Source organism: Streptomyces sp. OfavH-34-F, assembly GCF_022347745.1.
Taxonomy (GTDB): Bacteria; Actinomycetota; Actinomycetes; order Streptomycetales; family Streptomycetaceae; genus Streptomyces.
Genome location: NZ_JAKRGC010000012.1, coordinates 1 through 56,110 on the forward strand (window position 1 = coordinate 1; position 56,110 = coordinate 56,110).

47 protein-coding genes, 1 tRNA gene and 1 riboswitch are annotated in these 56,110 nt (G+C 73.0%); of the genes, 8 read left to right on the forward strand and 40 right to left on the reverse strand.

All coding sequences use genetic code 11. From position 1 onward, the window contains the following. Positions 1-124: 124 nt before the first annotated feature. The 20 genes from MHW47_RS04375 to MHW47_RS04480 all read right to left on the reverse strand — a co-directional run bounded on the left by MHW47_RS04375 (position 125) and on the right by MHW47_RS04480 (position 25,301). Positions 125-865: a 4'-phosphopantetheinyl transferase superfamily protein gene (locus MHW47_RS04375; RefSeq protein WP_239221278.1), complete on the reverse strand. Its 741-nt coding sequence runs from the start codon at positions 863-865 to the stop codon at positions 125-127. Between the two features lie 38 nt (positions 866-903). Then, positions 904-1,953 carry a C45 family peptidase gene (locus tag MHW47_RS04380; protein WP_239221279.1) on the reverse strand — a complete coding sequence of 350 codons (1,050 nt, stop codon included), beginning with the start codon at positions 1,951-1,953 and terminating at the stop codon, positions 904-906. Then, positions 1,950-2,597: a GNAT family N-acetyltransferase gene (locus tag MHW47_RS04385; protein ID WP_239221280.1), complete on the reverse strand. Its 648-nt coding sequence runs from the start codon at positions 2,595-2,597 to the stop codon at positions 1,950-1,952. Before MHW47_RS04385 ends, MHW47_RS04380 begins: the two co-directional genes overlap by 4 nt. 1 nt (position 2,598) lies before the next feature. Beyond that, on the reverse strand, positions 2,599-2,895 hold the full coding sequence (locus MHW47_RS04390) for an acyl carrier protein (protein ID WP_239221281.1): 297 nt from the start codon (positions 2,893-2,895) through the stop codon (positions 2,599-2,601). Further along, a complete protein-coding gene (locus MHW47_RS04395) occupies positions 2,885-4,417 on the reverse strand; it encodes an AMP-binding protein (RefSeq protein WP_239221282.1) in 1,533 nt (510 codons plus the stop codon). Before MHW47_RS04395 ends, MHW47_RS04390 begins: the two co-directional genes overlap by 11 nt. After that, positions 4,414-7,749, reverse strand: a complete 3,336-nt coding sequence (locus MHW47_RS04410) for an amino acid adenylation domain-containing protein (RefSeq protein ID WP_275448846.1) — start codon at positions 7,747-7,749, stop codon at positions 4,414-4,416. Before MHW47_RS04410 ends, MHW47_RS04395 begins: the two co-directional genes overlap by 4 nt. Then, positions 7,746-10,025, reverse strand: coding sequence for a class I tRNA ligase family protein (locus MHW47_RS04415; protein WP_239221283.1), 2,280 nt, complete (start codon positions 10,023-10,025; stop codon positions 7,746-7,748). Before MHW47_RS04415 ends, MHW47_RS04410 begins: the two co-directional genes overlap by 4 nt. Then, a complete protein-coding gene (locus MHW47_RS04420; RefSeq protein WP_239221284.1) occupies positions 10,022-11,095 on the reverse strand; it encodes an FAD-binding oxidoreductase in 1,074 nt (357 codons plus the stop codon). Before MHW47_RS04420 ends, MHW47_RS04415 begins: the two co-directional genes overlap by 4 nt. Continuing rightward, positions 11,092-12,414 carry a lysine N(6)-hydroxylase/L-ornithine N(5)-oxygenase family protein gene (locus MHW47_RS04425; protein WP_239221285.1) on the reverse strand — a complete coding sequence of 441 codons (1,323 nt, stop codon included), beginning with the start codon at positions 12,412-12,414 and terminating at the stop codon, positions 11,092-11,094. The genes MHW47_RS04420 and MHW47_RS04425 overlap by 4 nt, the downstream gene beginning before the upstream one ends. Positions 12,415-12,509: 95 nt before the next feature. Further along, positions 12,510-13,829, reverse strand: coding sequence for an MFS transporter (locus MHW47_RS04430; protein WP_239221286.1), 1,320 nt, complete (start codon positions 13,827-13,829; stop codon positions 12,510-12,512). Further along, positions 13,822-15,186, reverse strand: a complete 1,365-nt coding sequence (locus MHW47_RS04435) for an acetyl-CoA carboxylase biotin carboxylase subunit family protein (protein ID WP_239221287.1) — start codon at positions 15,184-15,186, stop codon at positions 13,822-13,824. Before MHW47_RS04435 ends, MHW47_RS04430 begins: the two co-directional genes overlap by 8 nt. After that, on the reverse strand, positions 15,183-16,418 hold the full coding sequence (locus MHW47_RS04440; protein ID WP_239221288.1) for a saccharopine dehydrogenase C-terminal domain-containing protein: 1,236 nt from the start codon (positions 16,416-16,418) through the stop codon (positions 15,183-15,185). Before MHW47_RS04440 ends, MHW47_RS04435 begins: the two co-directional genes overlap by 4 nt. Continuing rightward, positions 16,408-17,526: a saccharopine dehydrogenase gene (locus MHW47_RS04445; protein ID WP_239221289.1), complete on the reverse strand. Its 1,119-nt coding sequence runs from the start codon at positions 17,524-17,526 to the stop codon at positions 16,408-16,410. The genes MHW47_RS04440 and MHW47_RS04445 overlap by 11 nt, the downstream gene beginning before the upstream one ends. Positions 17,527-17,680: 154 nt before the next feature. Next, positions 17,681-18,811 carry a cytochrome P450 gene (locus tag MHW47_RS04450; RefSeq protein WP_239221290.1) on the reverse strand — a complete coding sequence of 377 codons (1,131 nt, stop codon included), beginning with the start codon at positions 18,809-18,811 and terminating at the stop codon, positions 17,681-17,683. A gap of 81 nt (positions 18,812-18,892) precedes the next feature. Beyond that, complete coding sequence (locus tag MHW47_RS04455) at positions 18,893-20,101, reverse strand: acyl-CoA dehydrogenase family protein (RefSeq protein ID WP_239221291.1); 1,209 nt, start codon at positions 20,099-20,101, stop codon at positions 18,893-18,895. A gap of 23 nt (positions 20,102-20,124) precedes the next feature. After that, complete coding sequence (locus MHW47_RS04460; protein ID WP_239221292.1) at positions 20,125-22,338, reverse strand: iron-containing redox enzyme family protein; 2,214 nt, start codon at positions 22,336-22,338, stop codon at positions 20,125-20,127. Continuing rightward, complete coding sequence (locus MHW47_RS04465; protein WP_239221293.1) at positions 22,335-23,297, reverse strand: 3-oxoacyl-ACP synthase; 963 nt, start codon at positions 23,295-23,297, stop codon at positions 22,335-22,337. The genes MHW47_RS04460 and MHW47_RS04465 overlap by 4 nt, the downstream gene beginning before the upstream one ends. Next, entirely contained in the window at positions 23,294-24,163 is an 870-nt protein-coding gene (locus tag MHW47_RS04470; protein WP_239221294.1) for an isocitrate lyase/phosphoenolpyruvate mutase family protein, read from the reverse strand. Before MHW47_RS04470 ends, MHW47_RS04465 begins: the two co-directional genes overlap by 4 nt. A gap of 113 nt (positions 24,164-24,276) precedes the next feature. Continuing rightward, complete coding sequence (locus MHW47_RS04475) at positions 24,277-25,068, reverse strand: thioesterase II family protein (RefSeq protein ID WP_239221295.1); 792 nt, start codon at positions 25,066-25,068, stop codon at positions 24,277-24,279. After that, positions 25,065-25,301 (reverse strand): hypothetical protein, encoded by a 237-nt coding sequence (locus MHW47_RS04480; RefSeq protein WP_239221296.1) that lies wholly within the window; start codon positions 25,299-25,301, stop codon positions 25,065-25,067. Before MHW47_RS04480 ends, MHW47_RS04475 begins: the two co-directional genes overlap by 4 nt. A gap of 227 nt (positions 25,302-25,528) precedes the next feature. Between MHW47_RS04480 and MHW47_RS04485 the strand changes: the two genes are divergently transcribed. Next, positions 25,529-26,314: a LuxR C-terminal-related transcriptional regulator gene (locus MHW47_RS04485; RefSeq protein ID WP_239221297.1), complete on the forward strand. Its 786-nt coding sequence runs from the start codon at positions 25,529-25,531 to the stop codon at positions 26,312-26,314. A 75-nt stretch (positions 26,315-26,389) separates the two neighbouring features. On the opposite strand, the gene MHW47_RS04490 is transcribed toward MHW47_RS04485, so the two are convergent. Further along, positions 26,390-27,358, reverse strand: coding sequence for a DMT family transporter (locus MHW47_RS04490; protein ID WP_374230053.1), 969 nt, complete (start codon positions 27,356-27,358; stop codon positions 26,390-26,392). Positions 27,359-27,503: 145 nt separating this feature from the next. Between MHW47_RS04490 and MHW47_RS04495 the strand changes: the two genes are divergently transcribed. Further along, positions 27,504-27,929, forward strand: coding sequence for a hypothetical protein (locus tag MHW47_RS04495; protein WP_239221299.1), 426 nt, complete (start codon positions 27,504-27,506; stop codon positions 27,927-27,929). A 296-nt stretch (positions 27,930-28,225) separates the two neighbouring features. On the opposite strand, the gene MHW47_RS04500 is transcribed toward MHW47_RS04495, so the two are convergent. Further along, positions 28,226-29,632 carry a cystathionine beta-synthase gene (locus tag MHW47_RS04500; protein ID WP_239221300.1) on the reverse strand — a complete coding sequence of 469 codons (1,407 nt, stop codon included), beginning with the start codon at positions 29,630-29,632 and terminating at the stop codon, positions 28,226-28,228. Between the two features lie 164 nt (positions 29,633-29,796). Here MHW47_RS04500 and MHW47_RS04505 point away from each other — a divergent pair, with 164 nt between their 5' ends. The 3 genes from MHW47_RS04505 to MHW47_RS04515 all read left to right on the forward strand — a co-directional run bounded on the left by MHW47_RS04505 (position 29,797) and on the right by MHW47_RS04515 (position 33,279). Further along, entirely contained in the window at positions 29,797-30,834 is a 1,038-nt protein-coding gene (locus MHW47_RS04505) for an SGNH/GDSL hydrolase family protein (RefSeq protein WP_239221323.1), read from the forward strand. Between the two features lie 150 nt (positions 30,835-30,984). After that, positions 30,985-32,205: an acetyl-CoA C-acetyltransferase gene (locus tag MHW47_RS04510; RefSeq protein WP_239221301.1), complete on the forward strand. Its 1,221-nt coding sequence runs from the start codon at positions 30,985-30,987 to the stop codon at positions 32,203-32,205. A gap of 246 nt (positions 32,206-32,451) precedes the next feature. Further along, the gene (locus MHW47_RS04515) at positions 32,452-33,279 is read left to right on the forward strand and encodes a hypothetical protein (protein ID WP_239221302.1); all 828 of its coding nucleotides are present in this window, start codon (positions 32,452-32,454) and stop codon (positions 33,277-33,279) included. A 61-nt stretch (positions 33,280-33,340) separates the two neighbouring features. On the opposite strand, the gene MHW47_RS04520 is transcribed toward MHW47_RS04515, so the two are convergent. From MHW47_RS04520 to MHW47_RS04530, 3 genes are all read right to left on the reverse strand, one after another. Further along, on the reverse strand, positions 33,341-33,658 hold the full coding sequence (locus MHW47_RS04520; RefSeq protein WP_239221303.1) for a hypothetical protein: 318 nt from the start codon (positions 33,656-33,658) through the stop codon (positions 33,341-33,343). An 86-nt stretch (positions 33,659-33,744) separates the two neighbouring features. Next, positions 33,745-34,617 carry a Bax inhibitor-1/YccA family protein gene (locus MHW47_RS04525; RefSeq protein WP_239221304.1) on the reverse strand — a complete coding sequence of 291 codons (873 nt, stop codon included), beginning with the start codon at positions 34,615-34,617 and terminating at the stop codon, positions 33,745-33,747. Positions 34,618-34,719: 102 nt separating this feature from the next. Beyond that, a complete protein-coding gene (locus MHW47_RS04530) occupies positions 34,720-35,082 on the reverse strand; it encodes a DUF4259 domain-containing protein (protein ID WP_239221305.1) in 363 nt (120 codons plus the stop codon). Between the two features lie 236 nt (positions 35,083-35,318). On the opposite strand from MHW47_RS04530, the gene MHW47_RS04535 reads away from it, so the two are divergent. Beyond that, on the forward strand, positions 35,319-36,020 hold the full coding sequence (locus tag MHW47_RS04535; protein ID WP_374230054.1) for a methyltransferase domain-containing protein: 702 nt from the start codon (positions 35,319-35,321) through the stop codon (positions 36,018-36,020). Positions 36,021-36,207: 187 nt separating this feature from the next. Here the strand turns inward: MHW47_RS04535 and MHW47_RS04540 are convergent. Continuing rightward, positions 36,208-36,293 (reverse strand) — tRNA-Leu (locus MHW47_RS04540). Between the two features lie 552 nt (positions 36,294-36,845). On the opposite strand from MHW47_RS04540, the gene MHW47_RS04545 reads away from it, so the two are divergent. Next, complete coding sequence (locus MHW47_RS04545; RefSeq protein WP_239221307.1) at positions 36,846-37,616, forward strand: ABC transporter ATP-binding protein; 771 nt, start codon at positions 36,846-36,848, stop codon at positions 37,614-37,616. A 79-nt stretch (positions 37,617-37,695) separates the two neighbouring features. Continuing rightward, a complete protein-coding gene (locus MHW47_RS04550; RefSeq protein ID WP_239221308.1) occupies positions 37,696-40,224 on the forward strand; it encodes an ABC transporter permease in 2,529 nt (842 codons plus the stop codon). A 70-nt stretch (positions 40,225-40,294) separates the two neighbouring features. Here MHW47_RS04550 and MHW47_RS04555 read toward each other — a convergent pair whose 3' ends face one another. The 14 genes from MHW47_RS04555 to MHW47_RS04620 form a co-directional block, all read right to left on the reverse strand. After that, a complete protein-coding gene (locus MHW47_RS04555) occupies positions 40,295-41,611 on the reverse strand; it encodes a cyclopropane-fatty-acyl-phospholipid synthase family protein (RefSeq protein ID WP_239221309.1) in 1,317 nt (438 codons plus the stop codon). 324 nt (positions 41,612-41,935) lie between these two features. Beyond that, positions 41,936-43,321, reverse strand: a complete 1,386-nt coding sequence (locus tag MHW47_RS04560; protein ID WP_239221310.1) for an NAD(P)/FAD-dependent oxidoreductase — start codon at positions 43,319-43,321, stop codon at positions 41,936-41,938. A gap of 426 nt (positions 43,322-43,747) precedes the next feature. Further along, on the reverse strand, positions 43,748-44,689 hold the full coding sequence (locus MHW47_RS04565; protein ID WP_239221311.1) for a Ppx/GppA phosphatase family protein: 942 nt from the start codon (positions 44,687-44,689) through the stop codon (positions 43,748-43,750). Further along, complete coding sequence (locus MHW47_RS04570) at positions 44,686-45,228, reverse strand: DUF501 domain-containing protein (RefSeq protein WP_239221312.1); 543 nt, start codon at positions 45,226-45,228, stop codon at positions 44,686-44,688. Before MHW47_RS04570 ends, MHW47_RS04565 begins: the two co-directional genes overlap by 4 nt. Before the next feature lie 80 nt (positions 45,229-45,308). Beyond that, positions 45,309-45,779 (reverse strand): septum formation initiator family protein, encoded by a 471-nt coding sequence (locus tag MHW47_RS04575; protein ID WP_239221313.1) that lies wholly within the window; start codon positions 45,777-45,779, stop codon positions 45,309-45,311. Between the two features lie 127 nt (positions 45,780-45,906). Further along, positions 45,907-47,193 carry a phosphopyruvate hydratase gene (eno, locus tag MHW47_RS04580; RefSeq protein WP_239221314.1) on the reverse strand — a complete coding sequence of 429 codons (1,287 nt, stop codon included), beginning with the start codon at positions 47,191-47,193 and terminating at the stop codon, positions 45,907-45,909. A gap of 327 nt (positions 47,194-47,520) precedes the next feature. Then, positions 47,521-48,267, reverse strand: a complete 747-nt coding sequence (locus tag MHW47_RS04585; protein ID WP_239221315.1) for a transglycosylase family protein — start codon at positions 48,265-48,267, stop codon at positions 47,521-47,523. Positions 48,268-48,271: 4 nt separating this feature from the next. Then, positions 48,272-48,440: riboswitch (cyclic di-AMP (ydaO/yuaA leader) on the reverse strand. A 320-nt stretch (positions 48,441-48,760) separates the two neighbouring features. Further along, on the reverse strand, positions 48,761-49,813 hold the full coding sequence (locus MHW47_RS04590; RefSeq protein WP_239221316.1) for a transglycosylase family protein: 1,053 nt from the start codon (positions 49,811-49,813) through the stop codon (positions 48,761-48,763). A gap of 120 nt (positions 49,814-49,933) precedes the next feature. Then, positions 49,934-51,199, reverse strand: coding sequence for a cytochrome P450 (locus MHW47_RS04595; RefSeq protein WP_239221317.1), 1,266 nt, complete (start codon positions 51,197-51,199; stop codon positions 49,934-49,936). 10 nt (positions 51,200-51,209) lie between these two features. Further along, entirely contained in the window at positions 51,210-52,184 is a 975-nt protein-coding gene (locus MHW47_RS04600; protein ID WP_239221318.1) for a nucleoside triphosphate pyrophosphohydrolase, read from the reverse strand. A gap of 33 nt (positions 52,185-52,217) precedes the next feature. Beyond that, positions 52,218-52,874: a SurA N-terminal domain-containing protein gene (locus tag MHW47_RS04605; protein ID WP_239221319.1), complete on the reverse strand. Its 657-nt coding sequence runs from the start codon at positions 52,872-52,874 to the stop codon at positions 52,218-52,220. A gap of 136 nt (positions 52,875-53,010) precedes the next feature. Beyond that, positions 53,011-53,412, reverse strand: a complete 402-nt coding sequence (locus MHW47_RS04610; protein WP_239221320.1) for a GtrA family protein — start codon at positions 53,410-53,412, stop codon at positions 53,011-53,013. After that, entirely contained in the window at positions 53,409-54,383 is a 975-nt protein-coding gene (locus MHW47_RS04615) for a glycosyltransferase family 2 protein (protein WP_239221321.1), read from the reverse strand. The genes MHW47_RS04610 and MHW47_RS04615 overlap by 4 nt, the downstream gene beginning before the upstream one ends. A gap of 103 nt (positions 54,384-54,486) precedes the next feature. Continuing rightward, positions 54,487-56,019, reverse strand: a complete 1,533-nt coding sequence (locus MHW47_RS04620; RefSeq protein WP_308381399.1) for a serine/threonine-protein kinase — start codon at positions 56,017-56,019, stop codon at positions 54,487-54,489. Between the last annotated feature and the right edge of the window lie 91 nt (positions 56,020-56,110).

Here is a 56,110-nt window from a genome sequence, read left to right on the forward strand (position 1 = left end):
GGTCAGGACGCGGGAGACGGCGCGGGCCAGGTCGGCGGCGACGAGGGCGGGGGCGACGGCGTGCAGCCTGAGCAGGGTGCGGGCGGGTGGGGTCATCGTGGCGTTCCTCGGCGGGTCGGGGGGGTCACAGGGTCAGGACGAAGGGGGCCGGCTCGTCCTGCGGGGCGGTGGCCCGGCCGGGCCCGTCCCTGCCGAGCAGCAGGTTCAGGGAGACCGGCGGCCGGTCGCGGGTGACCACGGCGGCCACGGCGGCCGGCAGCGCGCCGCACGCCTCGAGGGGTTCCGTACGGCCGAACCAGGCGTCCGACGGGCCGTGGCCGAGGATGCCGCGCAGCGACACCGTGCCGCCGGGGCCGAACGCCAGGTCGACGTCCTTCGCCCCCCGCGCCAGTCCGAGGCCGGTCGCCTTGACCGAGGCCTCCAGCAGGGTCCACGCCGGGAAAAACGTCTCCGGGTCGGCGGTGACGGGCAGGGCGGGGTAGATGGTGGCGAGCGCGTCCATGGCGGCGGGCACCGGCCGCAGGCGTTCGATGTCCACGCCGATCGGACCGGTGTCGGCGGCGGCGAGCAGCAGCAGCCGTTCGGAGCGGGACCAGTTGATGTGCAGCTGCGGATGGTCCGGCAGGAACGGTTTGCCGTCGGGGGTGTGGGCGACGCGCAGCTCCGCCGGGGAGACGGCGAGCCGTTCCCCGAGGAGCTGGCGCACCACCAGCCGGGCCCGCAGGAAGCGGCGGGTGGTGGAGGCGCAGGTGAACTCCGCCGCGCGCCTGTCCTCCTCGGGTGTCGCACGGGCCGTGCCGCCCTGACCCGTGCGGTGTGCCGGTGACCACGCGTGCTCGTCCAGATCCACCAGCCAGGCGTCCATGTGTTCTCCTCCTTCCGGTGCGGCAGGGGCCGGCGCCCCTACACACTGAAGACCTGGGTGGCGTTGAGCGCGGGATCTCCGGGCCGTACGCGCAGCTCGCCCCGGTCCGGGAACATGACCACGGCCGCGACGGTCCGCTCGGCGCGGATGTCGCCCCGGTCCGGGACGCGGACGGGCGGCTCGGACAGCAGCCCGAAGTGCGCCTCGGCGTCCGCGCCCGGGGGCAGTCCGGCGAGCCCTTCGGTGGCGGCCTTCAGCCTGCGGACGGAGGAGTTGCGGGCGAAGACGTTGACCTCGTCGCGCGCGGTGAAGTCGGGGTGCAGGAAGTGGTTGGTGTGGACGGTCTCCGGCCCCTCCACGACCCGGAGTTCGCCGTCGAGGGCCTCCACGTACAGGGCGTGGTCGCGGTCGCACAGGACGAAGGTGCGGGAGCTGGCCAGCGGCAGCCCGCGCAGGATCGCCAGGGCCTCCTCGACGCCGCCCGCCGAGTCCAGCAGGTGCCGGATGGCGAGGTACGGCGGCAGGCCGGGGTGCCAGTCGCCGCCGAGCACCAGGTTGAGGCCGATCGCGAGGCCGTCGCTGTTGAGGCCGAGGTAGCCGAGGAGCCCGCCGAAGCTAAGGACGAGCGAGCGCCGGCCCGGCCGGTCGGACCGCCGCACGTCCAGCACGCTCAGGTAGTCGTCCAGGTCGCCGTTGAGGTCGACGGTCTGGGCGAGGACCGGGCCGCCCGCGCCGGTGCGGGCGTACGTCGTGCAGTCGCCCGCGGTGGGCACCTTGCGGTAGCCCATGATCTCCCGGCGCAGTTGCAGCAGCCACGCCTCGTCCGCGCTCACCCCGGCCCCGGCGGCGAGGCCCGCGACCTCGTCGGCCAGGGCGGGGACCGCCGCCGTGACCGCCGCCCGGTAGGCGGCGATCGACGGCAGCAGCTCCGTCCGGGAGACCGGCTCCGGCATGACCTTGTTCAGCCGGCAGAGCGAGTCGTCCAGGAAGGCGCGCAGGGGACCGGCGAGGGCCTCACCGTGGGCGCGTCCCACGGCGAACGGGTCGCCCGACGCGCGGATGAGGGGTATCTCCCCGTGGCCGGTCATCCGGCGGCGCTCAGCACGGCGTCGTCGGTGTCGGCCGGCCGTTCCCAGGGGGCGACCTTCGGCTTCGTGGCCAGCTCCCACTCCACCCGGGGCCACTCGGCGCGCAGCACGCTGTAGAAGACGGCGTCGCGGCGCCGGCCGCCCGGCATGTAGTTGAAGCTGCGCAGGGTGCCCTCCTCGACGGCGCCGATGTTGCGCAGCCCGCGCCGGGCCTGGATGTTGAGGACGTCGGTCTTGAACTCGACGCGCTCCGCCTCCAGGACCTCGAAGGCGTGGCGCAGCAGCAGGTACTTCGCCCAGCGGTTGATGCCCTTGCCGCGGAAGTCGCGGCCGAGCCAGGACCAGCCGATCTCCAGGCGCCGGTCGGCCTCGGCCATGTTGCCGAAGCTCATGCTGCCCGCGACCCGGCCGGAGGCCTTGTCCACGATGACGTGGACGGCGCGGCGGCCGGCCGCGTGGTCGGCGAGGCAGGTGTCGAAGAAGGCGGTGTAGTCGGCCTCGTCGGTGACCGCGGAGACGAAGTAGCGCCAGATCTCGGGGTCCATGGCGACGGCGCGCACGGCCTCGCGGTCGGTCTCGGCGACCGGTCGCAGCAGGACGTGCTCGTTCTCCATGACCGCGGCGGCGTCGCGGGACCAGGACATGTCAGACCGCCTTTGCGTCGGTGTGCCGGGCGAGGGACTCGACGACGTCGCGCAGGGTGTGCATGGCGGCGAGGTCGTGCTCGGTGAAGTGGGCGAGGTCGACGTCGGTCGCCTCGCACACCTCGGTGAGGAAGAGGACCTTGTTGAGCGAGGTCAGGCTGTAGGAGCCGGCCATGTCCGCGTCGAGGTCGATCTCCGCCGGGGGGATCTCCGGGTCCAGCAGGACGGAGAGGGCCTCGCGGGCCGCGTTCTCGATGCCGGTGCCGAGGTCCGTGCCGAGGACGGTGTCAGGGTGCATGAATGCCTGCCTTGGGGTCGTGGAGGCTGGTCCGGTACGCGGCCAGGATCCGGGGTCGTTTCGGCTTGTACTGCGAGGTGAGCAGGTCGTTGTCGATGCTGAACGGCTCATCGGCGATGACGACCCGGCTGATCCGCTCGTCCCGGCCGAACGCCGCGTTGGTCAGGGCGAGCTGGGCGCGGACGGCGTCCGGGTCGGCGGGCAGCGCCGCCGGCGAGACGACCGCGACCAGGTCCGTCTGGGTGGGGCAGAACAGGACGCACTCGGCGACGGCCGGGCTGGCCCGCATGTGCTCCTCGATCGGCCGGACGACGACCTTCTTGCCGTTGTCCAGGACGATGACGTCGTCGGCCCGGCCCCGGATGAACAGGAAGCCGTCCTCGTCGATGTGGCCGAGGTCGCCGGTGCGCACCGTGCCGTCCGGGCCGAAGACGCGTTCGGAGGCGCCGGGTTCGGCGAAGGCGTACCCGTAGCCGACGGGGTGCTCGCTGCGCACGCTGACCACCCCGTCCGCGTCGAGCAGGACCTCCTTGCCCGGCAGGACGCGCCCCACGCTGCCCTCGCGGCTGGCGCCCGGGTGGTTCTTGGCGACGATGCACGTCTCGTTGAGGCCGTAGCCCTCGTAGATGGGCAGTCCGGCGTCCGTGAAGAACCGGAGCATCGCCGCGTCGGCCGGTGCGGAGCCGGTCCACAGGTAGCGGACGCGGTCGCCGAACAGCCGGCGGGCGGCCTCCTGCGGGGTCAGCGTGCCGCCGGAGCGCCGCACCCGGGACTCGACCTGGCGCCGGGCCGTCTCGTAGAAGGCCGGGACGCCCATCACCACGGTCGGCCGGACCCGGCGCATCGCCGCGAAGGCCGCCTCGTAGGTGCTGATCGTGACGTCGTGCCCGTGGGCGAGCGCCGAGTAGACCCAGTAGCGCTGCTGGAGCAGGGACAGCGGCAGGAAGACGAACAGGTCGTCGCCCGGGGCGTGGCCGAACATCTCCTGGACGGCCGCGAGGGAGCTGTCGATGCTGCCGGCGGTGGCGCCGAGCCCCTTGGGGGTGCCGGTGCTGCCGGAGGTGAACTTGATGGTGGTCACCTCGCGCGGTCCCCAGGTCACCGGCGCGGGGGCCGGCGGACCGGCCGCCTCCGCGTCCGGCTCGGACAGGGCGCGCACCTCGCTCATCGGTACGGCCCCGGGGGCGTCGGCGGCCCGGTCCGTGAAGAGGAGGGTCAGTCCGTAGCGGCCGGTCAGGTCGTCGGCCGGGTCGAACTTGCCGGGCTCGAACCCGGCGGTCTGCGCCTTCAGCCGGAGCGCCGCCAGGTCCAGGAGCACCCACTCCAGGCTGTTCGCGGCCAGGATGCCGATGCGGTCGCCGGGGCCGACGCCCCGTTCCCGCAGCCGTCCGGCGAGCCGCCCGGCCCGTTCGTACAGCTCCGGGAGGCCGAGGGTCTCCGTGCCGTCCAGCCGGGCGAAGGAGATCCGGCCGCCCGCCGGCGCGGTGTTGACGACGCGGTCGAGCACCGAGGGGGCGGTCATCGCGTCGCCCCTTCCCGCTCGTCCAGCTCGGCGGCGAGCGCGTGGACGCAGTCCATCTCGGCGAACGCGTCGAGCGGGATGCCGACCCCGAACTGCTTGCGGACGGCGGTCAGGATGCGGGCGGCGGCGATGGAGTCCCCGCCCAGCGCGCCGAGCCGGTCGTGGACGCCGACCTCCTTGCCGCGCAGCACGGTGGTCCAGATCTCGACCAGGGCCTTCTCGGTGGGGGTGGACGGCGCGCCGCCGCTGCGGGCGCGCGGGACGGGGGCCGCCGCCTCGACGGCCGCCGCGGCGAGCCGGCCCCGGTCCACCTTGCCGTTCCGGGTCAGCGGCAGCTCGTCGTGCCAGACGACGGCCCCGGGCACCATGTAGTCCGGCAGGTCGCGGCGGAGCGCGTCGCGCAGCGCGTTCTCGGTGGGGCGGTCCGTGCCGTCCTCCGGGACCAGGTGGGCCACCAGGCGGGCGCCCTGGGCCCCCTCCTGTCCGGCGACCACGGCCTTGGCGACGCCGGGGACGGCGACCAGTCGCGTCTCGACCTCGCCGGCCTCGATGCGGTAGCCGTTGACCTTGATCTGGAAGTCGCTGCGGCCCATGATCGCGATGTTTCCGTCGGGCAGCATCCGGCCCAGGTCCCCGGTGCGGTAGAGGCGTTCGCCGCGCACGGGGTCGTGGAAGAAGCGCTCGGCGGTGCGTTCCGGGTCGTCCCAGTAGCCGCGTGCCAGGCCGGTGCCGGCCGCGCAGATCTCGCCGGTGACCCAGTCCGGGGCGTCCAGGCCGTCCCGGTCCAGGACGTAGGCCCGGTTGTTGGCGTTCGGGCGGCCGTACGGGATGGACTCGCTGCCGTCCTCGTCCGGCCCGACCGGGTGCAGGATGTTCCAGACGGTCGTCTCGGTCGGGCCGCCCAGGGAGACCACGTCGAGGCCGGGCTTGAGGGTGCGCAGCGCGGCCGGGAGGGCCGGCGGGATGCGGTCGCCGCTCATCATCACCAGGCGCAGCGCGGGCGGAACGACCCCGTCCGCGACGGCCTGGTCGTGCATCAGGTTGACGATGGCGGGGACCGAGTTCCACACCGTGACGCCCGCGTCCGCGCACAGGTCGAGCCAGTGCGCCGGGTCCACGGCCCGGTCCCGGTCGGGCATGACCAGGGCCGCGCCCGCCGACAGGGCGCCGAAGACGTCCCACACGGACAGGTCGAAGTTGAAGGCGCTGATCGCGAAGAACCGGTCGGCGGGGCTGATGCCGAAGCGCTCGTGGCAGTCCGCGACGACGTTGGCGACGTTGCGGTGGCTGACCATGACGCCCTTGGGCGCGCCGGTGGTGCCGGAGGTGTAGAGGACGTAGGCGAGGTCGTCCGGGTCGGAGCCGGGCAGCCGCTCGGGCACCTCGGGCGCGGCGGCGGACGGGCCGCCCGTGCCGCCGTCGGCGAGGTCGAGGCGCATGACCTCGCGCCCGCCGCCGCCCGGCCCGTCGGCGTTGGTGAGGACCCGGCGCACCCGGCCGTCGCGCAGCATGTACTCCTGCCGGTCGGCCGGCAGGGCGGCGTCCACGGGCAGGTAGGCGGCCCCGGCCAGCACGGTGGCGAGGATGCCGACGATCTGCTCGGGGCCCCGGTGCATCACCAGTCCGACCAGTTCGTCCCGGCCGACGCCGCCCTCGCGCAGCCACCGCGCGGCGGCCGCCGCCCGGTGCAGGAGTTCGCCGTAGCGGACCTCCCCGCCGGAGGTGAGGATCGCGGGCGCGTCCGGGGCGCTCCGGGCCCGTTCGACGAACGCGTCGCCGAGCATGACCGGGGGCAGCGGCACCCGGGTGTCGTTGGCGGCGCGGCGCCGCTCGGTCTGGTCCGGGGGCAGCAGGCCGAAGGAGGTGCGCTGCCAGGCGGCCGGGTCCGTCAGGGTCTCCAGCAGGGTCTGGTAGCCGTACGCGAAGGCGTCCAGCAGCCCTTCCGGGAACAGTTCGTCGATGCCGTCGAGCTGGACGACGAGGCCGCCGTGCTGCTCCATGGCGAAGGCGTTCAGCCAGACCTGCGGGGTCTGGGAGACGGTGAAGACCTCCGGGCCGAACAGTTCCAGGGCCGAGCCGTCGGCGTCGCCGTGGCCGAGGGCGCTGTTGAAGGTGAACGGCATCCGGGCGCCCGCCACGCCGCCCCGGCGCCGGGCGAGTTCCTGCATGACCTGGCCGCCGGAGAAGTGCCGGTGGTCCAGGTCCTTGCGGAGCCGGGTCTGCAGGGCGCGGGCCCGCTCCAGGAAGGGCAGGGAGCGGTCCACCTCCGCCTCCACCAGCAGGGTGTCCGAGAACTGGCCGATGGCCTCGAACGCGCGGGGGTGCAGGGGCGGGCGGTTGGCGACCGTGGTGTTGACGGTGAAGCGCTCGCCCGCGCCCCAGGTGGCCAGGGTCTCCGCGTAGGCGGCGAGCAGCACCGCGGACGGCGTCAGCCCGGCGTCGGCGGCCCGCTGTCCGAGCGCCGTCCACGCCTCCCGGTCCAGGCGCACCTGCCGCTGGGTGAACCGGGTCTCGGTCAGCGCCGAGGGGCTGGTGCGCAGGGGCAGGTCGGGGTGCGGGGCGAGGTCGTCGACGCGGGCGAGCCAGTAGTCGCGGGAGCGGCGGGCCGGGGCGCGGTCGCGGCCGGCCTCCAGGGCCCGGACGTAGTCCTCGTACAGCAGCTCCTCCGGGGCCGGGGTGCCGGAGTCGGTGCCCTCGTACGCGCGCCACCAGGCGCGGAAGAACAGGAACATGCTGATCCCGTCCATGACCAGCCCGTCGTGGCCGACGTGCAGGACCATGCGGTCGTCGGCGAGGCGGGTGACCTCGACGGCGAGCAGCGGGGCGCGGTCGGCGGGCAGTATCCGGTGCGAGCGCTCCGCGCGGAGTTCCGCGCGGATGCGGTCCTGTTCGCCGGGGCTCTCGGCGCGCAGGTCGAGGACGGGGATCGGGAGCCGGGTGCCCGCCGCTCCGGTGACCTGGCGGTCGTCGGTGCAGAAGCGGGAGCGCAGGGCGCTGTGGGCGTCGATGACGGTCGCGAGCGCCGTCTCCAGCCGGTCCACGTCCCAGCAGCCCTCGATCTCGTGGTAGACGTGGCTGGCCACGTCGCCGATCTCGAAGATGCCGCTGCGGCCCAGCAGATAGGCGCGCTGGAGGGTGGTGAGGGGGAAGCCCGGTCCGTTCCTCTCCTCCTCCACGAGGTGGGCGACCAGTTCCTCCTTCACCTCCTTGATGCGGGCGATGAAGTCGGGTTCCATGCTCTGCCGGCCGCCGCGCAGCCGCAGGTCGGTGCCGGCGAGTTCGACGAAGAGGCCGCGGCCCTCGATCTCGCGCAGGACGTCGTGGAGGCTCATCGCCGCTCCCCTCCGGTCAGTTCGGTGACGGCGGCGTCCTCGGCGCGCTCCTCGACGAGGGCGGCGAGCGCGGTGAGGTCCGGGGCGTCCAGCAGTTCTTCGAGGGTGACGTCGACGTCGAGGGCGTCGAGGATCTGGTACTGGAGGGTGACGGCCTGGAGCGAGCCGGTGCCGAGGGCGGTCAGGCTCCGGCCGGCGACGGCCTGGTCGTCGGGCAGGCTCAGCAGGGTCCGTACGAGTCCGCCGAGCCAGTCCAGCAGGCGCGGGGCCGGGGCCTCGGCGGAGGCGGGGGCCGGGGTGCCGGTGCGGACGAAGAAGACGGCCTCGGCGAGGTGGATGTCGCTGCCCGGGGCGACGAGATCGACCGTGCGCGGCCAGTCGGCGGGCTCGGGCATGGAGAGCGCGGCGGCCAGCCGGCCGGCGAACCGGGGCATGATCGGCGCGGCGACCCGGGCGAGCAGCCGGGCGGCGGCGAGTTCGAGGGCGGTGGCGGTGCGCGCCTCGCTCTCCCAGCCGGGCGTCTCGGCGAGCAGGCCCTCCTTGCGGGAGAAGCGCACGGTGTCCTCGACGATGCCGTCGAGTTCGGCGGCGGCCTCGTTGAGCGAGAAGCCCTCGGAGCCGAGGCTGGCGGAGACGGCGTCGAGCCGGTTGCCGAGGCGGCCGAGGAAGGCGGAGTGCTCGGGCGTCCAGGTCCCGGCGTCGGGGGCGGTGCCGCCGTAGTGCTTGGTGATCCGGGTGCCCAGGTCGTTCAGCCAGTTCTGCCAGGTGCCGATGAGGGTGTTCTCCAGGGTCGCCTCGTACGCGGCGCGCTGGAAGTTGGTGCGCTCCGCCTCGGGGCGGGTGCGGGAGAGGAAGTAGCGGACGGCGTCCACCGTGTCCGGGCCGAGGATCTCCTTGCCCCAGATGGCGTGGCGGCGGCTGGTGGAGAACTTCTGGCCCTCCAGCAGGTAGAACTCGTTGACGTGGTAGTCGATGTCCGGCTTCCACCCGGGGAACGCCAGCTCGTACAGGGTCGGGTAGAGGATGGCGTGGTAGAAGCTGTTGTCGTAGCCGAAGAAGTGGACGACCTTCCAGTCCTGCTCCGGTGCGGCGGCCTGCCAGCTCTCGCCGAGGCGGGCGCCCAGTGCCTGGATGCCGTAGAGGAAGCCGTAGGACATCTCGGGCCACACCCAGATGACCTGTCCGTCGACGTCCCGCTCGGCCGGGGGGACGCCCCAGGCGGAGGGGTGGCTGACCGGGATGTCGAGGCTCGGCCGGCTGAACAGGCGGTCGGTGAGTTCGCGCAGCCGGGCCGGGACGCGGCCGAGGCGGTGGTGGGCGTCGAGCGTGGCGCGGAACTCGTGCAGCGGCAGCGACCAGCGCGAGATCCTGCCGGTGCGCGGCGCGGCCGGGGAGTCGGCGGAGACCGGGTCCGTCAGGTCGGTGACGACGTTGGGCTCGCCGCACTGCTCGCAGATGTTGCCGCCGGCGCCCGAACCGCAGCCGGGGCAGCCGCCCTTGACGTCCACCTCGTACAGGTAGCGGCCGGTCTCCGCGTCGAACAGGGCGTCCGCCTCGGTGACCGTGACCCGGCCGGAGGAGACCACCCGGGAGAAGAAGTCCTGGAGGCCGGTGCGGTACTCGGGGGCGGTGTCGGTGACGGTGTACTGGTCGAGCGGGATGTCCATCAGTTCCAGCGTCCTGGCGATCTCGGCGCTGTAGTGGGCGGCGGCCTCGGCAGGCTCCACCCCGTCCGCGGCCGCCGCGGCGACCACGTAGCTCTGGTAGTCGTCGCTGCCGGTCAGGTGCCAGGCCCTGGTGCCGTTCATCCGCTGGTGGCGTACGAAGACGTCGGCGCCCAGGTACGGCCCGGACAGGTGGCCCAGGTGGAGGTCGCCGTTGGGGGTGGGCGGCGTGGAGAAGACGAAGACGGGCCGGTCGCCGAAGCTCTTGCGCTCGGGGTTCAGCGCCGAGGTCAGCGCCCGCCCGGCGTCCCGCCAGTACTGGGTGAAGAAGACCAGGTCGGTGTCGCCGGTGTTCTCCAGGACGTGGGACTCGAACGGTTCGAAGAGGACGACCGTGCCGGGGGCGGCGGGGTGGCGCCGGCCGTCGACGACGAGTTCGCCGCTGCCGCGCACGATCACGAAGAACTCGGTCTCGTCGTGCTGGTGGCTGTCGGAGGCGGCACCGGGCGCGACCCGGCCCCAGCCGGCGCCGACGCCCAGGCCGGGCACGTCGCTCATGTCGATGCCGAATGCCTCGCTGAGCACGTTGTCGTCGTACGTGTTGATGATCACGAGTGGTCGTCCTTCCGGGGCGACGGGGAAAGGAGCAGCTGGGCGGTCTCCGCCGCGATGGCGGGGGCCAGCCGGTAGCCGGAGCCGCTGGCGCCGCCCGCGAACACCACCCGGCCGTCGGCCGTGAGCGGGTGGACGAGCGGTTCGAGGCCGGGCCCGTACGCGTCGCAGAAGACGCGCCCGGAGACGCAGTGCGCGGCCAGCTGGGGGGCGTAGCGGTCCAGGACGGCCAGGGCGGCGTCCCGGTCGGCGGACGTCAGGCTCACCGGGACGGTGTCCGGGTCGACGTCCCATTCCTGGCAGGTGTAGCTGAACAGCCAGTGCCCGCGGTCGTGGTACGGCAGCAGGAAGGCGTCCTCGTCCTGGAAGACCACCGCCCGGTCGTCCGCGCGGGGCGGGATCTCGATGTGCAGGGCGACGATCTTCTTCACCCGGACCCCGAGCGGGGCCACGAGGTCCTTCCAGGCGGGGGCGGCGAGCCAGGGCCCGGGGGCGAGGACCACCCGGCCGGCGTTCAGCACGGCGCCCGTGCCCAGGGCGATGTCCACGGACCCGGTGCCGGGGGTGACCGCGGTGACCTCGACCCCTTCCCGGATCTCCGCGGTGCGGCGCAGGTCGCGGGCGAGGAGCTGGGTGAGGGCGTGGACGTCCGCGTACTGGCAGCCGTCGCCCTCCCAGGCCGCGGTGCCCTCGGGGAGCACGGCGATCTTGCCGGCCACCTCGGGCACGGGCCGCAGCCGGGCCTGCGGCAGGTAGACCGTACGCAGCCGCTCCCCGGCGGACGCGGGCGCCACCACCGTCATGTCCAGGGCGTGCACGGGCAGTTCGGGGCGGGCCGCCTTGAGCGCGGCGTAGTGCTCCTGGCTGTGGGCGGCCATCGCGCGGACCCGCTGCGAGGCGCCGCGCGGGAAGTGCAGTCCGGCCGAGCGCCGGGTGGCGCCGCCGGCGACGGCGTCCCGTTCCAGGACCACCAGGCGGGTGTGCGGGGCGCGGGCGAGGATCTCCCCGGCGACGGTGAGACCGATCACCCCGCCCCCGACGACGGCGACGTCGCAGGCCGGCGCGGTCATCGGGCGGTCCAGGCGGCGTTGGTGGCGGGCGACTTGGCGGACCACTCGATGAAGGAGGCCAGCTGCTCGTCGCTGCGCACCCCGCACAGCCGGTCCGCGATGCGCAGGCTGCGCCAGGCGTTGAGGCTGAGGTTGGGGTCGGCGAGGCCGCGCTGTCCGCGCGCCGCGTTCTGGACGAAGATGTTGCGGTCGGCCGGGCCGTCCCAGCGGACCGCGAAGTCCTCGTCGATGCGCAGTTCGTCGCCGTCGCGCTCCAGCCGGTCGGCGAGGGGGGCGAGGAAGTCCATCCGGGCGGGCCGGAAGCCGGTGGCCCAGACGATGACGTCGGCGTCGAAGTGTTCGGCGGGTGCGCCGGGCGCGTCGTTGTGGTGGACGGTCAGGTCCCAGCCGCCGAGCGGGTTCTCCGCGACGCCGACGACGTCCCGGTTGGGGTGCAGTCCGACGAGGTCGCGGTCGCCCTCCACGAAGCGGTGGACGTAGACGGCCTGGTAGACGTCGCGCAGGGTGGACTCGGAGATGCCGTCGCTGCTGAGGACGTGCTGGGCGTTGAAGGTGGCGCGGGCCTGCGGGTCCAGACCGTAGAAGTAGTCCGAGTGGGAGGGCATGTAGTAGTCGTTGGTGAACGGCGAGTCGTCGATCGGGAAGTAGTTGCGGCGGCGCGAGATCCAGGAGACGCGGCGCGGGCGCTCCTGGCCGGACCGGGAGATCAGGTCGAGGAACGCCTCGGCGCCGGACTGCCCGCCGCCGACCACGACGACCCGCTTGCCGCCCAGGTCGCGGGCGGCGGCGACGTAGTCGTTGACGTGGAACTGGGTGGGGCCCGGGGTGCCCTGCGGCGGTATCCAGGGCTGGTTGCCGACGCCGACGACGATGTTGTCGGCGGTGAGCGTGCGGCGGTCGGTGCGCAGGGTGAAGACCTCGTCGAAGCCGACCTCGCGCACCGTCTCGCCGAAGACGACGTTCGGGTTGCGCCGGGAGGCCCAGGCCAGGTAGTTGCGGAACTCCAGCCGCGGTACGTCGGCGAACTGGGCGTTCAGGAAGTGGTAGACCCGGCCCTGGTCGTGCAGGTAGGACAGGAACGAGAACGGGCTCTGCGGGTCGGCGAGGCTGACCAGGTCCTTGAACATGGAGACCTGGAGGGTGGCGCCCGGTATCTGCTGGTTGTCGTGCCAGCCGAACGCCTCTTTGCGGTCGATGAAGAGGTTGTCGACGTCGGGGCGGCCGTGGAGCAGGGAGGCCAGGCTGAGGTTCGCGGGCCCCACTCCGATGCCGACGCAGCGGTAGTGGCCGGTCCCGGAACGGGCGTGATCGGTACTCATGCGGTGCTCTCCTTCGGGGCGTGCCGGCGGCTGACCGGCCGAGACGTGCTGATGAATGAGGGCGGTACACATGCGGTGGGTGGTGTCACGGCGGTTCATGCCTGCGCGGAGGTCGGCTCCCGGTTCGCGTCCGGCGCCGGTGTCGGAGCCCCGGCGGGCGGGGGTGGTCCGGGCCGGCGTACGGCGATGAGCCCGAGGACGGTCGCGAGGAGCGAGCCCAGGGCGACGACGGGCCAGACGAGGCCGTCGAGGCGGAGGAACAGCCAGCTGCCGGCCATCGGGCCGACGGCGGTGCCGAGGCCGAACATGAACTGGAAGCTGCCGATGTAGCGGGACCGCAGCCGGGCGGGTCCGGCGTTGGCGGGGTAGGCGAAGACCGCGGGGCCGCCGATGATCTCGCCGATGGACCAGATGAGCGTCCCGGCGACCACGGCCGCGGGGCCGATGGGCAGTCCGTAGAAGGCGACTCCGGCGCCGACGAGGGCGAAGCCCAGGCCGATCGTCACCTTCAGCGGCCACTCCTGCGAGAGCTTGGTGAGCAGCAGCTCGAAGGCGATGACGATGAACCCGTTGAGGGAGACGGCGAAGGTGTACCAGAAGAGCGCCAGCCCCTCGTCCTTCATGTACAGCGGCAGCGTGGACAGGTACTGCATGTACACGGCCGCGTGGCAGAAGGCGGCGACCAGGTAGAGCAGGTAGCGGCGGTCCCGGATCACCGCCGCGTACCCGGCCGGCGCCTCGTCCGGGTCCGGCGCGGTCCCGGCCGGGGCGGGTTTCACCCGGGCGGGCAGGGTCCACCGGGCGAAGGCCGCGTAGACCAGGGCGATGGCGGCCTCGCCCCAGAACAGCAGGGTGTAGCCGTGGCCGCCCGCGTTGTAGAGGGCGAAGCCGACCAGCGGTGCGGCGGTCGCGCCCACGTTGAGGCCGAACCGGTACATCGCGAAGATCATGACCTGGCGGTTCTCGGCGGTCAGTTCGGCCAGCAGGGTCGCGGAGGCGGGCCGGAAGAGCTGGGCGCCGAGGCTCACCAGGGCGATCGCGGCGAGCAGGGTCGGGAAGTCGGGTACGTAGAGCAGGGCGGCCGTCAGGACGCTGGTGCTGCCCATCGAGACGACGGTGGCGTTGCGGACGCCCATCCGGTCCGCCAGGGTGCCGCCGATGAGCGAGCCGACGACGGCCCCCGCCCCGTAGACGCCCAGGGCCAGGACGGTGTCGCCGCCCGAGTAGCCGCGGGCGGTCAGGAACAGGACGAGGAAGACCTGGAGGAAGCCGCTGAGGCGGTTGACCAGGACCCCGGCCAGGACCGTCTTCACCGGGAGCGGCGCCTCGCGGAAGGTGCCCCAGACGGTGGCGGGCCCGGCCTCGTCGCCGGGGCCGGGGCCCGTGCGGGCGGCCCCGGCGTCGGTGTCAGCCATGCCCGTCCACCGCCCCGACGGTCAGTTTCACCGCGGCGCGGACCCGGCTCTCCAGGGCGTCCAGTTCCCCGGGGGTGGGGGCGTCGATGAGGAAGCTGACCGCCCGGTCGTCGGAGCTGGCCAGCGGCGCCAGCCGGGCGCCCTTGGGCTTGAGCACCAGCACGGCGCGCAGGGCGGCCGGCGCGTCGGCGGCGCCCGGGAGGATCTCCGGCCAGATCCCGCCCTCGCCGACCCAGACGGGGCTGATCCCCGGCCAGTCGACGGTGACGTCCTCCAGGACGCCGGGGGTGTGGTCGAGGTAGACCTGGCGGGCGAAGCGGCGCGGCCGCGGGTAGTCGACGCGCTCGCCCAGCGCGATCCGGACGATCTCCGGCTCCAGGGGGCTGCCGGTGGCCAGGTGGTAGAGCGCGAGCAGCCCGTCGCCGGGCGTCCGGGCGGCGACCTCCATCAGATACGCCCGCCCGTCGGTGCCCGTGCGCCACTCGGCGTGGGCGATGCCGTCGCGGAAGCCGAGCGTCCGCAGCAGCCGCCGGTTGGCGTCGAGCACGACGTCGTCCACGCCGGGGCGGGCGTTGGGGACGGAGTGCGACAGCTCCACGAAGGTGCGGGCGCCGGACTCGGTGGTCTCCTTGCCGGTGACCGAGGCGAAGACGATCTCACCGTCCTGCACCAGGCTCTCCACGGAGTACTCGCGGCCCTCGGCCTTCTGCTCGACGAGCAGCGTCTCGTACGCGGGATAGCCGGGCAGCGCGGCCCGCAGCGCCGCCGCGTCCGCCACCGTCACCACGCCCGAGCTGGAGTGCCGGGTCGCCGGCTTGACGACCACCGGGTACGGCAGCCCGTCCAGGGCGGCCTCCTCGCGCTCCCCGGGTGCGACAACCAGGGACGCCGGACTGAACTCGTCGGCGTACCAGCGCTGGAGGTACTTGCTGCGGCAGGCGCGGGTGGCCCGCAGTCCGGGGCCGCGCAGCCCGAGCACGTCGCCGAGCAGGCCGGTCGGCTCGACCAGCGTCTCGCCGACCGCGTACGCGCCGACGATCCGGTACGCGCGCCGCCAGTCGCGGGCGCGGGCGACGAAGCTCGGCAGGAACGAGCCCTCCTGGTCCAGGGAGCCGTCCACGAAGGCGATGTCGTCGAGCAGGGACGCCGGGTGCTCCGGGTCCTTGCGGGCGGCCTCCGCGACGTCGCGGTAGCCCGTGGGCGTGATGAGCAGGATCTTCAGGCCGCGCGCGGCGAGTTCGGTCAGGTAGCGGGGGTTGCGGCACACGACCCAGAAGGCGCCGGTGAGGACGAAGGCCGCGGGCGCGGCCTCGGTTCCGGCCTGGGCGGTGGCTCCGGGTTCGGTCGCGATCGTCATGCGTCGGCTCCTCGGAAGGCGCGGGCGGAAGCGGGAAAGGTGGGGGAGAACGTGCTGACCAGGCCGTGCTCGTCCAGGAAGGCCAGCCAGTGGGCGGCCTCCCCGGCGGAGGCGGCGCGGTTCAGGCCGGGGGGCAGGGCGCCGGCCAGGAGGCGGGTGACGCCGTGGGCGAGCGGCAGCGACACGGTCCGCGCCATGGCGCTCTCCGTCGCGTCACCGGTCAGGTCCATCAGGTACGAGCCCTGCCAGTGCGCGCCGTCCGGGCCGCGCAGGCCCAGGGCGACGGAGAGCACGACGCGGTCGCGGTCGGCCTCGGTGGTCGGATGGCGCGCGGCCAGTTCCGCGGCGAGGGCCCGCATCCGTTCCTGGTCCCCGGTGCGGACCACGTCGAAGACCGGCGCCCAGGCGGCGTGCCAGCCGGCGTTGCGCAGGGTGCCCCGCACGAAGGTGTGCAGCCGCCAGCCCTCCGGGATGCCGTACTGGGCGACGAAGGGCAGGCTGTCGCGGTTCGGGTAGACCTCGAAGTCCTCGTCGCCCAGGTAGTGGGCGGCGGTGGCCTCCCAGGGCCGGGCGGTGGTCCTCTCGACGCCCTGCGCGATGTGCCGGGCGGGCGAGCCCAGGGCCGCGAGCACGCCGTAGGGCGCCCAGGAGAAGCGGTAGCGGAAGTCGTTGGGCACGGCGGGTATGCCGCCGCAGTACGAGGTGAAGACGACGGACTCCGCGGTGTCCCCGACCGCCTCGCGGGCCCGCGCCACCAGCCGGTGGGCCATCAGGTGGTCGATGCCCGGGTCGAGTCCGGCCTCGGTCAGCACCACGAGCCCGGCCGCGGCGGCCCGCTCCGCGAGCCCGGCGATCTCGTCGGAGACGTAGCTGGTGCAGGCGAAGTGGGCGCGGCGGGCGACGGCGAGGCCCAGCAGCCGGGGGTGCTCGGTGGCGGGCAGCATGGACACGAGCACGTCCCCGGCGCCCACCGCGGCCTCCAGGGCCCCGTCGGCCAGGGCGCGGGGTTCGGCGCGGCCGGTCAGGCCCAGTGCGGCGAGCCGGTCGGCGGCGCGCTCGGCGGTGCGGTCCCACAGCAGGACCCGATCGGCCCGCGCGCACAGCAGCCCGAGGCCGCTGCGGCCGGTGGAGAGCCCGGTGCCCACCCAGTGGACGGTGCCGCTGGTGGGGGCCGGGGCGGCGGGTAACGGCGCGGTGGGCTCCGGGGAGGGGGATATCGGCTCAGTGGGCATCGGCGTGCTCCTTGCCGTCGTGGTCGTGGTCCGGGTGGCCGGCGTCCGCCCCGGTGGCGGCGACGGCGGTGTCGAAGGCGGCCAGACAGCGCGCCCAGACCGGGTCGGTCACGTCCCGGTCCGCGCCGTCGAGCTCCGCGAGCAGCGGCCACAGCTCCGCCGAGAAGGCGCGGCCGGCCTCGGCCGGGAGCAGCGAGGGCAGGTTGTCGATGGCGATGAGGTCGGCGGGGTGGTCCCCGTCGCGCAGCCGGCGCACCGGCCGGTCCCAGTCGGTGAGTTCGGTGTAGACGGGCAGGGCGTTGCAGGCCGAGGTGACATCGCAGGTGACGTCCGCGATCACGGCCGGGTGCCGGGGCCCGTCCAGGTCCGCGGGGGTCAGGAAGGGCGGCGCGGGCCGGTGCATCAGGACGGTGTTGACGAGGATGTCGTGGCCGAGCAGGGCGGCCCGGTCCAGCTCGGCCGTCTCCGCCACGTCCCACCGGGTGGGCTCGATGCCCGCCCTGGCCAGGGCGTCGCAGGCGCCGCGCCCGCTGCGGCCGAGGGCGCCGATGACCAGCGCGCGGTCGTCAGCGCCGTCCCCGGCGGCCGACTCCTCCAGCCGGGCGTTCAGCGCGTCCAGGCCGGTCGGGGTCAGCGGGGTGCGCAGCCGCCCGCGCCGGTGCAGGACGGCCAGGGCGGCGCCGGTGTAGCCCGCCCAGTAGCCGAAGGCGGCCAGCCGGCGGCCGGTGTCGTCGGTCAGGTACTCCAGATCGAGGAGTGCGCCGCCGCCCGCCGTGAACCGGCCGAGCAGTTCACCGGCCCCGGTCTGGCCCTTGTAGGCGTGCCCGAAGTAGATATGACGGCGCGTCAGTTTGACCGGGTCGTCGGGGAGTTCCTTCAGGCCGAGGATGTAGGCGCTGCCGGGCGCCCCGGTCCAGCTCCCCTCCGGGGCGGTCCGGCAGCCGGCGGCGGCGTAGTCGGCGAGCGGGAAGACGCGGTGCGCGGACTCCTCCACGGTGATCTCGGCGCCCCGGGCCACGAGGCGCGCGGCGTCCTCGGGGGCGAGGGGGGCGCGGCGCTCGCTCGGCCGGCATTCGGCCCGCATCCAGAGGTGCGGATTCTTCGACATCTTTCTCGATTCTCCCTCATGGGGAAACTGCCGTTTTTATGGCAGTAAATTCAACGGAAAAGGGCAGGAGGTGGCCCGGGACGTGCTCCTCGCGGCGGTGCGGGCGGGCTACGCCGTCACAACGGCTGTCCCGCCGGCCGTCACGGCAGCCGCGTCACAGCACCGGGATACGGGCGTTGGGCAGTGGCCGGTAGGTCAGGTCGGCCGGGCGTTCCGGGTGGTGGCCGCGGTCCAGCAGCGTCCCGACGACGGCCGTGGCGATCGCGACCGCCAGTTCCTCGCCGGGACAGCGGTGGGCGCCGGCGCCGAAGGTGAAGACGACCGGGTCCTCGCGGCCGGGCCGGAAGGCGTGCGGCTCCGGGTTGACCGCCCGGTCCCGGTTGGCGGCGGCGAGCAGCACGAGCACCTGCTCGCCCGGCGCCACCTCGGCGGTGCCGTGGCGGAAGGGTTCGGCGGCGAAGCGGCGGGTGTTCTGGACGGGCGCGTCGTGCCGGACGACCTCCCGGACGAACGCCTCCAGCGCCTCCGCGGTCTTCGGGGTCTCCTCCCTGGTCAGGGCCAGCAGCGTGTTCCCGATGAGCCCCGCCGTGGCGTCGTACGTCTGGGACAGGAACCCGACCGCGTTGGCCAGCAACGGGGCGGTCCCGGTCCAGGAGTCCTCCCGGGCGGCCCGGACCAGCGCGGCGAGCAGCCCGTTCCCGGCGGCGTCCGGGTCCTCGACGCCGGGGCCGAGCAGTTCGCGGAGCCGGGCCGCCGCGAGCGCCGCGGTCCGCTGCTGCTCCGGCGTGGCCAGGGCCGGGATGCACTGGACGAACTCACCGGTGAGCCGGGCGGCCTCCGCCGATCCGTCGGCGTCCAGGCCGCACAGGGCCGCCACGACGCGGGCGGGGACGGCGAACATCAGCTCCTCGAAGGGGACGTCGCCGCCCTCCGCGAGCACCGCGCGGGTCTGCCCGGCGGCGAGCCGTGCGGCGTGCGCGGGGTCCACCTCGCCGAGGGCCTTGACCACCACGCCCTTCAACCGCCGCTGGAGGCCGCCGTCGGTCATGCGCACCAGGTCCCCGAAGACCTCGCCGGCGGCGGTGCCGGTGATCCCGGCGGGCACCGGCTCGGCGGCCGGGCGGACCCGCAGGGCGCGGGAGTCCAGCACGGCGCGCACCGCCGCCGCGTCCGCCGCGACCCAGGCGTTCAGTCCGGGGTCGAAGGCGAAGGGGCGCTCGGCGACCAGCACCGCGTAGCCGGGGTAGGGGTCGGCCAGCCTGACCGCTTCGAGGGGGGTGGGCACCTGGGGTTCTCCTTGCTGGATGTCCGGCGTCGCGGTGGCCCCGGGGGTGCGGGGCGGTGGGATCACCGAGGGCAGAATGCGTCAGAGGTAGCGGGCGGGGAGGGCGGCACGCCGGGCGTCGAGCGTGCCCGCGATCGTCAGCCGCATGACCTCCGACGTCCCCTCGTAGATCCGCAGGGCGCGGATCTGCCGGTAGAGGCGCTGGGTGACGCCGTCCCCGGCCACCCCGGCCGCGCCGAGGAGCTGGACGGCGGAGTCGATCACCCGCTGGGCCTCCTCGGTGGCGTACAGCTTGGCGATGCCGGAGTGCCGGGCGAAGCGCCTGCTGCCGCGGTCGGCCTCCCAGCCGGCCCGCGCCACCAGGAGCGCGGCGGCGTTGAGGCGTACGTCCATGTCGGCCAGGGCCGCCTTGGTGAGCTGGAGGTCGATCAGCTTCTGGGTGCCGATCCGGCGGGTGCGGGCGTGGGCCAGCGCGGTGTCGGCGGCGCGGCGGGCGAAGCCGAGGGCGGCGGCGCCGACCGTCATCCGGGCCCGCTCCAGCAGGTCCATGGCGATGACGAAGCCCTTGCCCGGCCTGCCCAGGACCGCGTCGGCGGGCAGTCGGCAGTGGTCGAAGGCGAGAGGGGCGAAGGCGCGCGGGGCGATCGCGTCCAGCCGTTCGCCGGCCCGGAGCCCCTCGGTGGCGGCCGGGACGAGGAAGGCGGTGAGCCCGAGCGGGCCGGGGCCCTCGCCGGTGCGGGCGACGACGACGTACAGGTCCGCGATGCCGGCGTGCGCGATCCACGCCTTCTCGCCGTGCAGGACGTAGCCGCCGTTCTCGTCGCGCTCGGCCCGCAGGGCGATCGAGGCGAGGTCCGAACCGGCCTCGGGTTCGGAGACCGCGAAGGCGCCGATGAGCGTGCCCCGCGCCATGCCGGGCAGGTAGCGCTCCTTCTGCTCCTGGCTGCCGTACCGGATGACCGGCGTGGCGGCGAGGGTCTGGATGGAGAACGCGAAGTCGGCCAGGTCCTCGGCGTAGGCGAGCGCCTCGCGCGTCAGGCAGACGCTCCGCAGGTCGCCGTCCCCCTCGCCGGCGCCGGCGGCCGGGTCGAGGAAGGCGAGCCGGCCCTCGTCGCCGAGCAGCCGCACCAGGCGCCGCCCGGCCTTCTCCGGGTCCTCCCGGTGGACGTCCTTCCACTGGGGGGCGCGGGCGTCGCACCAGGTGCCGACGGTGTCCGCGAGACGGCGGTGGCGGTCTTCGTAGAAGGGGAGGGCGAGGATGTCCGGGTCGTAGGCGCTGGTGAGTTCCACGGGGCTTCTCCGTTGGGGAGGCGTCAGATGAGGAGGCCGGCGTCGCCGTCGGCGGGGGCGGCGGCCTGCGCGGCGAGGACCCGGCCGACCAGCTGGTGTTCGACGAAGTACGCGAAGGAGGCGTAGCCGCGCCAGACGCGGCGCCACTCGCGCTGGACGGCCTCCTCGCCGGAGTCGCGGCGGACGCCGTCGAGGAAGGCGACGATGATGTCGGCCGACTGGCGGGCGTGCCCGGCGGAGAAGTTGTCGATGGACAGGTGCGCCTGCTCGTAGCTCACGTCGAGGTTGTGGCGGCGCAGCTTCTGTATCTCGTGCAGGCGCATCGCGCCGAGCCCGAACATCTCGATGCCCAGGTTGTAGCCGAGGATCTCGTTGTAGAGGGAGTCGGGGAACAGCGACAGGCACATCTGGTGGACGGAGAAGCCGTAGAGCCCGTCCGGCAGGTCGCCCTGGTCCAGGAAGGCGTCCTGGCGGATGTGCGGCAGGTGGATGTCCATGCTGGCCAGCACCTGGTGGATGAGGGTGATGTGATTCTTGTCGAGGTCGCCGCGGCCCATCTCGTCGGCGTAGATGGAGAAGAGCATGTGGTCGCTCTGCCGGTGGTTGCGGCCGAGGTTGCCGATGCGCTGGGCCCAGGTGCCGTCGATCAGGCTGCCGAGGGCGAAGGTGGTCTGGCCGAAGATCACCGTCTCGCGGTCGGGGATCTCGGTGAGCGGCCGGTACGGGTCGACCAGCTTGTCCCAGTAGATGGCGTCGACCCGTGCCATCAGGGCCTCGGGGGTGTAGTCGAAGTAGGCGGCGTCGGTGAGGGTGCCGCCGGAGCCGTGCGTGAACAGCAGTTCCGCGTCGGCGAGTCCGGCCTCGGCGCGGGCCCGCGCGGTCGCCAGGATGTGCGGGAACCGCTCGTAGTTGACGACGCGGTGGAACAGCTGCCGGTCGTCCAGGTCCGCGGGCGCCTCGGTGAGCAGCGTGTCGTCCGGGTCGGCGGCGCACAGGGCGGCGGTCCAGGCGGCGGCCCGGTCGTCGCCCGCGGTGTTCGGCCGGAAGTCGAGGTCCGCCGGTTCGCCGGCCGCGACGGCCTCGGCCCAGCGGGTGAAGACGCCCGCCTCGTGCTCGTCGAAGATGCCGAACATCGGGCCGCCGAACTTGATGGACCGCAGGAACCGGCACACCCCCTCGCGGGCGGGCCTGAGCTGCCGGGCCTCGCGGAATTGGGCGACGAAGGCCGCCACGTCCAGGTTCTCGTCGTCCAGCCAGTCCGACAGTTTCCGGTCGCCGAGCCGCACCCCGCGGTGCTGGCGGCCGGCGTACGGGGCGTGCCGGGCGACGATCCGTCCGACCTGGGCGTCCAGGGAGAGGCCGTCGTGCCAGTCGGCCAGTTCGCGCAGGAGGGCGGCGTGCTCCCGCTCCAGGCGCAGCACCAGGGCGACGGCGCCGGCCAGCCGCCGGCGGTCCCGTTCGCCGGTGGGCGAGCCGGCGGTCAGCGCGAGGTATTCGGCGAGGACGGCGCGGGCGTCCTCCTCGGCCGGGAAGGCGGTGTCGGTGCCCAGCAGCAGGTCGTCGGCGCCGAGCGCGGTCATCGCGTAGTACACGCCCACCACTTCGGGCAGGAAGGACGCGGGCAGCCGGGAGAGCGCGAGGTGGAAGGAGGCGTGCAGCACGGTCAGCGGGCGCGCCTCGGTCTCCTTGAGGAAGTCGACGGTCTCGATCGCGGGCAGGTGGACGTCGAGTCCGGCGAGGGCGCGGCGCCGCCGGGCGAGCAGTCCGCGCTCCGGCGTGCCCTCGCCCTGGAGCCGGAAGTAGTGCCCGAAGAGGCTGTTGACGACGATCGCGGGCTGGGTGGCGGTCTGCGAGACGCTCTCCAGCCAGCAGCCGGCGAGCAGTGTCAGGGGGGCGCGCTGGCGCAGGGCGAGCCGGTAGGTGTGCGGGTCGCGTGCGCGCACCGCGGTGAGCAGCGGTGCCAGTTCGTCGCGGGTGCGCCGGACGCGGTCGGCGAGGGCGTCGGCGTCGGTGCCGGGGTCGGCCTCGCCGGTGGGCAGGAAGGCGTGCAGGACCCGGCGGGCGACGAGCAGGGTGGTCTCGCTCTCCTGGTCGCCGAGGAGTTGCCGGAACAGGCCGGCCGCTCCGGCGTCGAGGACGCCGTCGGCCTCCTTCGCGGCGTCCGGGCTGAACCGGAAGCCGTCGCGGGGCAGGGAGGTGGTGGCGTCGGGCAGGGTGAATCCGGGGTGCGCGGTCATCGGGACTCCGTGGTTTCGTCGCTCTCGGGCGGGGCGGCGGGCGGCTTGCGCAGGAGTACGCCGACGCGTACGCCCGGCACGCTCGACGCGAGGAGGTAGTGGCCGCCGTCGCGCAGCTGCCCCGCCCCGGCGCGGTCCACGAGGTTGATCAGGGGGTCGGCCGCGAAGCAGTGCCCGACGCGGGGGATGTTGTCGAGGTAGAGCTGCGCGGCCGTGAACCCGGCCTGGCGCTCCTTCAGTACGACGACCGGTTTGAAGAGGTTGGGGTGGAGCACCCCGTCCAGGTCTCCCGGGGTCAGTCCGAGCGGTGTCAGCGTACGGTCGTTGACCACCCGGGCCAGGTCCGAGCTGATCTCGTGGGACCAGTCGAGGGAGGGCGGGTCCTGGGCGGCGGCCCCGCCGAGGATCTCGTACCGGTCGTCGCCGTGCGGCCGGTCGCTCACCAGGCAGGCGGCGGAGCCGTCGCTGAACAGGGCGAAGTTCTCCATGCGTTCCGCCTCGTCGGTGACCCGGTCGGTGGTGACGACCAGGACCGTGCGGTACTGCCCGGCGGCCACCATGGCCTGGGCCGTGCGGATGCCGGTGAGGAGGTTGGTGCAGCGGTTCAGGGTGATGCCGGTGAAGGCGGCGTCCCCGAGGCCGAGGCCGGTCATGACGGTCCGGACGAAGCCGCCGTGGGTGTGCGGGCCGCCGGGGAACCGGGTCGAGCACAGGACGAGGGCGTCGACCTGTTCGGGTCCGGTCCCGGCGGCGGCGAGCGTGGCCCGGCCGCTCCGCACGGCCAGCGTCTCCAGGTCCTCGGCGGTGCGGTGGACGGTGCCCCAGCCCCACAGCGCGGCCTTGGGCGGCATGCGCAGTTCCTGGGCGCGGGCGGTCAGGTTCGCGATCGACGTGTGGTCGGCCGGGTGCTCGCCGAGGACGTAGCGGGGGGCGGAGAGATGGACGGGTAAGGCGTTCATGGTGCGGGATCACCTCCTGACCGGCCGGCCGGGCCGGTGGTCATGGTCGCGTTGGCGTCGGGGTAGGGCAGGGCGTCGGCCCCGAAGCCGAAGGTCCCGTGGGCGCGGATCTCCCCGGCGGCGCGGGCGACCGCGCCGAGCGCCGCCCGGGCCATCGCCGAGCCGACGCTGACGCGCCGCACGCCGAGCGCGCCCAGGTCCGCCAGGGACAGCGGGAGGGCGGGCGAGCCCATCAGGACGTTGACCGGTCGTCCGACGGCCGCGCACACCGCGCGGACCGCGTCGGCGTCCGGGAGGCCCGGCGCGTACAGGACGTCGGCGCCCGCCTCCTCGTACGCCCGCAGCCGGCGGATGGTGTCGGGCAGGTCGGCGCGGCCCTGGAAGAAGTTCTCGGCGCGGGCGGTCACGGTGAAGGGGAAGTCGAGTGCGCGGGCGGCGGCGACGGCCGCGGCCACGCGTTCCACCGCCTCCTCCAGGGGGCGTACGGGGTCGTCCGCCCGGCCCGTGGAGTCCTCGACCGAGCCGCCGACGAGGCCGGCCCCGGCGGCGAGCCGGATGGTCTCGGCGACGTCCTCGGGCTTGTCGCCGAAGCCGCTCTCCAGGTCGGCGGAGACCGGCAGATGGGTCGCCGCGACGATCTGCGCGGCGTTGGCGAGGACCGCCTGCCGGTCCACCCGGTTCGCGCCGTCCGGCAGGCCCAGCGCGTAGGCCAGTCCGGCGCCGGTGGTGGCGAGCGCGGCGAAGCCGAGTCCGGTCAGCAGCCGGGTGGTTCCGGCGTCCCACGGGTTGGGGACGACGAAGGGCTCGGGGCCCTCGTGGAGCCTGCGGAAGGCCAGGCCGCGGGCCCGCTGGTCGGCGGCGCTCAAGGGATTCTCGAGTCGGACTGAAGGAGGGACGGGCAGAGTCATGGCAGAAGTTCCTCAGGGACGCTCGGGCGTGTCCGGCGGATCAGGCCCTCGGTACGGACGGGTCGGGCAGGTCAGATGAGTTCGACGTGCCAGCCGCCAGGCTGCCCGACAGCGGGCGCTTCGGGCAGGAGCGACCTGAGGATGTCGGTGACGGATCGGGAGCTGCCATCGAAGTAGAAGTGACCGCCGGCCAGCCGGTGCCGGGCCGGTGGCCTCGGGCATTCCCGGTCCCAGGCCCGCAGCGCGGCCTCGTCGACGTGCGGGTCGTCCGTGCCGTTGATCAGCGTCACCGGTACGGGCAGCGGCCCGGCCGGCCGGTAGGCGTACTCGGCGACCATGCGGAAGTCGGCGCGCAGGTGGGGCAGGAGGAGTTCCTGCAGGGACTCGTCGGCCACGACCTCGGGCGGGAGCCCGCCGAAGAAGCCGACGGCCTCGGTGAACTCCCGGCCCTCCAGCCGGGCGGTCTCCACGACGCGCCGGGTGGGCAGCAGCGCGGGGGCCGAGCAGCCGGAGGCGACCAGATGGCGGAAGTGGGGCAGCGGGCCGAGGCGGCGTGCGACCTCGAAGGCCAGCACCGCGCCGAAGCTGTGCCCGAAGAGGAGGAAGGGCCGGTCGGTGGTGGCGGCGATCTCCCGCGCCACGGCGTCGGCGAGTGCGGCGACGTCGGTGAGGGCGGGCTCCCGGTAGCGGTGACCGCGTCCCGGCGGGCAGAACCCGGCGATCTCGGCCACGTCGTCGAGGTCCGGCTGCCAGCCGAGGAAGGAGCGCGGGTTGCCGCCCGCGTGCGGGAAGCAGTAGACCCGGGCGGCGGGTTCCGGGCCGGTGGCCGGCCGGTCGGTCGTGAACCAGGGCGAGGAACTCACAGGACCGACCGCCCCGGTGAAGTGGGGTTCGGGGCCGGGGAGTTCCAGCCGACGTCGGACAGGTTCCAGCCGACGTCGGCCAGGACGCTCACCTCACCGGCCGCGCGGTGGGTGGTGTCCGGTCCGGCCAGGGGCACCGCGAACGCGGCGGCGGCCAGCGTGGTCGTGAGGACGGCGGTGACTAAACGAGCGGTGGAGCGGTTCGCGCTGAGTACGGAAAGGTTTGCCAACATGGCGTCAGGCCTCCCAAAGCGTCGGGGATGTGAGCCCCGGAGCCGTTCAGCAAGGTGATGGGTGACCGCTGTGATCATCCTCGACCACTCTCACGTGCGCCTCGGTCTAGTCTCAAGTTCCGAGATGGCTCAGAGTCCCGCAGTGCGGAAAGCCGAGGGATCTATAAGCCGCACAGAGGTAGATATCGGTCGGTCGAGCCGGTGGGTCACCCAGTGAGGGAGCGGATATGGAGCACAAAGTCCCGGATGGGCCGAGCGATGTGCAGCAGCTCATGTCCGAGCATCTGGAGGCGCTGTCCCGGCTGGTCGCGGACAGCCCGGCCGCCGCACCGGAGGCACCGGCCGTCCCGGACCCCCTCATCCGCCACCACCACGGGCTGGACGCCATCAACGCCGCCATCGACGAGGCGCTCGCCGGCGCCCGCGAGGAGATCCTGACCGCGCAGCCGGACGGACCGCGCCCCGGCCCGGTCCTGGACCAGGCGCTGGAATCCGTGCGCCGCCGGCTGGCGGGAGGCGTCGCGATGCGCACGCTCTACCAGCACACGACGCGATTCGACGAGGCGACCAAGAATTACGTGCGCACGGTGTCGGACTACGGGGCGCGGGTGCGCACCCTGGACGAATTCCACGACCGGCTGATCATCATCGACGAAAGCGTCGCATTCGTCTCGGCGAATGAGAACCGCACGCACGCGGTGGCCATCAGGGAGCCCGCCGTCGTGCGGTTTCTCAAAGGAACGTTCGAGCGTTCCTGGGACCGGGCGAATCCCTTCCCGTTCCTTTCCACCAATGCCGCGAAGGCGGCCGAACAGGTCATCCCGTCACTCCGCAAGGCGATCAGGAAACTGCTCGTGGCGGGCTATCCGGACAAGCAGATCGCGCGCCGTCTCGGCATCAGCGAGCGGTCGCTGCAAGGGCACATCGCGGCGATGAAGCAGGACCTGGGCGCGCACACCAGAATCCAGCTCGGCTACGAACTCGGCCGGAACGAGACCACGCTCATCGTCTGAACGGGCCCGGCGAGAACCGGGCGCGGACGGTACGGGGCACTGCGGCGGGGGCCCGCCGCCCCCGCCCGCGCGCGCTCAGCCGGCCGTCTCCGGGGTCGCCTCCGGGGCCGTCCCCGGCTCGGGCGCCGGTGCGACGGTGGTCGCGGGGCCGCCCCTGCGGAAGCCGCGCATCCGGGAGACCGCGACCCCGCTCAGGCAGATGGCGCCGCCGAGGAGCGTGACCCAGCCCGGCACCTCGTCCAGGGCGATCCAGGAGATGAGGATGACCACGGCGGGCACCGCGTAGGTGGTGGCCCCCATCTTCCCGGCGGTGGTCCGCGACAGCGCGTACGCCCAGGTGGTGAAGGCCAGCGCGGTCGGGAACAGCCCCAGGTACACCATGTTGAGCGTGGCCGACAGCGGCGCGTCGCCGAGGTCCGACACCAGCTGCCCGGAGAACGGCAGGCAGGCCACGGCGCCGATCACACAGCCGTACGTCGTCACCTGCATCGGCGTCCCGTGCCGCAGCGCGGGCTTCTGCAGCACCACGCCGGCCCCGTACGCCACGGCGGCCAGCAGGCAGAGCCCGATCCCCAGGAGCGAGGACGAGCCACCGGAGGAGGACGAGAAACCGACGACGACCGCGCCGGCGAACGAGACGGCCATGCCCGCCAGCAGCAGGGGCGGGAAACCCTCCTTCAGGAACCAGCCGCCGAGCAGCGCGACGACCATCGGCCCCACGTTGACGACCATGGACGCCGTTCCCGCGTCCACCAGTTGCTCGCCCCAATTGAGCACGACCATGTAGACGCCGAACCAGAGCACACCCGATCCGGCGATTCCCGGCCAGGCCTTGCGGGGCGGTACTCCCCCGCCTTTCAGCAGCAGCAGGCAGACGAGCGCCACGGAACCCGTCACCAGGCGTCCCAGCGCCAGTGCCCCGGGTTCGAAATAGTCGGCGGACGCACGAATGGACACGAATGCGGAGGCCCAGAGAACCACCGTGACCGATGCGGCCGCAATCGCCCGCCGATCCATTCCGGAACCTGCAGATAATGAGTTCATCGGTGCGACCTCGCCTCAGCTCGTTTCCCCACGATGGGTCGCCGGAAAGCGTACCGAGCGGTGCACGGCCGGAAGCCCGCGTCCGGCTGGAACAGGGGGGTTAGCCCCACTGACGCGGGCGCCGCTCGTTCGTACCGTAACCACCATGGACGCAACCGACACCGAGCTCGACAAGGAGCTCAAGGCGACTCTGCAAGCCCGTGGCGAGCTGGGGGCCGACTACGACTCCGCGCTCGTCGAATCGTTCCTGGAGAAGGTGGAGCAGCGGCTCGACGCCACGCTCGACCGCAGGGTCCGGCGCCATCTCGCCGAGGAGCGCACCGCCGCCGCCCGCGGCGGCCGGACCCCCGACCATCCGAACGGCAGCTTCGGCGAACGCTTCGGCTTCGGCATCGTCTCCCTGGTGCTGGCCGTCCCGCTCTCCGCGATCGGCGTCGCGAACGCGGGCATCGGCGGGCTCGTCGTGGCCTGGCTGGGCATCGTCGGCGTCAACATGTTCCAGACCGGCCACGGCCGGCGGCTGTTCCGCGGCCGCGAGGAGCGGCGCGCGGCCTCCGACTGGGAGGACTGAGCCGCGCGCGGGGGTTGTCGCGGGGACCGCCGCACCCCCGGTCGCCCGGAGGTCGGGACGGCGGCGGTCCCCGCGCGGGACGCGGACCGGGTCAGAACCGGAAGAACGCGTCCGGGCGACGGTGGAGGTCCGGGAGCCGCTCCGTAGTCCGTTGTCGCCGGCCGGTGCCGGCGGGGTCTCCCCCGCCGACACCCACCACTGTGCCCCAGCCGTGTTAAGCCGGTGCTGCGACGACGTGACGCGCGCGTACCGTTCGGACGAAACGCGGGGCCGCTACTTCCCCGCGGCCGAGGCCGCTACTTCCCCGCGGCCGGGGCGTCCTTCGCCAGGAAGGCGAGCAGGTCCTGCCGGCTGACGACGCCCTTCGGCTTGCCCTCCACCAGCACGATCGCCGCGTCCGCCGCGCCGTCGCCGCCGAGCACCGCCATCAGGTCCTCGACCGGCTCGCCGGAGCCGACCTGCGGCAGCGGCGCGGACATGTGCTTCTCCAGCGGGTCGGTGAGCGAGGCGCGCTGGGCGAACAGCGCGTTCAGCAGCTCCCGTTCCACCACCGAGCCGATGATCTCGGCGGCCATCACGTCCGGGTGGCCCGCGCCCGGCTTCACGATCGGCATCTGCGAGACGCCGTACTCGCGCAGGACGTCGATCGCCTCGCCGACCGTCTCCTCCGGGTGCATGTGGACGAGGGTGGGGATCGGGCCCGCCTTGTGGTCCAGCACGTCCGCGACCCGCGCCGAGGGGCCGGTGTCCTCCAGGAAGCCGTAGTCGGCCATCCACTCGTCGTTGAAGATCTTCGAGAGGTAGCCGCGCCCGCTGTCCGGGAGCAGCACGACGACCACGTCGTCCGGGCCGAGCCGCCGGGCGACCTCCAGGGCACCCACGACCGCCATGCCGCAGGAGCCGCCGACGAGCAGCCCCTCCTCCTTGGCGAGCCGGCGGGTCATCTGGAAGGAGTCCTTGTCGGACACGGCGACGATCTCGTCGGTGACCTCGCGGTCGTACGCCGAGGGCCAGAAGTCCTCGCCGACGCCCTCGACGAGGTAGGGCCGGCCGGAGCCGCCCGAGTAGACCGAGCCTTCCGGGTCGGCGCCGACGACCTTCACCGCGCCGCCGCTGACCTCCTTGAGGTAGCGCCCGGTGCCGCTGATCGTGCCGCCGGTCCCGACGCCCGCCACGAAGTGGGTGATCTTCCCCTCGGTCTGCTCCCACAGCTCGGGACCGGTGGTCTCGTAGTGGGACCGGGGATTGTTCGGGTTGGAGTACTGGTCGGGCTTCCAGGCGCCCGGCGTCTCACGGACCAGCCGGTCGGAGACGTTGTAGTACGAGTCGGGGTGCTCCGGGTCGACCGCCGTGGGGCAGACGACGACCTCGGCACCGTAGGCGCGCAGCACGTTGATCTTGTCCGTGGACACCTTGTCCGGGCAGACGAAGACGCACTTGTACCCCTTCTGCTGCGCGACGATGGCCAGGCCGACGCCCGTGTTGCCGCTCGTCGGCTCGACGATCGTGCCGCCGGGCTTCAGCTCGCCGCTCTGTTCGGCGGCCTCGATCATGCGCAGGGCGATGCGGTCCTTGACCGACCCGCCGGGATTGAAGTACTCGACCTTGGCCAGGACCGTCGCCTGGATGCCGGCCGTGACACTGCGCAGCCTCACCAGCGGGGTATTGCCTACGAGACTGATCATCGAATCGTGGTATCGCACCGTGTACTCCGGGGTCTCCGAGATGGTCCGGCAAGCGTATGCGCAGGAGCACGGGATCGGGCGGCGCGATTGAACAACGTCCGGTAGCGGGCAGGTAGCTGTGTGTACGGCTCTACGGCGGTACGTGCGACGAGGAGGTGGACCGGACTGTGTCGACGGCGAGGGTGGCACGGCGGATCGCGGCGGGCGCGGCCTACGGCGGTGGCGGCATCGGGCTGCTGGGAGCCGCGGCGGTGGGTGTCCTGCTGGCGGAGGTCCAGCTGGCGAAGCGGCAGGTGGGCGGCGGCATCGCCCCGGTGCCGCCGAGCGCGGACGGACGGTACGGAGTGGCGTTCACGGGCCCGGCGGAGCCGCTGCGGCTCGGGCTGCTCGGGGACTCCACGGCGGCCGGGCAGGGGGTGCGGCGGGCCGGGCAGACCCCGGGGGCGCTGCTGGCCTCCGGGCTCGCGGCGGTGTCGGAGCGGCCGGTGGACCTGCGCAACGTGGCCCTGCCGGGTGCCCGGTCGGACGATCTGGAACGGCAGGTGTCGCTGCTGCTCGCGGACCCGTCCCGGACGCCGGACGTGTGCGTCATCATGATCGGCGCCAACGACGTGACGCACCGGATGCCGGCGACCCAGTCGGTGCGCTGCCTGACGACGGCGGTGCGCCGGCTGCGGACGGCCGGGGCCGAGGTCGTCGTGGGCACCTGTCCGGACCTGGGCACGATCGAGCCGGTGTACCAGCCGCTGCGCTGGCTGGCCCGGCGGGTGAGCCGGCAGCTCGCGGCGGCGCAGACGATCGGCGCGGTGGAGCAGGGCGGGCGCACGGTGTCGCTGGGCGACCTGCTCGGCCCGGAGTTCGCGGAGAACCCCCGGGAACTGTTCGGCCCGGACAACTACCACCCGTCCGCCGAGGGCTACGCCACCGCGGCCATGGCCGTGCTGCCGACGCTGTGCGCGGCGCTGGGGCTGTGGCCGGAGTCGGACCGGCTGGACGGCACACGGCGCGAGAACATGCTGCCGGTGGCCAAGGCGGCCTCCCAGGCGGCCAAGGAGGCCGGTACGGAGGTCACCGGGGCCCGGGCGCCCTGGGCGCTGCTCAAGCACCGCAGGCGGCGGCGCCTGCCCGCCGCCACGGAGCCGCATCCGCACCCGGAGGCGGGGGCGGAGGCCGGGGATGCGCCCCGGACGGACCACCACAGCGGGGAACCGAGGCGGTGAGCGGGCGCCCGGCCGGAGACGGGGTGACTGAGCGCTCGCTTAGAAAAGAGGCCCTCATCACACGCCGCGTCGGGTGACCCGCGCGCTACGTACGGGTAATTTCCAGAGCAGTCGTGCCAGACAGCCGTCCAGCCCTCATGGAGCCGCGTGATGCCCGAAGCCGTGATCGTCTCTGCCGCCCGCTCGCCCATCGGCCGGGCCTTCAAGGGTTCGCTGAAGGACCTGCGCGCGGACGACCTGACCGCCACCATCATCAAGACGGCGCTGGCCAAGGTCCCCGAGCTGGACCCGAAGGACATCGACGACCTGATGCTGGGCTGTGGGCTGCCCGGCGGTGAGCAGGGGAACAACCTGGGCCGCATCATCGCCGTGCAGATGGGGATGGACCACCTCCCCGGCTGCACGGTGACCCGCTACTGCTCCTCGTCGCTCCAGACGAGCCGCATGGCCCTGCACGCCATCAAGGCCGGCGAGGGCGACGTCTTCATCTCGGCCGGTGTCGAGATGGTCTCCCGCTTCACCAAGGGCAACTCGGACAGCCTGCCGGACACGCACAACCCGGTCTTCGCGGAGGCGGAGGCCCGTACCGCCGCCCGCGCCGAGGAGTCCGGCGCGAGCTGGCACGACCCGCGCGAGGACGGCCTGCTCCCTGACGCGTACATCGCGATGGGCCAGACCGCGGAGAACCTGGCCCGGCTCAAGGGCGTCACCCGCCAGGACATGGACGAGTTCGGCGTACGGTCGCAGAACCTCGCCGAGGAGGCCCTGAAGAACGGGTTCTGGGAGCGCGAGATCACCCCGGTGACCACGCCGGACGGCACCGTCGTGGCCAAGGACGACGGCCCGCGCGCGGGCGTCACGCTGGAGGGCGTCCAGGGGCTGAAGCCGGTCTTCCGCCCGGACGGCCTGGTCACGGCGGCCAACTGCTGCCCGCTCAACGACGGCGCCGCCGCGCTCGTGATCATGTCCGACACCAAGGCGCGCGAGCTGGGCCTGACCCCGCTGGCCCGGATCGTGTCCACCGGCGTCTCGGGCCTCTCCCCCGAGATCATGGGCTACGGCCCCGTCGAGGCGAGCAAGCAGGCGCTCCGGCGGGCCGGGCTGACCATCGGCGACATCGACCTCGCCGAGATCAACGAGGCGTTCGCCGCCCAGGTCATCCCCTCCTACCGCGACCTCGGGCTGCCGCTGGAGAAGGTCAACGTCAACGGTGGCGCCATCGCCGTCGGCCACCCCTTCGGCATGACCGGCGCCCGGATCACCGGCACGCTGATCAACAGCCTCCAGTTCCACGACAAGCAGTTCGGCCTGGAGACCATGTGCGTCGGCGGCGGCCAGGGCATGGCGATGGTCATCGAGCGTCTGAGCTGATCAGGGCGGCCCGGCGGTCCCCCGGGGCCGCCGAGCTCCGACCGTGACCGAATCTCCCCCAGGATGTGATGTATCTCCTGGGGGAGAATCGTTTTCGCAGGTCACACTGGCAATCGACGGATACACCGGGCCCAAAGACCTGTCCATTTCGTGACGTAATGCACTGACAGCCGGTGCCGTCGGGGGACAAGCTGATGTAGGAAGCTCGGGGGATCGATTGAAACCGGGAGTATGTCAGTGAGCGCCATGCCTATTGCCCTGTTGCTGACCACCGCCGCCGCCACGGCCGTGGGCGCCGCCGCTCTGCACGCTGCTCACGGGCTGCGCAGGCAGGTGTCCGCCCTCCGCGAGGAGCTGGCCGAGAACCGCGCCGTCACAGCCGCTGTACCCCCGCAGACCCGCCACGACACCACCTCCGCCGAGGACATACGCGCGGCGGTCGCCGAGGCGCTCGCCGAGGAACGGGAGCGGGAGCTGGCCGAGGCCCGCGCGTTCTGGGCCTCGCAGGAGGCGCGGGACGCCGCCGACGCCCCCTCGCTGCTCGGCGGACTGGCCGGGCTCGGCGAGGACGCCCCGTTCTTCATGCCGCGCCAGAGCGACTTCGCCGGTCTCGACGCGATGGACCTCGAAGCGGTGGAGGCCGTGGACGAGCTGACCGAACTGGCCGGGCTGAACGAGCCGGCCGAGTTCCCCGAGGACTCCCCCGAGCTGGCCGCGGCCCGCCGCCGCCACCCCTCGCACCCCGACTTCGTCCCGGTCCAGACGCCCGTCGTCACCGACCACGAGCGCACCGTGAACCGCCTGGAGGAGCTGGCGGACAGCCGTACCGAGCTGTCCGACGTGCGCCCCGGCCCGCTCGGCACGCTCGACGTCTACGTGTTCGCCGACGGCACCACGCTGTGCATGACCCCCGGCCACCGCGAGACCGCGGAGCGCCTGGCCGCGTCGCTGCGGGCCGGCGAGCACCCGGTGCTGCTGGGCGGCTCCGGCGTCTCCGGCGCGTACGCGCTGACGTTCTCCTGCGGCACGGAGAACGTCTACATACTGGCCGACCGCGTCATAGCGAGCTTCTGAGCCGCCCCGGACCCGGCCCCCACGCCCGGCAGCGGCCCTCGCCGGCCGCTCCCCGTACGCCCTACCCGAAGGCCCGCGCGGCCGCCTCGTCGACGTATCGCACGGCCTCGTCCAGCTCCGTGGACGGGGCCTTTTCCAGTGCCACGGCCAGGTCCCGCCCGGCGACGGCGAGCTGGTCGCCGACCGCGAACACCCCGGCGTCCGGCATGACCCGCGGCTCCCGGCCGGGCTCCTCCGCCCGCTGGGCCCGCGCCGACAGCTCGCGCGCGGCGGCCAGCCCCGCGGCCGCCGCACCCCGCTGGAGCCGGCTCTGCGGGGCGGCGCGCAGCCGGTCGGCGAATCGGTCCACGGCGATGATCAGGGGAGTCGTATCGAGCACCCCGCGACCCTATCCCGCCCGTACGAAAGCGGCCCGCGGCCTCCGGAAGGAGACCGCGGGCCGCTGCCGTGCGGGGCGCGGGACGATCAGTCGTCGCCGCTGAGGATGGAGAGCAGGCGCAGCATCTCCAGGTAGATCCAGACCAGGGTCATGGTCAGGCCGAAGGCGGCCAGCCAGGACTCCTCGCGCGGAGCGCCGTACGCGATGCCGTCCTCGACCTGCTTGAAGTCGAGGGCGAGGAAGCAGGCGCCGAGGATGATCCCGATGACGCCGAACAGGATGCCGAGACCACCGCTGCGGAAGCCGAGGCCGTCACCGCCACCGAAGGCGGCGAACAGCAGGTTGACGACCATCAGGAGCATGAAGCCCATGGCGGCGGCCATCACGAAGCCGTAGAACCGGCGGGTGACGCGGATCCAGCGCATCTTGTACGCGAGCAGCACACCGGCGAAGACACACATGGTGCCCATCACCGCCTGCATCACGACGCCCGGCCCGATGTACGTGCTGACCGCGCTGGAGATGACGCCGAGGAACACGCCCTCGAAGGCGGCGTACGCGAGGATCAGCGCGGGAACGGGCTTGCGCTTGAAGGACTGGACCAGCGACAGCACGAACGCGATGATCGCGGCGCCGATCGCGATGCCGTACGACTTGCCGAGGTTGTCCTCGTCGACCGGCAGCAGCGCCCAGGCGAGCGCGGCACCGAGCACGACCGTGCCCAGCGTCATCGCCGTGCGCGTGACGACGTCGTCGATGGACATCGCGCCGGTACGGACGGGCGCGGGGGCGCCCGTGGTGGCGTAGGGGTTCGTCGCGTACGGGTTCGGGGCGGTGCCCTGCGCGTACGGGTTGGCACCCGCTGCGGGGGCCCCGGCCTGCGGCGCCGCGTTGAAGCCCGCGTAACCGTTGTCGCGGCTGAAGCCCCGTCGCGAGAAGACCGGGTTGCTGCTCCTCATCTCACTCCTCCATGGCCACCCAGCGTGGCCTTGCCACAAGAGTAATGGGTAGGCAAAGCAATCGGTCCAGTACCGAAGGAGGATCTTTCCGCCCCGCCCTCCTCACCCGGCAGCATCCGCCAGCCGGTCGAAGGTCGCGGTCAGCACCGCCCGCCGCTCCTCCTTGTACCCCTCCGCCGGGCCCAGGTCGTCGATGGTCCGCTCCCACACCTCCAGGTACGCGTCCCGCCACCCCCGGATCACCTCCGGCGCCGGCAGCGTCACCCCGACCCAGCCGCGCTCGCACAGCAGGAGCAGCAGCTCCAGGTTGCAGGGCACGGCCACACCGTCGTACTCGTCGGGCTCGATCCCCACCGGATCGCCCGCCATCGCCTCGGCCACCTCCCCCACGAGCCGCTCCACCAGCCCGGCCAGATGATCCGCCGCCGTATCACTGTCGAAGTTCCCCGCCCCCCAGGTCCCCACGAGACCCCCCTCCCCTCGTCACCACCAGTGCCGGAACCATCCCAGCACGGGGCACTGACATCGCCGGGAACGACGGAGGCACGGCGGGACCGCCCGCGAACACTCCGGCGGGTACCACGACTCGCACTGACCTTCGCCCCTCGTCCTCGGGGGTCCGGGCCCACGGGCCGGGCCCCCGAGTCACGCCGGGCGATATTCGTCCGAACCGGCGGCGGCCCGCTCGTGGTGCCGCCAGGATGGCCCGGGTGACGACCACAGACCTCTGGCACCACTACGGCCGCGTACGCGCCGAACAGGATCACGCCGTCCCCGACCGCTTTCACTGGGCCTGGGACCAGACGAGCGGGCCGGGCGCGGAGGTCCTCGGCGACATCACCGGCAGAACACTCGCGGACCTCGGCTCCGGCGCCGCGCGCCACGCCGCCCACCTGGCCGTGCACCACGCCCCGGACCGCATCGACGCGGTGGACGCCTCACCCGCGCAGCACAGCATGGCCACCGCCCTCCACGCCACGCTCGCCCCACGCCTACGCCTCGTCCACCAGGACGTCGTCGCCCACCTCCGCGCGAACCCGGGCGCCTACGACGTGCTGTACAGCGTCTTCGGGGCCGTGGACTTCACCGATCCCCACGCGCTGCTCCCGGCCGCCGCCGGTGCTCTGCGGCCGGGCGGCAGGCTGGTCTTCTCCACCCTCGCCCACTACCTGACCGGCGCCCCCGCACAGCCGGACTTCACTGCGGCCGACGTACCGGCGAAGACCCCGGACGGTGAGGCCGCGACCATGCGCCGGTGGGTCCTGCGGGAGCAGGTCTGGACGAAGGCCCTGGACGAAGCCGGCTTCACGTCGATTCGGGTCACGACGTTGCCTGCCGGCGAAGGCCCCCGGCCCGCGGCCACCCTCCTCATCACAGGCGAGCGCCTTCCCCTGCGGACCTGACGTCGCGCTCGCCGAAGACCGGGCGGACGGCTCGTCGGTGAACCATGCGTCCGCCCGCTCGCCGCTTCGCGGCACCACGTAGGCCATGAGCCGACGGCAGAGAGCTGGTGTACCTGCGGCGCACCGGGACACAAGAGAGGGACACGGCGATCCGGGCGTGCTTGCGGGTGAGACGCCGGGGGCGCGGTGGTGCCCGGAACCGGACTCGAACCGGTACGCCCCCGAGGGGCAGCGAGGTTTAAGCTCGCCGTGTCTGCATTCCACCATCCGGGCTTGGCGCGCGGCTCCGCGTTGGCACATGACCCTATCCGGGGGGCTCGGCGCGATCCGCCGAACAGTGGCTCGATGTTGTCTTATTTATCGATCTCTTGAGTCCCCGTCAGCGCACATGGGAGGCATACCCACATGCCCGGGCGAAGTGGCGGCAGTACCGGGGTGCCAGCCGAATTGACGGAAAGTCGCCGCACCGACACAGCAGATTCGCCAGGGGCGCGCCACCGATCGCCAGGGGCGCGCCACCCGGTGGCTGATTCTAGAGCTCGGCGCGGTCGCCCACGCGGCCCGGAACCGGGCGCGTCGTGAGGGCGGACGGGGTGTCCGGGGCCCCTCCGCCGGCTTACGCGGGCGGTGGATGTCATACCCGAGGAGGACGCCGGGGGCCCGATCGTGCGACTCAAGAGGGCCCCGGGAACGGGCACGGGGATTGACGCCCCGCGGCCGTCCGGCGGAGACGATGGAGCGGTACCCCCGGCCCGGAGCCACGCCCTCGCGGCGGGCCGCCGGGCGGGCTCTCCCGTACCCGTCCACCCCACCCTGGAGTCTGCCGTGACCACCATGTCCACCGCTCACCGCGCCACCGCGGTGGCCGCCCGCGCCACGGAACTGTCGAAGGTCTACGGCGAGGGCGAGACCCGCGTGACCGCCCTCGACCGGGTCACCGTGGACTTCCCGCAGGGCGAGTTCACCGCGATCATGGGCCCGTCCGGCTCCGGCAAGTCCACGCTGATGCACTGCGTGGCCGGCCTGGACAGCTTCAGCAGCGGTTCGGTGCGCATCGGCGAGACGGAACTCGGCTCCCTCAAGGACAAGCAGCTCACCCAGCTCCGCCGGGACAAGATCGGCTTCATCTTCCAGGCGTTCAACCTGCTGCCGACGCTCACCGCCCTGGAGAACATCACGCTCCCCATGGACATCGCGGGCCGCAAGCCCGACCAGGAGTGGCTGCGCCGGGTCATCGAGATGGTGGGCCTGTCCGACCGGCTCAAGCACCGCCCCACCGAACTCTCCGGCGGCCAGCAGCAGCGCGTCGCGGTGGCCCGCGCGCTGGCCTCGCGGCCCGAGATCATCTTCGGCGACGAGCCGACCGGCAACCTCGACTCGCGCTCCGGCGCCGAGGTCCTCGGCTTCCTCCGCAACTCCGTGCGCGAACTGGGCCAGACCGTGGTGATGGTGACCCACGACCCGGTCGCCGCCTCCTACGCGGACCGCGTCATCTTCCTGGCGGACGGGTCGATCGTGGACCAGATGATCCACCCCACCGCCGACGGGGTGCTCGACCGGATGAAGGCGTTCGACGCCAAGGGCCGCACCAGCTGAGCCGGCCCCCGCCCGCGCCTCGTACCCCTTGCTCCGGCCCGGCCCTCCCGGGACCGGCAGACTCCCAGGACTGACAGACATGTTCCGAACCGCCCTGCGCAACGTGCTCGCGCACAAGGCCAGACTGCTGATGACGATCCTCGCCGTGACACTCGGCGTGGCCTTCGTCTCCGGCACCCTGGTCTTCACCGACACCCTCGGCAACGCCTTCCGCAACCAGTCGGCCAAGAGCTACGACGACATCGCCGTCGCCGTCACCACCTACGCCGACCCGCGCGACGAGGACACCCGCGCCATCGACGAGGCCACCCTGAAGAAGATCCGCGCCCTGGACGGCGTCGCCTCGGCGACCGGCCGGGTGGACGGCTTCGCCGGCGTCGCCGACCCGGACGGCAAGCTCATCGGCAACGGCTGGTCCAACACCGGCGCCAACTTCGCCCCCGGCGGCGACGGCCAGGACCCGGCGTACGACTTCACCGCGGGCAAGGGCCCGGTGGAGCCCGGCGGCGTCGCGCTGGACCGGGACACCGCGAAGAAGGGCGAGTACGAGGTCGGCGACACCGTGCGCGTCGCCACCAACGGGCCGGTGAAGGAATACACCCTGACCGGGATCTTCACCACCGAGGACGGCGCGGTCAACGCCGGCGGCAGCCTCGTCCTGTTCGACACCCCCGTCGCCCAGAAGCTGTTCCTGCGCCCCGGCGAGTTCAAGGACGCCTCCGTCGCCGCCGAGCGCGGCGCGTCCGACCGGGCGCTGCTGGCCGCCGTGAAGCCGCTGCTGCCGGAGGGCGCGAGCGCCAGGACCGGCGCGGACCGCGCCGACGAGCAGGCCGAGGAGATCGAGAAGAGCCTCAGCACGCTCAGCAAGGTGCTCCTCTCGTTCGCCGGGGTCGCCCTCTTCGTCGGCGTCTTCCTGATCGCCAACACCTTCACGATGCTGGTCGCCCAGCGCACCAAGGAGCTGGCCCTGCTGCGCGCCGTCGGCGCCTCCCGCCGCCAGGTCAAGCGCTCGGTGGTCCTGGAGGCGGCCGTGGTCGGCCTCGTCGCCTCCGTCGTCGGCTTCGCGCTGGGCCTCGGCCTGGCGGTCGCCCTGCGCTCCGCGATGAGCCTGCTCGGCGGCAAGATCCCGGCCGGCCCGCTGGTCGTCGCCCCGCTCACCGTCGTCACCGCCTTCGCGGTCGGCGTCCTGATCACCGTGCTGGCCGCCTGGCTGCCCGCCCGCCGGGCCGCGAAGATCCCGCCCGTCGCCGCGATGAGCAGCGCGCACGCGGTGGCCACGGTCAAGTCGCTCGTGCTGCGCAACACCATCGGCGGGATCGTCACGCTGCTCGGTGCGGCGGGGATCATCGGCGGCGCGGTGGCGGCCGGGTCGAACGGGCAGCTGCTCGTCGCCGGCGGCACGTTCCTCGCGCTGATCGGCGTCATCATCCTGATCCCGCTGCTGTCCCGCCCGGTGATCGCCCTGGTGCGCCCGCTGCTGCTGCGGCTGTTCGGGGTGTCCGGCAAGCTGGCCGCGCAGAACGCGGTCCGCAACCCCCGGCGTACCGGTGCCACCGCCTCCGCGCTGGCGATCGGCCTCACCCTGGTCACCGGCATCTCGGTGCTCGGCGTCACCCTCGGCCACGCGGTCGACAAGGTGACGACGGACAACATCAAGGCCGACTACATGGTCTCCATGGCCAGCGGCGACTCGCTCGACGAGTCCGCGCTGACCGCGCTGGAGAAGGCCAAGGGCGTCACCGCCGTCTCGCCCCAGCAGGCCGTCTGGCTGTCGATCGGCGACGGCGGGGTCTCCGCCTCCGGGGTCACCCCGGGCGACGTGCAGCAGGTGCTCGCCCTCGACACCGTCGCCGGTTCGCTGGACTCGCTGGAGAAGGGCGAGATCGCCGTCGCGGAGAAGACCGCGAAGTCGCGGGGCTGGAAGCCCGGTGACACCGTCGCGGTCACGTTCCACGACGAGAAGAAGGGCACGCTCAAGGTCGGCGCCCTCTACAAGGACAACGAGTTCCTCTCGCCGGTCCTCGTCCCCCGCTCGGTCATCGCCCCGCACGAGGGCAAGGGCGACATCCAGGAGATCTGGGTCAAGACGGAGGGCGGTGCCAGCGCGGCCAACGAGCAGGCCCTGGTGGACGCGCTGGGCGGCAACCCGGGCATGAGCGTCATGGACCGCCAGGACATCCGGGACCTGTTCGGCGGCAGTGTCAACCTCGCGATGAACATCATGTACGGCCTGCTCGGCATGGCCCTGATCATCGCGGTGCTCGGGGTCGTCAACACCCTGGCCATGTCGGTGTTCGAGCGCCAGCAGGAGATCGGCATGCTGCGGGCGATCGGCCTGGACCGGCGGCGGGTCAAGCGGATGATCCGGCTGGAGGCGGTGGTGATCTCGCTGTTCGGCGCGGTGGTCGGCATCGGGCTCGGGCTGTTCCTCGGCTGGGCGATCGGCCAGACCGTGGCCAAGGAGATCCCGGGGTACGTCCTGGTGCTGCCGTGGGGCCGGATCGCGGTCTTCCTGCTGCTGGCGGGCTCGGTGGGCGTCCTCGCCGCCCTGTGGCCGGCCCGCAGCGCCGCCCGGCTGAACATGCTGACGGCCATCAAGACCGAGTAGGCGCGCCCGTACGGGGAAGGGGCCGGTGTCCGCGGTGTGCGGACACCGGCCCCTCGCGCGTCCGGGGTGCTCAGGCGGTCGCGTCGGCCCGCCAGGTGCGGGCGCGCAGCGGCATCCGGGAGGAGCCGTCCTCCTCGGGGCGCACCGCGAGGATCTGGTTGACGCCGATCCGGTTGCGTTCGAAGGAGAGCGCGGAGGCGGCCATGTACAGCCGCCAGACCCTGGCCCGGCCGGGCGAGACCAGTCGTACGGCGCGGGCCCAGTCCCGCTCCAGGTTGGCGACCCAGCGGCGCAGCGTCAGCGCGTAGTGCTCGCGCAGGGCCTCGACGTCCCGGGCCTCGAAGCCGGCGTCCTCCAGGAGGGAGAGGGTCCGGCCGACCGGGGCCAGTTCCCCGTCCGGGAAGACGTAGGCGTCGATGAACGCGTCGATCTCGTAGGCGGACTCGTCCTTCTCCGGGCGGCGGCCGATCTGGTGGTTGAGGAGGCGTCCGCCGGGCTTGAGGAGGGCGTAGAGGTCGTCGGCGTACTCGCGGTAGCGGGCGGAGCCGACGTGTTCCGCCATGCCGATGGACGAGATCGCGTCGTAGGGCCCGTCGTGGACGTCCCGGTAGTCCTGGACGCGGATGTCGATCAGGTCGGTGAGGCCCTCGTCGGCGATGCGCTTCCGGGCGTAGGCGGCCTGTTCGGCGGAGAGGGTGACGCCGGTGACGCGGGCGCCGTACTCGCGGGCGGCGTGGAGGGCCATGGAGCCCCAGCCGCAGCCGACGTCGAGCAGGCGGTCGCCCTTCTTGAGCGCGAGCTTGCGGCAGACGAGGTCGAGCTTGTCGCGCTGGGCGTCCTCCAGCGTTCCGGCCTCCTCCCAGTAGGCGCAGGAGTAGACCATGGAGGGCCCGAGGACCAGGGCGTAGAAGTCGTTGCCGACGTCGTAGTGGTGGCTGATGGCCTGCTTGTCGCGGTGCTTGGTGTGCCGGGTGCCGCTGCGGCCGCGCACCTCTTCGGGGGGCGGGGCGGGCGGCAGCCAGGGGCCGGCCAGTTTCAGGAACTCCTTGGCGGCGGCTCGTGCGCGCGGGTCGCGTACCGCCGCGAGGCCGGTCCTGGGGCCGCCGCCCGCTCCGGCGCCGCGCTCCCAGACGAGCCCGGCCATCAGGTCCAGGGCCTCGTACAGGTCGCCGTCGATGTCGAGTTCGCCGGCCACCCAGGCGCGGGCGAGGCCGAGTTCACCGGGCTTCCACAGCAGCCGGCGCAGGGCGCGGCGGTCCCGGACGACGAGGACGGGGGCGCCGGGCGGTCCCGCCTCGCTGCCGTCCCAGGCCCGGACGCGGACCGGTAGGGGTTGTCCCAGCAGCTCCTGGGCGAGAGCGGTCAGCCGCAGCGCGGCGTCTGCCATGGCGCACACCTCCGTGACGGTGTTTCCCGACGTGCCCGAACATGCCCACACATGTCCTCGACCACGCCCGGCACCCGCGGCGTCCCGGCGTGGTACATCCCCCACAACAGTTTCCGGCGGCCGGGCCATCCCGCTACCGGGCAAGGGAACGGCAAAGAGCATGTGGGGCGCACGCATCCTGCCGGGCCACGGGCCGCGCGCCCCCGTGCGCCGCACGGTGCCGGGCGCCGCCGGATACGCCGAAGGGACCGTCCGCACCACGGATGGCGGACGGCCCCTTCGGGCGTCGTGCGTCCTGCTGCTGCCCGGCCGGGCAGGCGTGGGTCAGGAGGCCTTGGCCTTCTCGCCCACCGGCTTGGCGGCGGCCGGCGCGGGGGCCGGCTTGGCGGCCTCGTAGAACTCCTCGCGCGGCGTCTCCATGGCGCCGAGCGAGACGACCTCGCGCTTGAGGAACATCGCCAGGGTCCAGTCGGCGAAGATCCGGATCTTGCGGTTCCAGGTCGGCATCGCCAGACCGTGGTAGCCGCGGTGCATGTACCAGGCGAGGCGGCCCTTGAGCTTGATCTTCATCTTGCCCATGACGATCATCGCCACGCCCTTGTGCAGACCCAGACCCGCGACCGCGCCCTTGTTGGCGTGGCTGTAGTCGGCCTGCGGGAAGCCGCGCATCCCGGAGATGACGTTGTCGCCGAGGACCTTGGCCTGGCGCAGCGCGTGCTGGGCGTTCGGCGGGCACCAGGCGTTGGGGTTGCCCGCCTTGCGGCCGACGAGGTCCGGGATCTGGGCGTTGTCGCCGGCGGCCCAGATGTAGTCGGTGCCCTGCACCTGGAGCTTCTCGGAGGTGTCCACGTGGCCGCGGGGGCCGAGCGGCAGGCCGAAGCGGGCCAGCGCCGGGTTCGGCTTCACGCCGGCCGTCCACACGATCGTGTTGGAGTCGACCTCGAGGCCGTTCTTCAGCACGACGTGACCGTCGACGCAGGAGTCCATGGAGGTCGACAGGTAGACCTCGACCCCGCGGGACTCCAGGTGCTCGCGGCCCCAGGTGCCGAGCTTCGGGCCGACCTCGGGGAGGATCTTGTCGGCGGCGTCGACGAGGATGAAGCGCATGTCCTCGCGCTTCACGTTCGAGTAGTACTTGGCCGCGTCGCGGGCCATGTCCTCGACCTCGCCGATGGTCTCCGCGCCGGCGAACCCGCCGCCCACGAAGACGAAGGTGAGGGCCTTGCGGCGGACGTCCTCGTCGGTCGTGGAGTCGGCCTTGTCCAGCTGCTCCAGGACGTGGTTGCGCAGGCCGATGGCCTCCTCGATGCCCTTCATGCCGATGCCCTGTTCGGCGAGGCCGGGGATCGGGAAGGTGCGGGAGACCGCGCCGAGCGCGATGACGAGGTAGTCGAAGGGCAGCTCGTAGGACTCGCCGACGAGCGGCGCGACCGTGGCGACCTTGCGGTCCTGGTCGATGGTGGTGACGCGGCCGGTGAGGACCTCGGCCTTGGGCAGGACGCGTCGCAGCGGGACGACGACATGCCGAGGCGAGATGCTGCCGGCAGCAGCTTCGGGGAGGAAGGGCTGGTAGGTCATGTACGACCGGGGGTCGACGACCGTGACGGTCGCCTCGCCGTAGCGCATCTTCTTGAGGATGCGCCGAGCTGCGTACAGGCCTACGTACCCACCGCCTACTACGAGGATCCTGGGACGCTCCGTGGTGCTCATGCCATCGAGTATCCACCCCCCTCGGGGGGCATGCTCGTGAGCCCCTTCACAAGGTTGTGGCCACCCTCTGCTATAGTTCGCCGCCCGCGTGACCCAGCTCATGCCCCGGGCGGGGAACCCCGCTCCCGCGGTGAACGTTGTTCACCGCCTGTGAGCTGGCCCTGGGCCCCCGGGGCACCCCGGAGGCCACCTCCGGCCCGCCACCCGGCCGCTCACCCGGAATCCCCCGCTCCGCCCCCTGAGTGACCCCGCTCACCCCGGATGCCACCCATCCGGAGCAGAAGCCCGGACCAGGGCGGCCAATCTCTTGTGAAGAAGTTCACGAAGTTGGTGACGGGGTACCCCGACAGCGGCCCCACCAGGCACGTCCCACCCCCTCAAAGGGGCGGCGGCGATGACGCATGAGCGCCCGGCAGGGCCTGCCGGTCAGGCCAGCGACCAGGCGATTCCGTCCAGAATGTCGCATTCGCTCACCACGATCTCCTGGGCGCCCGTCCGTTCCATCACCGACTGGAGGATCAGGGCTCCGGAGGCGATGACGTCCACCCGGCCCGGGTGCATGGCGCCGATCGCCGCGCGCTCCGCGTGGGTGGAGGCCAGCAGCCGGGCGGTGATCTCGCGGACCCGGTCCAGGCTGATCCGGGAGTGATGGATCGCCGCCGAGTCGTACTCCTCCAGGCCCAGCGCGATGGCGGCCACCGTGGTGACCGTGCCCGCGAGGCCGACCAGGGTGGCGGCGGAGGTGAGCGGGACGGTCTGCCCGGCCAGGTCCAGGGCGGCGGCCACATCGGCGCGGATCGCCGCGGCGGCCCCCGCCGGAGGCGGGTCCTGCACGGCGCCGTCGCGCACGAGGTGCCGCTCGGTCATCCGGACGCAGCCGATGTCCACGGAACGGGCCGCCCACACCCGGTCGTCGCCCACCACGAACTCCGTGGAGCCGCCGCCGATGTCCACGACCAGGTACGGCTTGCGCAGGTCGTCGCGGCCGGTCAGCTCCCGGGTCGCCCCGTCGAAGGAGAACGCGGCCTCCTGGTCACCGCTGATCACCTCGGGCTCGACGCCCAGGATGTCCAGCACGCCGCGCACGAACTCGTCCCGGTTCTCCGCGTCCCGGGAGGCGGAGGTGGCGACGAAGCGGACCTTCTCGGCGCCGTGCTCCCCGATCACCGCCGCGTACCGGCGGCAGGCGGCGAACGTGCGCTCCAGCGCCTCCGGGGCGAGCCGGCCGGTGCGGTCCACGCCCTGGCCCAGCCGGACGATCTCCATCAGACGGGCGTGCTCGACCAGCTCGCCCGTCGCCGGATCGGCGTCCGCGACCAGCAGCCGGATCGAGTTGGTGCCGCAGTCGACGGCGGCCACGCGCGTCATGCCGTCGCCTCCCCGCCCTCGTCCGCGCACGGCGTGACGCACGGGCCCTTGCGCCACCACTCCGGCAGCATCGCCAGGGCCTCGTCGCCCAGCGGGTTCACCCCGGGCCCGGCGGCCAGGGAGTGCCCCACGAGCACGTGCAGGCACTTCACCCGGTCCGGCATGCCGCCGGCGCTCGGGAAGCCCTCCAGGACCTCGATGGCGTCGCGCCGCGCGATGTAGTCCTCGTGCGCCGCCCGGTAGGCCGCCGCCAGCTCCGGATCGCTGCCCAGGCGCTCGGTCATCTCCTTCATGACCCCGTTGGCCTCCAGCGTGCCGATCGCGGACGCGGCGCGCGGGCAGGTCAGGTAGTACGTCGTCGGGAACGGCGTGCCGTCCTCCAGCCGGGGCTGTGTCTCGACCACGTCCGGGTTGCCGCAGGGGCAGCGGTGCGCGATCGCGCGCAGCCCGCGCGGCGGGCGCCCCAGCTGCTGCTGGAACGCGGCGATGTCCGCCTCGGTGGGGGCGGTGGGCTCGGTCTGGGGAGGGGGCGTTTCCATGCCTGCCTTGAAATCTGGTCGGACTGCGCGAACCGCGGGGTGCCGGTTCGACAGGGGTACGGGGATGGGGACGGCGGCCGTCAGCCGCGGTCGGCGCTGTCCACGCCGTCCCACAGGTTGGAGTGCCACGGCCGGTCCGTCCCGGACGGTGTCCCGTCGCGCTCGCGGGCGGCGTCGGGATCGACCACGGTGTAGCCGGTCTCGCCGGGGAGGACGTAGTGCAGGTGCTCGCGGGCCAGCCGCCTGATGTACGCGTCGTCCTGGAGCCGGGCCTTCTCGTCCCGCAGCTCCTCGGTGCGCCGCTCGGCCTCCCGCGCGAGCCGCCGCTGGTCGGCGATCTCGTCGCGCTGCGACACGTACTGCCGCATCGGGTACGCCAGGGCGACCACCAGCGTGCACAGGACCAGGGCCAGGAAGGCGGCCCGGCCGGTGAGCCGGGAGCGGCGGGCCTGCCGCCGGTTCTGGGACCGGTAGACGCGGGCCGCGGTCTGCTCGCCGAGCAGCCGCAGCCGGGTAGCGGTGGAGAACCGGTCCCGGTCCTTCGCGGCCATGTTCCCGCCTCCCCATTACGCACGTACGTCCGTCCCCGCACACGGTACGGGACCGGGTGCGGGGACGGACGGAGGCGGGGGTGGTCGCCCTGCCGGGCGGCCGGACCGGCCGCCCTTGCGGCGTGCGTCAGTTCGCGGGGCGGAACCGGGGGAACGCCGAGCGGCCCGCGTACACCGCGGCGTCGTCGAGGATCTCCTCGATGCGCAGCAGCTGGTTGTACTTGGCGACGCGGTCCGAGCGGGCCGGGGCGCCGGTCTTGATCTGACCGCAGTTCACGGCGACCGCGAGGTCGGCGATGGTGACGTCCTCGGTCTCGCCGGAGCGGTGCGACATCATGCACTTGAAGCCGTTGCGCTGGGCCAGCTCCACGGCGTCCAGGGTCTCGGTCAGCGAACCGATCTGGTTGACCTTGACGAGCAGGGCGTTGGCGGAGCCCTCCTCGATGCCGCGGGCCAGGCGCTCCGGGTTGGTGACGAAGAGGTCGTCGCCGACGATCTGCACCTTGGCGCCGAGCTTGTCGGTGATGACCTTCCAGCCCGCCCAGTCGTCCTCGTACAGCGGGTCCTCGATGGAGACCAGCGGGTACGCGGAGACCAGCTCCTCGTAGTACTCGGTCATCTCGGCGGCCGAGCGGGACTTGCCCTCGAACTCGTAGGAGCCGTCCTTGTAGAACTCGGACGCGGCGACGTCGAGCGCGAGCGCGATGTCCTTGCCCGGCGTGTAACCGGCCTCCTTGATGGCCTCGATGATGAGGTCGAGGGCGGCGCGGTTGGACTCCAGGTTCGGCGCGAAGCCGCCCTCGTCGCCCAGGCCGGTGGACAGGCCCTTGGTCTTCAGGACCTTCTTGAGCGTGTGGTAGACCTCGGCGCCCCAGCGCAGCGCCTCGGAGAACGACTCGGCGCCGATCGGCGCGATCATGAACTCCTGGATGTCCACGTTGGAGTCGGCGTGCGAGCCGCCGTTGAGGATGTTCATCATCGGCACGGGCAGCAGGTGCGCGTTGGGGCCGCCGAGGTAGCGGAACAGCGGCAGGTCGCTGGCCTCCGAGGCGGCGTGGGCGACGGCGAGGGAGACGCCGAGGATGGCGTTGGCGCCGAGCGAGCCCTTGTTCTCCGTGGCGTCCAGGTCGAACATCGCCTGGTCGATGAGGCGCTGCTCGGTGGCGTCGTAGCCGACGAGCTCCGGGCCGATCTGCTCGATCACGGCGAGGACGGCCTTCTCGACGCCCTTGCCCTGGTAGCGGTTGGGGTCGCCGTCGCGAAGCTCGATGGCCTCGAACGCACCGGTGGAGGCGCCGGACGGAACAGCAGCACGACCGGTGCTGCCGTCGTCGAGGCCGACCTCGACCTCGACGGTGGGGTTGCCCCGTGAGTCGAGGATTTCCCTGGCTACGACGACGTCGATGGACGGCACGAGGCATCTCCTTCTGGGATATGACGCTGATGGTGCAGGGTCACGTTGGCCTTGCCACAAGAGCCTAACCGGCCCGGCCCCCTGCGTCGGCGGGGCGCCCGCCCCCTGGGACGAAAAAGGACCCAAGGGTGGGCATAACCGGACGCAACGCCAGATAATTACTGACCGGTAACTACAACTGTTGAACGGTCCGGAGGCGGCGCGCCCCGGCCCGGCACACACGGGGGGGGAGGTGCGTGCCGGGCCGGGGCGGTCCCGGGGACCGTCCCGCAGGACGGTCCCGGCGGTCGGCGAGGAGGGATCGCGACCACGTGCGCCGAGGCGCGACTACTTCGTCAGGTGGAGCTGCTGGCCCGGGTAGATCAGGTCGGCGTCGTCGACGATGTCCTTGTTCAGCTCGAACAGGCGCTCCCAGCCACCCTTGACGTGGTGGGCGGCGGCGATCTTGCTCAGCGAGTCGCCGGTGACGACCTTGTACTCGCCGTCACCCTTGGCGACCTTCTCGCCGGTGGGGGTGGTGACCGTCTTCTTCGAGCCCTGCTTCGGCGCGTCGGAGCGGTCGGAGCGGTTGGTGGCCGGGGCCTCGGTGCGCTCGGCCTGCTTCTTCGGGGCGGCCTCCTGCTGGGGGGCCTCCTGCTTCGGCGCGGCCTCCTGCTTCGCGGCACCGGAGCCGGTGTCCACGCCGGGGTCGACGCCGTCGTTGGTCAGGCCGCCGGCACCGGCGCAGGCCCAGGCGCCCGGGCCCTGCATGTCGAGGAGGCGCTCGGCGGTGGCGATCTGCTGGGCCTTGGTGGCCAGGTCGGCGCGGGGGGCGTACTGCGTACCGCCGGCGGCGGCCCAGCTGGACTGGGAGAACTGCAGGCCGCCGTAGTAGCCGTTGCCGGTGTTGATGGACCAGTTGCCACCGGACTCGCACTGGGCGACGGCGTCCCACGTGGCGACCGAGGCCGCGGAGGCGTTGGTCGCGCCCATCAGCGGCACGGCCACGGCGGCGCCGGCGACACCGGCGAGCGTGGCGAGACGGACGGCCTTGGACGGACGGCGGTGCTTGTTGCTCTTGCGGTTGAGCAGCATCGAGTCTTCTCCTCACCGACGCCTGCGAGGTGAGCTGTCGGGTTCGGGCCAAGTGAGTTGCCCGGCCGCGCTGCTGGCGCGACTTCACCCCTAGCCGGTCCTGATGCGTCTCCCGACGATCCGGCCCAGCGCCTACCTGGGTCCCCCGCTCCTGCCTACGGCGCTTTCGCGTCTGTTCCCTTCGACCGACGGCAGGATTCGGCGTGACGGTCGACGGGGCCCGCGGTGCGAGCGGTTCCGACCGTAATCACACCCAACCGTCATATTCAAAGACGGACATACCGGATAATCATCACGTAAGAGCATCCGAAGAACCCCTGTTTGCGCAGGTCGGAAGGGATGCGGCCGGACCTCCCGGACAAGGCGCGTGAGTTCACGCAAAGAGACCCATGTCTCACTCGGTCAAAAGTGGGACACAGGTCTCTTAAACCACCCAAATCACAGGGGGCTCATGACCACTCTCCGGGGCCCTCAGGCCCCGGAAAGCAGGAGTTCAGCGGGCGTCCGCGCCCAGGTCGGGGCTCTGGCCGCCCAGGTCGAGGCTCTGGCCGGGCAGGATGAGGTCCGGGTCGGCGCCCACCTCGTCCTTGTTCGCCTCGTACAGCTCCGGCCAGCCGCCCGGCACGTCCTGCGCCTCGGCGATCGCCCAGAGGTTGTCGCCCGGCCGGACGGTGTACGCGGTGTCGGCCTGGCGCGCCGCGTCGTCGCGTCCCTCACCGTCACCCCGCGAGGCGTGCCGGCCCGCGTCGCGCCCGCTCTCCTCGACCGCGTCCTCGGCGGCCGGGGCACCGCGGTGCTTGCCGCCCCGCTCCCCCGTGCCGTCCGACGGGCCGGTGGTGCCCGAGGGGTCCGCGGAGGGGGTGCCGGAGGGGTCGGCGGACGGCGAGGCCGAGGCGTCGCCCGGGGTCGCGCTCTCCGCGCTGCGCCCCGCGTGCTTGCCCTTGCTCGTGGCCTTGCCCGCGCTCGGGCTCGGGCTCGCGCTCTCGCTGGTCCCGCGGTCCGCGGCCGTCCCGCCTGCGGCGTCGCCCGCCGACCTGCCGGACGCGGCCCGGTCCGACGCGGTGGCGTCGTCCTGCGGGTCGGTGCCGAGTCCGGCGTCCAGGCCCGCGTCCGCGCTGCGGGCGGGCGCCTCGGCCTCCTCGTCGCCCGGATCGACGTCCGCCGCGCCGCTGCTCTTGGCGAGCCCGGAGATCACGGCGCAGCTGGGCCACGCCTTCGGGCCCTTGTCGGCCAGGACCTTCTCGGCGACCGCGATCTGCTGCGAGCGGCTGGCGAGGTCGGCGCGCTCGGCGTACGCCTCACCGCCGTACGCCTTCCACAGCTCCGGCGTGAACTGGAGCCCGCCGTACGAGCCGTTGCCGAGGTCGGCGCTCCACATGCCGCCGCTCTCGCACTCGGCCACCCGGTCCCAGGTCGAGGCGTCGGCCGCGTGTGCGCCGGAGGCCCCGAGCAGGGGGATGGCCAGAGCCGATCCCGTGACGCCCGCGGCGACGACGATGGCGGGTGCCTGACGAGGGCGGCGGTGTCTGCCGTTCGCGGAGCCCATGGGAAATGCCTTCCGTGTGACTGACAAGCGACTACTGACAAGCGACTGGTGAGTCGAACGGTGAACCTAGCCGGAGTCGAACGTGAGTCACAAGTCGATGCAGCGCAGATCACGTGAAAGTCACAGAGTTGACAGAGTGTCACTTCCGGCGCCGCGCGCCTCCGGCGTGAACCGCACCGGGAGCGTGCGCAATCCCCGCATGATGAGCCCTCCGCGCCACCGCAAATCAGCAGGTTCCACCGCAAGTCGCAGGTCCGGAAGGCGCGTCAGGAGCGTGGCGAGCGCGGCCTGTCCCTCCAGCCGGGCGAGCGGTGCTCCCAGACAGTAATGAATGCCGTGGCCGTAGCCGAGATGCTGGTTGTCGCGCCGCGCGAGGTCCAGCGTGTCCGGTCCGGCGAACCGCGCGGGGTCGCGGTCGGCCGCCGCGAGCACCACCAGGACCGGATCGCCCGCCGCGACACGCTGCCCGCCGATGGTCAGCGGCTCCGTGGCGAACCGCCAGGTCGCCAGCTCCACCGGGCCGTCGTAGCGCAGCAGCTCCTCGATGCCGGTGGCCAGCAGCTCGCTCTCCCCCGCCGCGAGGGACCGCTGGAGCCGTTCGCGCTCGGCGGGGTGGCCGAGCAGGGTGTGCACGCCGTTGCCGATCAGGTTCACGGTGGTCTCGAAGCCGGCAAAGAGAAGGATGAAGGCCATCGCGGCGGCCTCGTTCTCCGTCAGGTGCTCGCCGTGGTCGCTCGCCCGGATCAGCCCCGAGATCAGATCGTCGCCGGGGTCCTCGCGCTTGCGGTGGATGAGTTCGAGCAGATAGGCCCGCATCTTCTTCACGGACCTGGCGACCCCGCCGCGCGGCCCGCCGCCGTGCCGGATCATCATGCCCGCCCAGTCCCGGAAGTCGTCCTGGTCCTCGGCCGGGACGCCCAGCAGGTCGCAGATGGCGTAGATGGGGAGCGGGAAGGCGAACTCGTGGATGAGGTCGGCCTCGCCCCGGTCCGCGAACCCGTCGATGAGCCGGTCCGTCAGCTCCTGCACGCGGGGCGCGAACCGGGCGATGCGCCGGGGCGTGAACGCCTTGGACACCAGGCGGCGCAGCCGGGTGTGGTCGGGCGGGTCGATGTTGAGGAGGTGCGTCATCAGCTCGGCCTTGCGCTCGCCGGGGATGCCGGTCTTCCCCTTGGCGTGCGCGGGCTCGGCGTGGTGCGCCGGGTTCTTGGACAGCCGGGCGTCGGCGAGGGCCTGCCGGGCGTCCGCGTACCGGGTCACGAGCCAGGCCTCCACCCCGCTGGGCAGCGTGGTGCGGTGCACGGGGCTGTGCTCGCGCAGCCAGGCGTAGGCGGGGTACGGATCGGTGGCGAACTCCCAGGTGAAGAGTTCGGGGCTGTCGTTCACGCGTCCGACGTTAGCCGGTGGTGCGGGGCGTGCCCTCGGCCGTCCTGATCGCGTCCCGGTACGCCCGTCCGGCGGCCCGGAGCGCGGCCTCCGGGTCGGTGCCGTCCTCCTGCGCGCGCACGGCGAGGGCGAGGAGCCGGTAGCCGATGTCGTCGCCCTCGGGGAGCGGCACGTCGAGGCCGGCGGTGCGGGCGCGGCTCGCGAGCTTCGCGGCGAGCGCGAGGCCGGGCTGGCCGAGGGGCACCCCGTCGGTGACCGACGTCCGCTGCTTCTCGATGGCCTTGGTGCGCAGCCAGTGGGCGTGGACGTCCTCCGGGGTCTCGGCGGTCTCGTCGCCGAAGACGTGCGGGTGGCGGTGGATCAGCTTCTCGATCAGCGTGCCGGCGACGTCGTCCACGGAGAACGGCTCCTGCTCGTCCTCCTCGGCGATGCGCGCGTGGAAGACGACCTGGAGCAGGACGTCGCCCAGTTCCTCGCGCAGTTCGTCGCGGTCGCCGTCCTCGATCGCCTCGACCAGCTCGTACGCCTCCTCGATGGCGTACTTGGCGAGGCCCTGGTGGGTCTTCTGCGAGGTCCAGGGGCACTCGTTCCGGATGCGGTCCATGATCTGGACGAGGTCGAGCAGGCGTGCGCCGGGCAGGTCGTAGGAGCCGGGCAGCAGTTCCAGGTCGGGCATCCGCACCCGGCCGGAGCCGGCCAGCCGGGCCAGTCCGTCGGTGAGCGGCTGGTTGCCGTCGCCGCCGGTGAGGACGACCACGGTCCGGCCGCCCGCGCAGGCGTCGACCAGCTGCTGGGCGTCGGGGACGCCGGGGGTGACGGTGACGCCGGCCTCGCGCAGGTACGGGAGCTGCGGCTGTTCCGGCTCGCCGCAGCGGACCTCGTCGGCGGCGTGCAGTGCCTGCCAGGCGGGCCAGGACAGCAGTCCGGGCGCGACCCGGTGGCTGGCGGTGAGCAGGACGATGCGGCCGGGGTCTTCAGCGTTCACACGGCGAATCTACCCGGCCGCGGGCGGCGGTCCTCAGGCCCCGGCGTCCGGGATCTCTCCGGCCTGCTTGGTGACCTGGCTGATCCAGGGGGCCTTGTAGTCGCCGAGCTGGATCTGCTGGTCGTCCCAGGCGCCGTAGCGCGGGTTGACGTCGACGTTCAGGGCCTTGGACGCCTTGGTCAGCGCCTCGCCGATGGCCTTGCTGCCCTCGGGGGTGGCCGGGTCGGCGCCGAGGGCGTGGCCGAGCTTGGTGATCTGGATCTGCTCGCGCAGGAAGCCGTCGATCTGGTCGGGGGCGAGCCAGCGCTCCTGCAGGACGGCGGCCCGGAGGCCCTTCTCGCCGTTGTAGTTGGCGGTGACCGAGGTGCGCATCCGCTGGATCTCCGCGGGGGAGACGGTGACGCCCGCGTCCGCGGCGGCCCGGTCCAGGACCCGGTCCAGGATCAGCCCGTGCAGCTTGGCGCGGGCGAGCCGGCCGGTCTGGTCGGTGAGCTGGGCGGCCTGGTCGGAGGAGTTCTGGGCCTCGCGTACGTCCGCCACCTGGGCCTGCACGGTGGAGACCGTGATCCGTTCGCCGCCGACGACGGCCGCGGCGCCGGGGTGCGCCTGGCTGCCGCAGGCGGTGAGGAGCGGCGCTGCGGCGAGCAGGCCGGCGGAGACGGTGAGCGCGGTGCGACTGCGGCGGTGCAAAGGAGCCTCCCGAGGAGATTGTGCGGCGGTGCACAAGGCCTTGCGGTGATCGATGTTAGGCAGTGGAAGTGGTCCGGGCCACTGATTCGACCAACGATTCGGGAGCAGTTGGGGATGTGGGCTGTGGGCGGGCCGCTCAGGGGACGGGTTCGGCCGTTTTCCGCGGTGTGTCCGGGCGGAGCATGATCGTGCGGGAGAGCAGGAAGGTCACGGGGATCGCGGCGGCCGCCGCGACGGGCGGGGCGTAGCGGCTGCTGAACCCGGCCACGTCGACGAGGAGGTAGACGCCTCCGGTGGTGATGACGAAGTTCGCCGCGTTGGTGAGCGGGAAGAGCAGGAACTTCCGCCAGGTGGGCCGGGTGCGGTAGGTGACGTACGAGGTGAGGAAGAAGGAGCCGGTCATGCTGAGCGCGAAGGCGAGGGTGTGCGCGGCGAGGTACGGCAGGGCGTGCAGGAGCAGCAGGTAGCAGCCGTAGTACGTGGCCGTGTTCACCGCTCCGACGAGGACGAAGCGTACGAGTTGGGCGGAGACCGTCATCGTCGTACGAACTCCCGCGGCTCCGGCTGCGGTTCGGGCAGGGTGCGGTGGGGTCGGGCGTTGGTGGCCTTGACCAGGAAGTGCGGGCGGCGTTTGACCTCGTAGTAGATGCGGCCGACGTATTCGCCGACGACTCCGGCGAGCACCATCTGGACGCCGGCGAGCGCGGTGACGACGACGAGCAGGGTGACGTAGCCGGGGGTCTCGACTCCGCGGACGAGGGCGACGCCGACGATCCAGGCGGCGTAGGCGAGGGCGAGCGAGGTCAGCAGGAGGCCGAGGTAGAGGGCGGCGCGCAGGGGCTTGTTGTTGAAGGAGAGCAGTCCGTCGAGGCCGTAGTTGAGGAGCTTGCCGAAGCTCCAGGCGGAGCTGCCCTGTTCCCGGACGGCGTTCTCGTAGCTGAAGGTCGTGGTGGGGAAGCCGACCCAGGCGAAGAGGCCCTTGGAGAAGCGGTTGTACTCGGTGAGGGAGAGCACGGCGTCGGTCGCGCGGCGGGACAGGAGCCGGAAGTCGCCGACGCCGTCGACGAGTTCGACGTCCACCAGGCGGTTGATCAGCCAGTAGTAGGCGCGGGCGGTGACGGTCCGGGTGACGCGGTCGCCGGTGCGGGTGCGGCGGGCGACGACCTGGTCGTATCCGCGGGAGTGCTCCTGGAGCATGCGGCCGACGAGTTCGGGCGGGTGCTGGAGGTCGGCGTCCATGAGGACGACGGCGTCGCCGTCCGCGTGCTGGAGTCCGGCCAGCATGGCGGCTTCCTTGCCGAAGTTGCGGCTGAAGGAGACGTAGCGGACGCGGGGGTCGTCGGCGGCCAGCCGCTCGATGAGGGGGAGGGTGCGGTCGGCGCTGCCGTCGTCCACGTAGACGATCTCGAATGCGTGGCCGAGGCCCAGCATTTCGTCCGTGACGCGTGCGTGGAAGCGGTCGAGGACCTCTTCCTCGTTGTAGCAGGGCACCACCAGCGAGATCAGCACCCGTATACCTCACCGGGGCGATGTGTCGCCCGCCGGAGCCCGGTGTGACCGCCGGGCGGCCATCGGGTGAACGGCCCCGAACGCCCTTGCCGGCGCGCGGCGTTCAGCCGCCCCGGACCTGCATGCGGCGTTCCAGTTGCCGGCGCAGGTCGGCGGGGAGCGGGTGGTGGGGTCCGTAGGCGCGCTCGGTGTCGTACAGCAGCGCCTGGAGCTGGGCGATCGCTCCGGCGTGGTCGCCGAGGGCGAGCAGCAGTTCGCCGATGCGGTGGCGGATCTCGTACGAGCGGGCCGGGTCGTTGCCGGTGGCGTACTGGTTCTCGTAGTACGGCAGGACGGCGCGGTACTCGGCGAGCGCGGCAGCGGGTTCGCCGAGCTGTTCGAGGCACTGGGCGACGTCGCAGCGGTAGCCGAGGGTCTGCGGGTCGGCGGGGCCCGATTCGGCGGCCCGGTCGTCGGCGAGGCGGCGCAGTTCGGGCAGGGCGCGGCGGTACTGCCCGTCGTCCATGAGGGTCGCGGCGTACTGCTTGCGCAGGATGCGTACGACCGGGGAGCCGGGGCCGTGCTGTTCGGCGGCTACGGGGAGCAGGCCGCCGAGCATGTCCACGGCCTGGGTGATGCGGCCTTCGCCGAGGAGCCGCTTGACCTCGTCGACGGCGGCGGCGACGTCCGGCCGGGCGGGCGCCGGGGCGGGTCTGGCCGGCGGCGGGGCCGTGGCGCGGTCGGGCCAGGGGGCGTGGGGGCGCAGGAAGGGGCGGGTGGGGTCGAGCGGCCCGGAGGGCTGCCGGGAGCCGCGTCCGGGCAGCAGCGGGGCGAGCTGTTCGTACACCTCCTGGGCGCTGGCGGGGCGGTGCTGCGGGTCCTTGGCGAGCAGCCGCAGGACCAGGGCCTCCAGGGCTTCGGGGATGTCGGGGCGGATCTGCCGGACGGGGAGCGGCGGTTCGTAGAGGTGGCGGTGGAGCACGCCGAGGGCGGTGGAGCCGGCGAAGGGCACGTCGCCGCTGAGCAGTTCGTGCAGCAGGACGCCGAGGGCGTAGAGGTCGGTGTACGGGCCGACGGCGCCGCCCATGGCCTGTTCGGGGGCCATGTAGGCCGGGGAGCCGATGGGTGAGCCGGTGTGGGTGAGCCGGGTGGTGTCGGTGTCGAGGACGGAGGCGACGCCGAGGTCGAGGACGAGGACGGTGCCGTCCGGGCGGACCATGACGTTGCGGGGCTTGAGGTCGCGGTGGACGATCGGCACGGCGTGCACGGCGCTGAGGACGGCGCACAGCTGGGCGGCGACCGCGACGGCCCACGGCCAGGGGTAGGGGTCGTGTTCGGCGAGGTGGTCGCCGAGGTCGGCGCCCTCCACGTACTGCATGACGAGGAAGAGGTCGTCGCCGTCGCTGCCGGCGTCGTGGACGGTGACCAGGCCGGCGTGGTCCACCTGGGCGGTGACGCGGCACTCGCGGACGAAGCGGCGGCGCAGTTCACCGGCAGCGTCGCTGCCGATGGGCCCGGTGACCCGGTCGGGGCGCAGCAGCTTGACCGCGACCCGGCGGTCCAGGCGCTGGTCGTAGGCGGTCCAGACCTGGCCCATGCCGCCCTGGCCGAGGATGGTGGCCAGTTCGTACCGTCCGCCGATGAGCCGGCCGTTCACCGGCCTTCCTCCTTGCGGAGGTAGTCGCTCAGTTCGTCCAGTTCGGCGCGGACCTGGTCGATGCGGTGGGGCGGCGGGGGCGGGGTGTGGG

Excerpts from the sequence above, each read along its gene's own strand:
- MHW47_RS04515 (WP_239221302.1), top strand. The coding sequence starts at position 32,452 with ATGCCTATTGCCCTGTTGCTGACCACCGCCGCCGCCACGGCCGTGGGC.
- MHW47_RS04380 (WP_239221279.1), bottom strand. The coding sequence starts at position 1,953 with ATGACCGGCCACGGGGAGATACCCCTCATCCGCGCGTCGGGCGACCCG.
- MHW47_RS04590 (WP_239221316.1), bottom strand. The coding sequence starts at position 49,813 with ATGGGCTCCGCGAACGGCAGACACCGCCGCCCTCGTCAGGCACCCGCC.
- MHW47_RS04495 (WP_239221299.1), top strand. The coding sequence starts at position 27,504 with ATGGACGCAACCGACACCGAGCTCGACAAGGAGCTCAAGGCGACTCTG.
- MHW47_RS04570 (WP_239221312.1), bottom strand. The coding sequence starts at position 45,228 with ATGGAAACGCCCCCTCCCCAGACCGAGCCCACCGCCCCCACCGAGGCG.
- MHW47_RS04610 (WP_239221320.1), bottom strand. The coding sequence starts at position 53,412 with ATGACGGTCTCCGCCCAACTCGTACGCTTCGTCCTCGTCGGAGCGGTG.
- MHW47_RS04585 (WP_239221315.1), bottom strand. The coding sequence starts at position 48,267 with ATGCTGCTCAACCGCAAGAGCAACAAGCACCGCCGTCCGTCCAAGGCC.
- MHW47_RS04445 (WP_239221289.1), bottom strand. The coding sequence starts at position 17,526 with ATGTCGAAGAATCCGCACCTCTGGATGCGGGCCGAATGCCGGCCGAGC.
- MHW47_RS04460 (WP_239221292.1), bottom strand. The coding sequence starts at position 22,338 with ATGACCGCGCACCCCGGATTCACCCTGCCCGACGCCACCACCTCCCTG.
- MHW47_RS04435 (WP_239221287.1), bottom strand. The coding sequence starts at position 15,186 with ATGACGATCGCGACCGAACCCGGAGCCACCGCCCAGGCCGGAACCGAG.
- MHW47_RS04395 (WP_239221282.1), bottom strand. The coding sequence starts at position 4,417 with ATGACCGCCCCCTCGGTGCTCGACCGCGTCGTCAACACCGCGCCGGCG.
- MHW47_RS04465 (WP_239221293.1), bottom strand. The coding sequence starts at position 23,297 with ATGAACGCCTTACCCGTCCATCTCTCCGCCCCCCGCTACGTCCTCGGC.
- MHW47_RS04440 (WP_239221288.1), bottom strand. The coding sequence starts at position 16,418 with ATGCCCACTGAGCCGATATCCCCCTCCCCGGAGCCCACCGCGCCGTTA.
- MHW47_RS04535 (WP_374230054.1), top strand. The coding sequence starts at position 35,319 with ATGGCCCGGGTGACGACCACAGACCTCTGGCACCACTACGGCCGCGTA.
- MHW47_RS04390 (WP_239221281.1), bottom strand. The coding sequence starts at position 2,895 with ATGCACCCTGACACCGTCCTCGGCACGGACCTCGGCACCGGCATCGAG.
- MHW47_RS04385 (WP_239221280.1), bottom strand. The coding sequence starts at position 2,597 with ATGTCCTGGTCCCGCGACGCCGCCGCGGTCATGGAGAACGAGCACGTC.
- MHW47_RS04485 (WP_239221297.1), top strand. The coding sequence starts at position 25,529 with ATGGAGCACAAAGTCCCGGATGGGCCGAGCGATGTGCAGCAGCTCATG.
- MHW47_RS04510 (WP_239221301.1), top strand. The coding sequence starts at position 30,985 with ATGCCCGAAGCCGTGATCGTCTCTGCCGCCCGCTCGCCCATCGGCCGG.
- MHW47_RS04410 (WP_275448846.1), bottom strand. The coding sequence starts at position 7,749 with ATGAGCCTCCACGACGTCCTGCGCGAGATCGAGGGCCGCGGCCTCTTC.
- MHW47_RS04555 (WP_239221309.1), bottom strand. The coding sequence starts at position 41,611 with ATGGCAGACGCCGCGCTGCGGCTGACCGCTCTCGCCCAGGAGCTGCTG.
- MHW47_RS04525 (WP_239221304.1), bottom strand. The coding sequence starts at position 34,617 with ATGAGGAGCAGCAACCCGGTCTTCTCGCGACGGGGCTTCAGCCGCGAC.
- MHW47_RS04425 (WP_239221285.1), bottom strand. The coding sequence starts at position 12,414 with ATGAGTACCGATCACGCCCGTTCCGGGACCGGCCACTACCGCTGCGTC.
- MHW47_RS04430 (WP_239221286.1), bottom strand. The coding sequence starts at position 13,829 with ATGGCTGACACCGACGCCGGGGCCGCCCGCACGGGCCCCGGCCCCGGC.
- MHW47_RS04420 (WP_239221284.1), bottom strand. The coding sequence starts at position 11,095 with ATGACCGCGCCGGCCTGCGACGTCGCCGTCGTCGGGGGCGGGGTGATC.
- MHW47_RS04375 (WP_239221278.1), bottom strand. The coding sequence starts at position 865 with ATGGACGCCTGGCTGGTGGATCTGGACGAGCACGCGTGGTCACCGGCA.
- MHW47_RS04560 (WP_239221310.1), bottom strand. The coding sequence starts at position 43,321 with ATGAGCACCACGGAGCGTCCCAGGATCCTCGTAGTAGGCGGTGGGTAC.
- MHW47_RS04575 (WP_239221313.1), bottom strand. The coding sequence starts at position 45,779 with ATGGCCGCGAAGGACCGGGACCGGTTCTCCACCGCTACCCGGCTGCGG.
- MHW47_RS04565 (WP_239221311.1), bottom strand. The coding sequence starts at position 44,689 with ATGACGCGCGTGGCCGCCGTCGACTGCGGCACCAACTCGATCCGGCTG.
- MHW47_RS04490 (WP_374230053.1), bottom strand. The coding sequence starts at position 27,358 with ATGAACTCATTATCTGCAGGTTCCGGAATGGATCGGCGGGCGATTGCG.
- MHW47_RS04480 (WP_239221296.1), bottom strand. The coding sequence starts at position 25,301 with ATGTTGGCAAACCTTTCCGTACTCAGCGCGAACCGCTCCACCGCTCGT.
- MHW47_RS04550 (WP_239221308.1), top strand. The coding sequence starts at position 37,696 with ATGTTCCGAACCGCCCTGCGCAACGTGCTCGCGCACAAGGCCAGACTG.